Annotated in this window: 51 protein-coding genes and 1 pseudogene; 18 read left to right on the top strand and 34 right to left on the bottom strand. The window is 66.6% G+C overall.

Annotation, left to right across the window (positions count from 1 at the left end; translation table 11 throughout):
• Together LI94_RS04315 and LI94_RS04310 are read right to left on the bottom strand one after the other, a co-directional pair.
• Positions 1 to 469, bottom strand: a 469-nt coding sequence (locus LI94_RS04315) for an SDR family NAD(P)-dependent oxidoreductase (protein ID WP_046300399.1), incomplete at its 3' end; no start/stop codon positions are given.
• 4 nt (positions 470 to 473) lie between these two features.
• Positions 474 to 1,736 carry an amidohydrolase family protein gene (locus LI94_RS04310; RefSeq protein ID WP_046300398.1) on the bottom strand — a complete coding sequence of 421 codons (1,263 nt, stop codon included), beginning with the start codon at positions 1,734 to 1,736 and terminating at the stop codon, positions 474 to 476.
• Between the two features lie 25 nt (positions 1,737 to 1,761).
• Between LI94_RS04310 and LI94_RS04305 the strand changes: the two genes are divergently transcribed.
• The gene (locus tag LI94_RS04305) at positions 1,762 to 2,583 is read left to right on the top strand and encodes a helix-turn-helix transcriptional regulator (protein ID WP_046300397.1); all 822 of its coding nucleotides are present in this window, start codon (positions 1,762 to 1,764) and stop codon (positions 2,581 to 2,583) included.
• Positions 2,584 to 2,590: 7 nt separating this feature from the next.
• On the opposite strand, the gene LI94_RS04300 is transcribed toward LI94_RS04305, so the two are convergent.
• The 8 genes from LI94_RS04300 to LI94_RS04265 form a co-directional block, all read right to left on the bottom strand.
• Entirely contained in the window at positions 2,591 to 3,763 is a 1,173-nt protein-coding gene (locus LI94_RS04300) for an acyl-CoA dehydrogenase family protein (RefSeq protein WP_046300396.1), read from the bottom strand.
• 13 nt (positions 3,764 to 3,776) lie between these two features.
• On the bottom strand, positions 3,777 to 4,862 hold the full coding sequence (locus LI94_RS04295; RefSeq protein WP_046300395.1) for an acyl-CoA dehydrogenase family protein: 1,086 nt from the start codon (positions 4,860 to 4,862) through the stop codon (positions 3,777 to 3,779).
• A gap of 1 nt (position 4,863) precedes the next feature.
• Positions 4,864 to 5,718 carry an amidohydrolase family protein gene (locus LI94_RS04290; RefSeq protein WP_046300394.1) on the bottom strand — a complete coding sequence of 285 codons (855 nt, stop codon included), beginning with the start codon at positions 5,716 to 5,718 and terminating at the stop codon, positions 4,864 to 4,866.
• On the bottom strand, positions 5,715 to 7,328 hold the full coding sequence (locus LI94_RS04285) for an acyl-CoA synthetase (protein ID WP_046300393.1): 1,614 nt from the start codon (positions 7,326 to 7,328) through the stop codon (positions 5,715 to 5,717). The genes LI94_RS04290 and LI94_RS04285 overlap by 4 nt, the downstream gene beginning before the upstream one ends.
• A 2-nt stretch (positions 7,329 to 7,330) precedes the next feature.
• Positions 7,331 to 8,581, bottom strand: coding sequence for an amidohydrolase family protein (locus tag LI94_RS04280; RefSeq protein ID WP_046300392.1), 1,251 nt, complete (start codon positions 8,579 to 8,581; stop codon positions 7,331 to 7,333).
• 14 nt (positions 8,582 to 8,595) lie between these two features.
• Complete coding sequence (locus LI94_RS04275) at positions 8,596 to 9,438, bottom strand: enoyl-CoA hydratase (RefSeq protein ID WP_046300391.1); 843 nt, start codon at positions 9,436 to 9,438, stop codon at positions 8,596 to 8,598.
• Positions 9,439 to 9,543: 105 nt separating this feature from the next.
• Positions 9,544 to 10,350: an SDR family oxidoreductase gene (locus tag LI94_RS04270; protein WP_046300390.1), complete on the bottom strand. Its 807-nt coding sequence runs from the start codon at positions 10,348 to 10,350 to the stop codon at positions 9,544 to 9,546.
• A 15-nt stretch (positions 10,351 to 10,365) separates the two neighbouring features.
• Positions 10,366 to 11,127 carry a crotonase/enoyl-CoA hydratase family protein gene (locus LI94_RS04265; RefSeq protein ID WP_046300389.1) on the bottom strand — a complete coding sequence of 254 codons (762 nt, stop codon included), beginning with the start codon at positions 11,125 to 11,127 and terminating at the stop codon, positions 10,366 to 10,368.
• 166 nt (positions 11,128 to 11,293) lie between these two features.
• On the opposite strand from LI94_RS04265, the gene LI94_RS04260 reads away from it, so the two are divergent.
• Positions 11,294 to 12,040: a TetR family transcriptional regulator gene (locus tag LI94_RS04260; RefSeq protein WP_046300388.1), complete on the top strand. Its 747-nt coding sequence runs from the start codon at positions 11,294 to 11,296 to the stop codon at positions 12,038 to 12,040.
• On the opposite strand, the gene LI94_RS04255 is transcribed toward LI94_RS04260, so the two are convergent.
• The 3 genes from LI94_RS04255 to LI94_RS04245 all read right to left on the bottom strand — a co-directional run bounded on the left by LI94_RS04255 (position 12,037) and on the right by LI94_RS04245 (position 14,854).
• On the bottom strand, positions 12,037 to 13,212 hold the full coding sequence (locus tag LI94_RS04255) for a thiolase family protein (protein WP_046300387.1): 1,176 nt from the start codon (positions 13,210 to 13,212) through the stop codon (positions 12,037 to 12,039). The genes LI94_RS04260 and LI94_RS04255 overlap by 4 nt on opposite strands.
• 65 nt (positions 13,213 to 13,277) lie before the next feature.
• Entirely contained in the window at positions 13,278 to 14,165 is an 888-nt protein-coding gene (locus LI94_RS04250; protein WP_046300386.1) for an enoyl-CoA hydratase/isomerase family protein, read from the bottom strand.
• Positions 14,162 to 14,854: a hypothetical protein gene (locus LI94_RS04245; protein WP_046300385.1), complete on the bottom strand. Its 693-nt coding sequence runs from the start codon at positions 14,852 to 14,854 to the stop codon at positions 14,162 to 14,164. Before LI94_RS04245 ends, LI94_RS04250 begins: the two co-directional genes overlap by 4 nt.
• A gap of 80 nt (positions 14,855 to 14,934) precedes the next feature.
• Here LI94_RS04245 and LI94_RS04240 point away from each other — a divergent pair, with 80 nt between their 5' ends.
• From LI94_RS04240 to LI94_RS04210, 7 genes and pseudogenes are all read left to right on the top strand, one after another.
• Positions 14,935 to 15,762, top strand: coding sequence for an enoyl-CoA hydratase-related protein (locus LI94_RS04240; RefSeq protein ID WP_046300401.1), 828 nt, complete (start codon positions 14,935 to 14,937; stop codon positions 15,760 to 15,762).
• 17 nt (positions 15,763 to 15,779) lie between these two features.
• The gene (locus LI94_RS04235; RefSeq protein WP_024441852.1) at positions 15,780 to 16,586 is read left to right on the top strand and encodes an enoyl-CoA hydratase/isomerase family protein; all 807 of its coding nucleotides are present in this window, start codon (positions 15,780 to 15,782) and stop codon (positions 16,584 to 16,586) included.
• Positions 16,577 to 17,371 carry an enoyl-CoA hydratase/isomerase family protein gene (locus LI94_RS04230; protein WP_024441853.1) on the top strand — a complete coding sequence of 265 codons (795 nt, stop codon included), beginning with the start codon at positions 16,577 to 16,579 and terminating at the stop codon, positions 17,369 to 17,371. Before LI94_RS04235 ends, LI94_RS04230 begins: the two co-directional genes overlap by 10 nt.
• Positions 17,371 to 18,840, top strand: a complete 1,470-nt coding sequence (locus LI94_RS04225; RefSeq protein ID WP_046300384.1) for an AMP-binding protein — start codon at positions 17,371 to 17,373, stop codon at positions 18,838 to 18,840. The genes LI94_RS04230 and LI94_RS04225 overlap by 1 nt, the downstream gene beginning before the upstream one ends.
• Positions 18,830 to 20,349, top strand: a pseudogene (locus LI94_RS04220) (class I adenylate-forming enzyme family protein). Before LI94_RS04225 ends, LI94_RS04220 begins: the two are co-directional and overlap by 11 nt.
• Positions 20,342 to 21,895 (top strand): class I adenylate-forming enzyme family protein, encoded by a 1,554-nt coding sequence (locus LI94_RS04215; RefSeq protein WP_024441855.1) that lies wholly within the window; start codon positions 20,342 to 20,344, stop codon positions 21,893 to 21,895. The pseudogene LI94_RS04220 and the gene LI94_RS04215 overlap by 8 nt, the downstream one beginning before the upstream one ends.
• A 22-nt stretch (positions 21,896 to 21,917) precedes the next feature.
• Positions 21,918 to 22,739 carry a mycofactocin-coupled SDR family oxidoreductase gene (locus tag LI94_RS04210; RefSeq protein WP_024441856.1) on the top strand — a complete coding sequence of 274 codons (822 nt, stop codon included), beginning with the start codon at positions 21,918 to 21,920 and terminating at the stop codon, positions 22,737 to 22,739.
• Positions 22,740 to 22,954: 215 nt separating this feature from the next.
• Here LI94_RS04210 and LI94_RS04205 read toward each other — a convergent pair whose 3' ends face one another.
• The 12 genes from LI94_RS04205 to LI94_RS04155 form a co-directional block, all read right to left on the bottom strand.
• Complete coding sequence (locus tag LI94_RS04205) at positions 22,955 to 23,209, bottom strand: hypothetical protein (RefSeq protein ID WP_152664747.1); 255 nt, start codon at positions 23,207 to 23,209, stop codon at positions 22,955 to 22,957.
• Complete coding sequence (locus LI94_RS04200) at positions 23,193 to 23,576, bottom strand: hypothetical protein (RefSeq protein WP_024441858.1); 384 nt, start codon at positions 23,574 to 23,576, stop codon at positions 23,193 to 23,195. The genes LI94_RS04205 and LI94_RS04200 overlap by 17 nt, the downstream gene beginning before the upstream one ends.
• A gap of 15 nt (positions 23,577 to 23,591) precedes the next feature.
• Positions 23,592 to 24,293: a hypothetical protein gene (locus tag LI94_RS04195; protein ID WP_024441859.1), complete on the bottom strand. Its 702-nt coding sequence runs from the start codon at positions 24,291 to 24,293 to the stop codon at positions 23,592 to 23,594.
• The gene (locus LI94_RS24930; protein ID WP_024441860.1) at positions 24,290 to 24,418 is read right to left on the bottom strand and encodes a hypothetical protein; all 129 of its coding nucleotides are present in this window, start codon (positions 24,416 to 24,418) and stop codon (positions 24,290 to 24,292) included. The genes LI94_RS04195 and LI94_RS24930 overlap by 4 nt, the downstream gene beginning before the upstream one ends.
• A 16-nt stretch (positions 24,419 to 24,434) precedes the next feature.
• Complete coding sequence (locus tag LI94_RS04185) at positions 24,435 to 25,229, bottom strand: CbbQ/NirQ/NorQ/GpvN family protein (protein WP_024441861.1); 795 nt, start codon at positions 25,227 to 25,229, stop codon at positions 24,435 to 24,437.
• A 22-nt stretch (positions 25,230 to 25,251) separates the two neighbouring features.
• A complete protein-coding gene (locus tag LI94_RS04180; RefSeq protein ID WP_231384097.1) occupies positions 25,252 to 26,769 on the bottom strand; it encodes a MorD protein in 1,518 nt (505 codons plus the stop codon).
• A 135-nt stretch (positions 26,770 to 26,904) separates the two neighbouring features.
• Positions 26,905 to 27,603 (bottom strand): hypothetical protein, encoded by a 699-nt coding sequence (locus LI94_RS04175; protein WP_036457602.1) that lies wholly within the window; start codon positions 27,601 to 27,603, stop codon positions 26,905 to 26,907.
• 79 nt (positions 27,604 to 27,682) lie between these two features.
• Complete coding sequence (locus tag LI94_RS04170; RefSeq protein WP_024441864.1) at positions 27,683 to 28,297, bottom strand: TetR/AcrR family transcriptional regulator; 615 nt, start codon at positions 28,295 to 28,297, stop codon at positions 27,683 to 27,685.
• Between the two features lie 39 nt (positions 28,298 to 28,336).
• Entirely contained in the window at positions 28,337 to 28,519 is a 183-nt protein-coding gene (locus LI94_RS22090) for a (2Fe-2S)-binding protein (RefSeq protein ID WP_081654518.1), read from the bottom strand.
• 6 nt (positions 28,520 to 28,525) lie between these two features.
• Complete coding sequence (locus tag LI94_RS04165; RefSeq protein WP_082105649.1) at positions 28,526 to 29,989, bottom strand: FadD3 family acyl-CoA ligase; 1,464 nt, start codon at positions 29,987 to 29,989, stop codon at positions 28,526 to 28,528.
• A gap of 2 nt (positions 29,990 to 29,991) precedes the next feature.
• Positions 29,992 to 31,182, bottom strand: coding sequence for an amidohydrolase family protein (locus LI94_RS04160; RefSeq protein WP_024441866.1), 1,191 nt, complete (start codon positions 31,180 to 31,182; stop codon positions 29,992 to 29,994).
• Positions 31,183 to 31,217: 35 nt separating this feature from the next.
• On the bottom strand, positions 31,218 to 32,816 hold the full coding sequence (locus LI94_RS04155; protein WP_046300383.1) for an AMP-binding protein: 1,599 nt from the start codon (positions 32,814 to 32,816) through the stop codon (positions 31,218 to 31,220).
• Between the two features lie 57 nt (positions 32,817 to 32,873).
• Between LI94_RS04155 and LI94_RS04150 the strand changes: the two genes are divergently transcribed.
• A complete protein-coding gene (locus LI94_RS04150; RefSeq protein WP_046300382.1) occupies positions 32,874 to 33,617 on the top strand; it encodes an enoyl-CoA hydratase/isomerase family protein in 744 nt (247 codons plus the stop codon).
• Here the strand turns inward: LI94_RS04150 and LI94_RS04145 are convergent.
• Positions 33,614 to 34,267: a TetR/AcrR family transcriptional regulator gene (locus tag LI94_RS04145; protein ID WP_024440842.1), complete on the bottom strand. Its 654-nt coding sequence runs from the start codon at positions 34,265 to 34,267 to the stop codon at positions 33,614 to 33,616. The genes LI94_RS04150 and LI94_RS04145 overlap by 4 nt on opposite strands.
• A 139-nt stretch (positions 34,268 to 34,406) precedes the next feature.
• On the opposite strand from LI94_RS04145, the gene LI94_RS04140 reads away from it, so the two are divergent.
• From LI94_RS04140 to LI94_RS04110, 7 genes are all read left to right on the top strand, one after another.
• Positions 34,407 to 35,705 (top strand): cytochrome P450, encoded by a 1,299-nt coding sequence (locus LI94_RS04140; RefSeq protein ID WP_024440843.1) that lies wholly within the window; start codon positions 34,407 to 34,409, stop codon positions 35,703 to 35,705.
• A gap of 29 nt (positions 35,706 to 35,734) precedes the next feature.
• A complete protein-coding gene (locus tag LI94_RS04135; protein WP_046300381.1) occupies positions 35,735 to 36,937 on the top strand; it encodes a cytochrome P450 in 1,203 nt (400 codons plus the stop codon).
• Between the two features lie 34 nt (positions 36,938 to 36,971).
• Complete coding sequence (locus LI94_RS04130) at positions 36,972 to 37,811, top strand: mycofactocin-coupled SDR family oxidoreductase (protein WP_046300380.1); 840 nt, start codon at positions 36,972 to 36,974, stop codon at positions 37,809 to 37,811.
• A gap of 47 nt (positions 37,812 to 37,858) precedes the next feature.
• Positions 37,859 to 38,887 carry a phosphotransferase gene (locus LI94_RS04125; RefSeq protein WP_046300379.1) on the top strand — a complete coding sequence of 343 codons (1,029 nt, stop codon included), beginning with the start codon at positions 37,859 to 37,861 and terminating at the stop codon, positions 38,885 to 38,887.
• A gap of 118 nt (positions 38,888 to 39,005) precedes the next feature.
• Positions 39,006 to 39,611, top strand: a complete 606-nt coding sequence (locus LI94_RS04120) for a TetR/AcrR family transcriptional regulator (RefSeq protein WP_046300378.1) — start codon at positions 39,006 to 39,008, stop codon at positions 39,609 to 39,611.
• 11 nt (positions 39,612 to 39,622) lie between these two features.
• Entirely contained in the window at positions 39,623 to 40,126 is a 504-nt protein-coding gene (locus LI94_RS04115) for an SRPBCC family protein (RefSeq protein ID WP_046300377.1), read from the top strand.
• Entirely contained in the window at positions 40,126 to 41,187 is a 1,062-nt protein-coding gene (locus LI94_RS04110) for an LLM class flavin-dependent oxidoreductase (protein WP_046300376.1), read from the top strand. Before LI94_RS04115 ends, LI94_RS04110 begins: the two co-directional genes overlap by 1 nt.
• Before the next feature lie 8 nt (positions 41,188 to 41,195).
• On the opposite strand, the gene LI94_RS04105 is transcribed toward LI94_RS04110, so the two are convergent.
• From LI94_RS04105 to LI94_RS04075, 7 genes are all read right to left on the bottom strand, one after another.
• Positions 41,196 to 43,598, bottom strand: a complete 2,403-nt coding sequence (locus LI94_RS04105; RefSeq protein WP_046300375.1) for a CoA transferase — start codon at positions 43,596 to 43,598, stop codon at positions 41,196 to 41,198.
• A 4-nt stretch (positions 43,599 to 43,602) separates the two neighbouring features.
• A complete protein-coding gene (locus tag LI94_RS04100; protein WP_046300374.1) occupies positions 43,603 to 44,568 on the bottom strand; it encodes an enoyl-CoA hydratase/isomerase family protein in 966 nt (321 codons plus the stop codon).
• 67 nt (positions 44,569 to 44,635) lie between these two features.
• Positions 44,636 to 45,832 carry an amidohydrolase family protein gene (locus LI94_RS04095; protein WP_046300373.1) on the bottom strand — a complete coding sequence of 399 codons (1,197 nt, stop codon included), beginning with the start codon at positions 45,830 to 45,832 and terminating at the stop codon, positions 44,636 to 44,638.
• Positions 45,833 to 45,856: 24 nt separating this feature from the next.
• Complete coding sequence (locus tag LI94_RS04090; RefSeq protein ID WP_082105650.1) at positions 45,857 to 47,047, bottom strand: cytochrome P450; 1,191 nt, start codon at positions 47,045 to 47,047, stop codon at positions 45,857 to 45,859.
• Positions 47,048 to 47,097: 50 nt separating this feature from the next.
• Positions 47,098 to 47,295: a ferredoxin gene (locus LI94_RS04085; protein ID WP_024440853.1), complete on the bottom strand. Its 198-nt coding sequence runs from the start codon at positions 47,293 to 47,295 to the stop codon at positions 47,098 to 47,100.
• On the bottom strand, positions 47,292 to 47,957 hold the full coding sequence (locus tag LI94_RS04080; protein WP_024440854.1) for a helix-turn-helix domain-containing protein: 666 nt from the start codon (positions 47,955 to 47,957) through the stop codon (positions 47,292 to 47,294). Before LI94_RS04080 ends, LI94_RS04085 begins: the two co-directional genes overlap by 4 nt.
• A 44-nt stretch (positions 47,958 to 48,001) precedes the next feature.
• Positions 48,002 to 48,826, bottom strand: a complete 825-nt coding sequence (locus LI94_RS04075; RefSeq protein WP_024440855.1) for an SDR family oxidoreductase — start codon at positions 48,824 to 48,826, stop codon at positions 48,002 to 48,004.
• Between the two features lie 104 nt (positions 48,827 to 48,930).
• Here LI94_RS04075 and LI94_RS04070 point away from each other — a divergent pair, with 104 nt between their 5' ends.
• Entirely contained in the window at positions 48,931 to 49,377 is a 447-nt protein-coding gene (locus tag LI94_RS04070) for a nuclear transport factor 2 family protein (protein ID WP_024440856.1), read from the top strand.
• Here the strand turns inward: LI94_RS04070 and LI94_RS04065 are convergent.
• A complete protein-coding gene (locus LI94_RS04065) occupies positions 49,354 to 50,175 on the bottom strand; it encodes an alpha/beta fold hydrolase (protein WP_046300371.1) in 822 nt (273 codons plus the stop codon). The genes LI94_RS04070 and LI94_RS04065 overlap by 24 nt on opposite strands.
• Positions 50,176 to 50,255: the final 80 nt, after the last annotated feature.

The following is a 50,255-nucleotide window of genomic DNA, read 5'->3' as shown; positions in this document are numbered from 1 at the left end:
AGACCGCAGCCATGGCCTGCGTGAACCCGTGAACATCCCGCAGCGCCAGCGGGAATCGGTCGGTGGGGATCAGCTCCTCGGGCAGCAGATGCGCGGCCATCGACGCGACGTTGACGATCGCGGCGCCCTCGGGTGCCACACGGAAGAAGATCTCGTTGACGTTGAGTGTGCCCACGGCATTGGTCCGCATGACGTACTCGGCGTCGCCCATGCTCGGGCTGACCCCGGCGGCGTGGATGACCGCGGTGACGGGTCCGATTCCGGCGGCGGTGTCGAACAGCGAGGCGACCGCGTCGCGATCGGTGACGTCACAGTGCACGGTCACCACGTCGAGTTCCCGCAGCACTCCCGCGGCGGCGTCCAATCGGTCCTGGCGGACATCGCAGAGCACGATCGGCTGCTCGCGACCGACGATCTTCGCGGTGGCCAGCCCCATCCCCCCGGCACCACCGGTGATCACGGAAACCATTGCGCTAGGCCTGCGCCAGTTGCTTGTCGGCGTAGCGGCGTGCCCATTCGGCGCGCGGCCGGATCGACACGTCCACATCGGTGGCCGTCGCCCGTAGCGCTCCCACCGTCGCCCGCTCGCGCGCGGTGTGGGCGAAGGGATCCCAGCCGAAGAACCGGCAGGAGTTCTGCCAGGTGATCTTGTTGATGTCGGCGTCGTCGGCGCCGGCGGCCTCCAGTTCGGCGAGCACCTGCTCGGGGGCGTCCGGCCAGAAGCAGTCCGAGTGCGGGTAGTCGCATTCCCAGGCGATGATGTCGATGCCGATCTCGTGGCGCAGCTTCAGCGACGTCTTGTCGGTGACGTAGCAGGCCAGTGAGTGCTCGCGGAACACCTCGGACGGCAGCTTGGCACCGAAGTCGCGACGCAACCACTTCTGGTTGGTGTAGTGCCGGTCGCTGCGGTCCAGGTAGAAGGGAATCCAGCCGATACCGCCCTCGGAGAACGCGAACTTCAGGTCCGGGTAGTTGCGCATCGCCGGACCCCACAGCAGGTCCTGGGCGCACATCGCCGAGATCTGGGTGGCCAGGATGATCAGGTTGTCGATCGGGGCGTTGGGGGCCATGCTGATCGCCCCGAAGCCGGTGCCGATGTGCAGACACATCACCACGCCGGTCTCCGACAGCGTGCGGAACACCGGGCCCCAGTACTCCTCGTCGTGATAGCTGGGCAGGCCCTCCAGGTGCGGCAGTTCGGGCATGGTGACCGCGCGGCAGCCCTTGGCCGCCACCCGGCGGATCTCGGCGCACATCGCCTCGGGGTTCCAGGTCGGCAGGATGGCGATCGGGATGAAGCGGCCCGGATAGGAGCCGGCCCACTCATCGATGTGCCAGTCGTTGTAGGCCGACACCATCACCAAGGTGACGTGTTCGCGGGTCATGTTCAGGTGGCGCGCGGAGAACCCGGTGAAGGTCGGGAAGCACATCGAGGCGAGGATGCCGTTGCGGCTCATGTCGCGCACCCGTTCGTGCACGTCGTAGACGCCGGGGCGCATCTCGGCGAAACCGGCGGGGTCGCGGCCCCACTCCTCGGCCGGCCAGGACACCACGGCATTGAGTCCGCTGACGCCTTGCGGGCGGCCCTGATACATCCACTGGTCGACGCCTTTGTCATCGGTGACGACGATCGGCGCCTCCGCCTTGTACTTGGCCGGGACATGGTTGAGGAACATGTCGGGCGGCTCCACCACGTGGTCGTCGATGCTGACCAGGATCAAGTCGTCGATGTTCATGGCTCTACTAGTACCCTGGAAAACCGTGACCGTCTCCGCGCGTTCGGCCAGAGATTTTGCAGAACCGGCCAACATCGATCTGCGCCGTGGCGGCCGAGCGCGGGCCGGCAGCTACCTCTACGAGGGCCGGCAACTGGTCACCGGCTGGCATTCCCATGACTTGCACCAGATCGAGTACGCCGTCGGTGGCGTGGTCGAAGTCGAGACCGCCACGGCGCACTATCTTTTGCCACCGCAGCAGGCGGCCTGGATCCCCGCCGGCCTGGAGCATCAGGCCGTCATGCGTGCCGAGGTGCGCACGGTGGCGGTGATGTTCGACCCCGACCTGGTCGCCCACGCCGGCGACCGGGCCCGCATCCTGACCGTTTCGCCGCTGATCCGGGAGATGATGCTGCATTCGCTGCGCTGGCCGATCGAACGGGCCGACGGCGACGTGGTCTCCGACGACTTCTTCCGCACCCTGGGGCACCTGGTCTCTGCCGCACTGGACCACGAGGCGCCGCTGAGTCTGCCCACTTCGGATCATCCGATCGTCGGCGCGGCCATGGTCTACACCAAGCAACACTTGGCGTCGGTGACCGCGGCCGAGGTCGCCCACGCCGTCGCCGTCTCCGAGCGCACCCTGCGCCGTCAGTTCGAAGCGGTGATCGGCATGTCCTGGCGTACTTACCTGCTACACGCCCGAATGCTGCAGGCGATGGCGCTGCTGGCCGCCCCCGACCAGGGCGTGCAACAGACCGCGACGGCCGTCGGCTTCGAGAGCCTGAGCGCCTTCACCCGGGCGTTCACCCGCTTCGCCGGTGAGGCGCCATCGAGCTACCACCGCAGGATCAGCGCACCATCGTGACCACCGGCTATTCAGTTACCGGCGCGGCATAGCTCGGTTTGCCCAGACCCAGTACGTATTGGGCGATCATGTTGCGGAACACTTCGAGGGTCCCGCCGTAGATGCCGACCAGTGGAGCGAACCGGAAGATGTAGTCCGACGCCCCGCCGTCGATGGCACCGTCGGTGTCGATCGGCAGCGCCGAAGAGCTTCCGAGCAGATCCATCAGGTCCGGTGAGACATCGCGCATGGCTTGCGCCAGTGCCACCCGTCCGAAAATGGAGGGAGCCGACAGGGACGCCTCCACCCGAGCGGCGGCCCGTCCCAGCCGGTAGGCCACCGAACGATCCGCGATGCTGCCCGACCGTCCGGCCACCTCGCCCGCCTTGTCGACGGCTACGGCCATGAAGTTCGCCTGGTGCATCATGATCGAGACGTCCTGCAATCCATCAGGATTAGCGTCCACCGCACCGTGTTCGACGTTGAGAGGCTCGCGCAGCACCGTCCAGCCGCCGTTGACCTCGCCGAGCCGGTATTTGTCGTCGACCCGGACGTCGCTGTAGTAGACGATGTTGGTGCGATCGCCGTCGACGGTGCGAAGGCCCTGTATCTCGATCCCCGGAGTGTTCAACGGCACCAGGAACATGGTGAGGCTCTTGTGTTTCCGGGCATCCGGAGCGGTGTTGGTGATCAGAAAGACGTACTGGCAGTTGTGCGCGCCGGTGGTGAACATCTTCGAGCCGTTAATGACCCAGCTGTCGCCGTCGCGCACCGCGCGGGTCTTGCACGTCGCGACGTCGGAACCGCCTTCGGGCTCGGTGTAGCCCAGGCAGAGCCGAATGTGGCCGCTGAAGACCCCGGGCAGGATCTCCTCGCACAGCTCGGGCGAGCCGAAGGAGGCAACCGACCGGGCGACCATCGCCGTGGTTCCCCAGGTGACCCAGGGCACGTGGGCGCGGCGCTTCTCCAGTTCCCAGATGCGTCGGCGCACGCGCGGGAAGCCGCCGTCGGCCTCGGATTTCCATTCCGCCTCCAGGTAACCCGCGGCGCCGAGCGCCAGGTGAACGACCTCGTCGAAGTTGTCCCCGGTCTCGCGATCTCGCCGCTTGACGTCCTCAGTCACATGGGTGGCCAGGAATGTGCGCACCTCCTCGCGGAAAGCCAGGTCGTCATCGGTCAGCTGCGGTTGTGAGAAGTCCATGATGTTCGGTTTCCTATTCGGCTGCGCAGGTGGCGGTTTCACGGGCGGCTGTTTCACGAACGGCGACGATTTCTCCGATGCGGCAGGCGGTGGCTCCGGGGTCACCTCCGGCCAGTGGCCAGCCGCGAGCCCGGACCAGGTAGGCGGTGGCCGCGGCTTCAGCTGACACGCCCAGGCCGCCCTGAATATGCACCGCCATGGTGGCGGCCTTGGCGGCTTCCTCTGCCATGAACACGAAGACCGAGGCCGCCAGTTCCGGACGCTCATCGGGCTCGTTGTCCATGAACCAGCCGGCCCGGTAGGCCAGGTTGCGTCCGGAGGCCACCGTGATCGCCATATTCGCCAGCGGGTGCGAGATCGCTTGCAGAGTGCCGATCGGCACACCCAAGGTGTAGCGGGTCTTGGCGAACTCCGCGGCGATGGTCATGGTCTGCTCCACCATCCCGACCAGCGCGGAGGCCGTCAGCAGTCGCCATTCATCCAGTGCCCGCTGATATTCCGCCAGCGCCTGAGGTCCGCTGGCCAGCACGGTCGCCGCGTCGGCGTCGGCCGGGTCGACCCAGGCCATCGGCAACCGGCCGATGTTGTCGACCCGAGCCGGCCGGGTGGCGAAGGAAAGTCGCACCACTGCATCGCCATCACGGACGATGATCGTGTCGGCGATCGAACCGGTCGGCAGCAGTCGGGGCCCGGCGGTGGCCTCCTGGTGGGGGTCGAACGCAATCAGTCGAGCCCCGCTCACAATGTCGGAGGCGTCGCCGGCGTCCTGCGCCAACCAGCCGAGGCGGCCCAACAGGCGCGCGGCACAGACCTGGTCGATCCAGGGAACCGGCGCAAGCGATCGACCGATCTCCTCGGCGACCAGCACGAGATCGACCAGAGTGGCGCCGTCACCACCGGCCGACTCCGGCAATGCCATGGTGGTGGCACCCATCGCGCACAGCCGCTCCCACAGGTTCTTGTCGAACCCGGATTCCTCTGCGGCACGCACTGTTTCGATTCCGCAGTGCGTGGTGAAGAACTGCCTGTAGGCAGCCTGCAACGCGACGTGGTCCTCGGTCAGGCTGTAGTCCAACCTGCGCAGTTCGAAACGATCCATCTCAGCTCTCCTGTTCGGATACGGTGCCGCGTTCGGCGAAGAAGAAGTCAGCAGCATTGCGGTAGAGGTACTTGTCGAGCACGTCGGGCGGCAGGTCCAGAGCACGCGCCTCCGGCACCACTCGGTCCATCCGCAGCACCGGCCAGTCCGAGGCGAAGATGACCTTCCCGGCGCCCCGGGTGCGCATGAAGTGCAGCAGAGCTTCCGGCAGACGTTTCGGTGACCAGGCCGAGGTCATCAGCCGTAGGTTGCGGTACTTGATCAGCATCCGGATCGCGACGTCCCACCAGGGGTCGGCACCGTGGATCATGCACAGCCGCAGTTCGGGAAAGCGCACGCAGACCCGGTCCAGGTGGATCGGGTGCTGCACCTCACCCGGGATCGGCGGCCCCGGAATGCCGGTGTTGACGCTCAGCGGCAGATCCAGTTCAGCACACTTGGCGTAGAGCGGGTAGTACACCGCGTCACTGGGGGGATACTGGCCGTCGCCCCAGAAGCTGGGTCCCACAACGGCGTAGACCACCGGAAGGTCGTTGACGACGGCACTCAACTCCCGAAGCGCCGGCACCGGACGCAGCAAGTTCATGCCGCCCATTGCCAGCACGAACCGGTCTGGCCGGGCTTCGACGAACTTTCGTGCGGTAACCGACGGCTTGACCAGGTTGTCCATCAAAACGGCTTTGGCCACGCCGTGGGCGTCCATCTCGTCAAGCAGCGCCGACATGTCGACCGGCGCGAACATCGACTCGGGCCCCTTGAAGTAGTCCTCGCGAGTTCTGACCATCCAGGACGGCTGTTCGTTCTCGCCGAAGTGCACGTTCACCAGGCAATCGATGACTTGTGACTGCTCGGTCATGCCGTACTCACCTCATTCACCTGACGTTTGGCCCAGCGGTAGTCGGCCTTGCCATTGCCCAGCCGGCGCACCTGCGCCACCGTGATGAATGCCTTGGGCACCTTGAAGCCCGCCAGCACCGATCGGCAGTGTGCGCGCAATTGCTCATCGCCGGCGACCGAATCTGCAAGCGGGACAACCAGCGCGACCAGCTCTTCGCCCCAGCGCTCGCTCGGTCGGCCCACCACCAGCGCATCGGCCACCCCCGGGTGAGCGCGCAGCACGTCCTCGACCTCCTCGACGAACACCTTCTCCCCGCCGGTGTTGACCACCAGGGAGTCGCGGCCGAACAGCCGCAGTGTGCCGTCCTTCTCGATGCTGGCGCGATCGCCCGAGATCACCATTCGCTGGCCGTCGATCTCGCCGAAGGTGCGCTGTGTCGCGTCGGCGTCGTCGAAGTATCCGAGCGGGATCCGGCCGGTCCGCACCACCCAACCCACTTCCGCCTCACCGGGTTCCAGAAACCGGGTGCGGTCCTGCGAGACCACCGATCCCCCGGTCCGCAGATCGAAGGTGTCACGCCGCGCATCGCGCTGGCTGCGCCCAAAGCCCAGATTGCCGGTCTCCGAGGAGCCGTACCCGTTGATCAGGGTGATCTGCGGGAGCAGTTCGAGCAGCGCCGCCTGGTACTTCGGATTGGTTGCGGCACCGCCGGTTCCGATCGAGTGCAAGGAAGACAGGTCATAGGAACCCCTGCGGAGTTCGGCGACCAGTGGCGCGGCGTAGGCGTCGCCCACCATGGTCATCAATCCGACCTTCTCCCGCGCGGCGGTTTCCAGCACCGAACGGGGGTCGAACCTGGTGCGGGTGTCGTTGAGGATCACCGTCTGACCGTTCAGGATCGCCGAGAATGCGGTCCACAGTCCGGCGGCGTGCATCAGCGGCGACAACGCGAACCAGGGCGCTCCGGCGTGCTGCACCTTCTGGTGGATCTCCGCCGCGGAGGCGTGGTCGTCACCGACCATCGACGACACGTAGATGTCGCTTTGTCGCCACAGCACGCCCTTCGGGCGCCCGGTGGTTCCCCCGGTGCAGATCATCAGCAGATCGTCCGGGGACGGCGTCACCGGCTGATCGGTATTGCCCTGCGCCAGTGCATCGTCCAGCGATACCGCGTCGAGTCCGAGGCCGGCGACACCGTCGTCGATCCGGATCAGCAGCTCGGCGCCGGATCCGCGAAGCGTGTCAGCGAATTTCGTCTCGAGGCTGGCGTGGTAGATCACGGCTCGGGGACGCAGATAGTCGAGCAGCTCACCGGCCTCGGCCGGGGTGTAGTAGTGGTTGACGTTGACCGGCACCGTGCGGGCTTTGAGACAGCCGATCACCATATCGGGATAGAGGTCATTGTGCATGAGCAGCGCGACCCGGTCCTGACCGCACTCCCAGTTGCGCAACTGCGGTCGTTCCCGCTGGGCGCCGAATCCGCGGCCGGCCAGGTAGTTGGCCAGCCTGCGGGTGCGCTCAGCGGCTTGCACGAAGGTGCTGCGCCGGTCCCCGCAGATCGTCATCGCCCGGTCGGGCACGGTCTCGGCGATCGCGTCGAGGACCGCGCCGAGGGTCCATTCGCCCACCGTCAGACCGAAGCTGCCAGGTGGGCGACGCCCGGTGCAGTACGGTTCGGATCACCCAGCAGAGTCAATGCGTTGTCCCGCATTACCATTCGGGTATCTTCCGCACTGAACTCGGGGAACTGCGGGATGTCGGCGGTGAAAGTGGTCGGGTCGGCCAACCCCTCGCCGTGTGGCCAGTCCGAACCGAACAAGATCTTGTCGACGCCGATGGTGTCGGCCAGTAGCTTCACGTCGTCCTCGTAGTAGGGGGCGATCCAGACGTTGTTGCGCAGCTGCTCGATCGGATCTTCCTTGTAGTGGTACGGCGCGTTGTTGGCCGACTTCTTCAACCGCTTGATCAGCCGGTAGACGAAGTAGGACCCGTTTTCGATGCTGACCACCTTGAGCTTGGGGTGACGGGTGAACACCTGGTGCACGATCATCGAGGCGATGGTGTCGTGGATCGCGCGATCGTCCATGATCACCATGTCCAGCGGGTCGCGCTTGCCGAATCCCTTGAACACACCGCTGCCGCCCCACAACGCCGGGATCGCCATGTAACCGGAGTCGGACAGGTGGAACACGACTGCGACGCCCGCCTCGGCAAGGCGCGCCCACACCGGGTCGTGCACCGGATCACCGAGAGACCTGGGCGCAACCTCGCCGGGCACCGGCGCCGGGCGCACACACACCAGCTTGGCGCCGCGGCCGATCACGAATTCGACTTCCTCGACCGCCTTCTCGGGGTCGGCCAGCGAGATGATCGGTGCGGATATCACGCGGCCGTCGGGACGGTCGAAGCCCCAGTCCTCGTCGAGCCACAGGTTGAACGCGTGCACCGACGCAATGGTGGCGGGGATGTCGTGCTTGAGCCCCTCCTCCACGCCACAGGCGAAGGTCGGCAGCATGAACACCGTCTCCAGCCGCTGCCGGTCGAGCACCTGCACGCGGGCGTCGCGGTTCTGGTATTCGGGATGGTCGGAGAGCCGGTCGAGCTTCATCAATGACGCCGGGTCGACGCCTTCGGGAATCTCGCCGCGGAACAGCAGATCCAGGCAGCCGGGTTCGATGATCGGATCGAAGTTCGGGTTCGGGATGAAGTGGTTGACGACCCCGCCGAACACCGCCAGGGTGCGCTTGCCGTCCTGCACCATCTGGACACCGCGGCTGCGGAATTCCTTGGGGAGGTGTCGAGTGAAGGCGTCCAGCGGTTCGTAGTAGTGGTTGTCGACGTCGACGGCCAAGTACGGGAGCCGTTCAGTTGCGGCACTCATGCGCTCAACCTTTCTTAACTGAGAGGTGGGAAGTTCGGCGGTCGCTTCTGAAGGAAGCTGGTGATTCCCTCGATGAGGTCGGGCCGCGACAACGACTCATACATCAGGGTTTCGGCACGCGCGCTCACCGCGGCGACGTCGTCGAGCGCATCGCGGTAGGCCTGACCTTTGATCACCGCCAGCGATGCCGGTGAGCAGTTGGCGGCGATGTCGCGCGCATAGTCCACGGCACGTTCCAGCAGCAGCTCGGGCGCCACGACATGGTTGACCAGACCGAGCTCGCGGGCTTCCTCGGCAAGGAAGGTGCGTCCGGACAGCAGCAGGTCCATCGCCGCGCCCCAGCCGACCAGTCGCGGGAGAATCCAGGTGATCCCGTGTTCGGCAATGAGCCCGCGCCGGGTGAAGGCGGTGGTGAATTTCGCTCCGGCGGCGGCGAATCGGACGTCGCACATCAGGGCGTGGGTGAGCCCGATCCCGGCGCAGGAGCCATTGATCGCCGCGATCACGGGTTTGCGCAGTTCGATCAGAAAATGCGGGGGACGATCCCCGACCACCTGGGCCACATCGGTGCCCGCGGTGTCGGCATCGGGATTCTCCAAGCCGGTGGCGGGCCCCAGGTCGGCACCGGCGCAGAAGCCCCGGCCGCTGCCGGTCACCACGATCGCGCGCACCGCAGGATCCGTCTCTGCGTGATCGATCGCGGCATAGAAGCCGGCGGCGATGTCCGGCCCCCAGGCGTTGAGCCGCTGCGGGCGGTTGAAGGTGATCACCCCGACGCCGTCGCGCACGTCGTAGCGCACGGCGGAGTCCCCAATGGGGCCCGCTTGGATCAGCGTGCCGTCGTCGGCAGCGGTCATCGATCCTCCTCCGCAGCCCACCGGAAATTGTTCTTACTGTATACCTTTCAGTAGCGTCTTCCGCAAGCCGCTGGAACGCCGCGTGCCAGCAGGTCAGAGGCGCCTTCAGGTGAAATCCGAGCCGCCGTCGACGTTGACGTTGGCGCCGGTCATGTAGGCGTTGCGGCGCGAGGCCAGGAACGCTGCGACCGCGCCCACTTCGTCCGGCAGGCCGGCCCGCGGCAGTTGCGCCGGGTGGCCGAAATGCTCGGCGATGGCCGCCATCAGCCGATACGGGTCCACGCCGCCGGAATCGTCCACCCCGACCGAGCGGGCCCAGCCGACCAGTGCTTCGGAGGCGACGCTTCCGGGCGAGACCACGTTGACCAGAATCTCGTCGGGCGCGAGCAGCAGGGCCAGGTTCTTCGAGATGCTGTTCACCATCGCCTTGGCCGCGGTGTAGGCAACCAGGACCGCGCTCTGGCGCTGCGTCGACTGCGCCGAGAAGTTGACGATCCGGGCCCATTCGGCGTTGCGCAGCAACGGCAACGCCGCCCGAACGGTATGCACCAACCCCATCGCACCCTGGTCGATCGCCCGGCGCCACTGTTCATCCGTGAGATCTTCGAAGGTGCCCTGCACGTCGGGACCGGCCGCGTTGATCAGGATGTTGAGTTCGCCGTCCCAGCGGCTCCCGAGTTCGGCGAAGGCCTCCTGCACGCGCTGCTCGTCACAGGCGTCGGCGACTATTCCGATCGCCTCCGGACTACCGCGCTCCCTCAGGTCGTCGCACGCACGGTCCAGGTCGGCAGTCGAGCGTGCCATGACGGCCACCCGAGCCCCGTCGTCGACCAAACAACGAGCGGTGGCCAGTCCCATCCCCCGGCCGCCACCGACGACGACGGCGCGCGCGTTGCGCAGACCCAGATCCACGACCGCAGCCCAGCGTCAGGCGCCGGTCCAGTTCGGGGCGCGCTTCTCGGCGAACGCGATGGCGCCCTCCCTGGCGTCGTGGGAGGTGAACACCGGCGCGATCAATTCGCCCTGCTTCTGCCAGATCTCATCCTGGCTCCAGCCAGCGGACTTCACCATGATCTCCTTGGTCACCGCGACGGCCAGCGGACCGTTGGCAGTGATCCGCTCGGCCAAGGCGATGGCGCCGTCCAGCGCTTCGCCCGGTTCGGTCAACACATTGACGAAACCCCACTGGGCTCCCTGTTCGGCGGTGAAACTCTCACCGGTCAAAGCCAATTCGAGCGCCTTCTGATAAGGAATGCGATGTGGCAACCGCAACAGGCCACCGCCGGCGGCCACCAGGCCCCGCTTGACCTCCGGGATGCCGAATTTCGCGTCCTTGGCGGCCACCACCAGGTCGGTGGCCAGCACCAGTTCGGTGCCACCGGCCACCGCGTGTCCTTCGACCGCGGAGATGAGCGGTTTGCGCGGCGGGCGCTCGGTGAAGCCGAGCCCACGCCCCGGGACGTAGGCCAGCTCCCCGGCCGCGAACGCCTTGAGATCCATTCCCGCACAGAAGTTGCCGCCGGCTCCGGTGAGCACGCCGACCGACAGTTCTCCAGTGTCGTCGAGTTCGTCGCAGGCCGCGGCCAAACCCTCGGCGACCGCCTTGTTGGCCGCGTTGCGCGATTCCGGCCGGTTGATCGTGATGACAAGAATCCGTCCGCGACGCTCGCGCAGTACCGCTTCTGACACGGCTCACCCTTCAGGCGTTGTGACAAGGTATATCAAAATGCTTACCATAGGCTTTACGGTAAGAGAAGCTCATTACCCCGCGCAGGCGAGCGGTACAGGTAGGTTTGACGGCTAGGTTCAACGACGAAGAATCCGGCCGTGCCGACCAGAACTGGAGGTAACCGCAGTGGCAAAGCAGCCAGTCGCCGAGAAACGGCAACGGCGCGAACGCGGATCGATCAACCCCGATGACATCATCGACGGCGCCTTCGAGCTCGCCGAACAGATCGGGGTCGACAACCTGAGCATGCCGTTGCTCGGCAAGCATCTCGGCGTCGGCGTGACGAGCATCTACTGGTACTTCCGCAAGAAGGATGACCTCCTCAATGCCATGACCACCCGCGCCCTGCGCCAGTACACGTTCGCCACCCCGTACGTGGAGGCCAAGGACTGGCGTCAGACGTTGAGCAATCACGCGCACAGCATGCGGTCGACGTTTCTCGGCAACCCGATCCTCTGCGACCTCATCCTGATTCGGGCCGCACTGAGCCCGCGGGCCGCACAGCTCGGCGTGCAGGAAGTGGAGCGCGCGATCGCCAGCCTGGTGGAGGCCGGCCTGTCGCCGCAGGACGCCTTCGACACCTATTCAACGGTCTCGGTGCATATCCGCGGGTCGGTGGTGCTGCAGCGCCTCTACGAAAAGAACCGGGCATCGGATGCCGAGGGGCCCTCCGATTTCGAGGAAGCCCTGGTCATCGACCCGGCTGTTACCCCGCTGCTGGCAGAGACCACCCGGCAGGGCCACCGAATCGGCGCGGCCGACGATGCCAACTTCGCTTACGGCCTGAACTGCATCCTGGATCATGCCGAGCGGCTGATCGAGCAGAACAATAAGCCGGCGCGGCGCCGCGCCGCGCCGGCTAAAGCCCGCTAAACCTCGATTACCACCGCGCCGCCCTGGCCTCCACCGGCGCACATGGCGGCCACACCGATGCCCCCGCCGCGTCGCTTCAGTTCGTAGAGCAGCGTGGTCACCATCCGGGCGCCGGATGCGGCGATGGGGTGGCCGAGGCTACAGCCGCTGCCGGAGAAGTTCACCAGCTCTTCGTCGATGCCGTATTCCTTGCATGCCGCGATCGGCACCGAGGCGAAGGCCTCGTTGATCTCCCACAGCGCGACGTCGCCGACGGACAGCCCGGCCCGCTCGAGCACCTTGCCGATCACCTTGACGCCGCCGAGCCCGGTGTCGCGGGGAGCGACACCGACCGAGCCCCAGGCTTTGACTGTGCACATGACGGTCAGGCCGTTGTCGCGGGCGTAGTCGGAGTCGACCACGGCGACCGCGGCCGCGGCGTCGTTGGTGCCGCTGCTGTTGCCGGCGGTGATCGAGAAGCCCTCGATCTCGGGGTGCAGCACCTTCAGGCCCGCCAGCTTCTCCACGGTGGTTTCGCGGCGCGGGAACTCGTCGACCTTGAACTCGGTCACCGAGCCGTCGGGCAGTTCGACCTTCAGCGGGATGATCTCGTCGACGAACTTTCCGGCGTCGATCGCGGCGATCGCCCGCTGGTGCGACCGCGCGGCCCAGGCGTCCATCTCCTCGCGGGTGATGCCCGCCGCCTGCGCGGTGTTCCATCCCACCGTGATCGACATGTCGCGGGTGGGTGCGTCCGGGGTCTCCGGGTGAGTCGGGGGCATCCAGCGCTCCTCGAACTTCAGCTCGGGGCCGGGGATGCGCCAGTTCGTCAGCGGCGTCATCGACAGCGACTGCACGCCGCCGGCGATCAGCACCCGCTCCATGCCGGAACCGATCTGCGCCGACGCGTTGCCGATCGCGGTCAGGCTGCCGGCGCAATGCCGGTTGACCGACTGGCCGGGAACCGACTCCATGCCGCACGCAGCAGCCGCGTAGCGAGCGAGATCGCCGCCACCGTAGTGGGATTCGGCGAAGATGATGTCGTCGATCTCGGTCGGCTCGATGCCGGCCCGGCGCACCACCTCGGGCAGCACCGTGGTGATCAGCGTCTCCGGGGGCGTGTTGACCAGCGTTCCCTTGAACGAGCGTCCGATAGCCGTGCGAACGGCGCCGACGATGACAGGTGTAGACATTTTTCCGACCTTACATTATTCACTGTTTTTGTAAAGCTACTCGCCTGCTTCACGCGTGCCGATTCTCACGGCTCCGGCACGTGGAAGTGCTCGTCGCGCAGCCGGAACGCCTCCTTGGTTCCGTGCTGCGCCCGGGTCTTGACGAAGTTGAACTCGCCCGGAGCGAACTGCAGGTTGGTGCCATAGGCATGAAACAGATAGCTGGCCACCTCTTCGCCCTGATACGCCTGGCTCTGCTCGACGAGCCGAAACGCCTCCTTGGCGATGACGACGCCGTCGGCGGGCATCTTCGCGGCCTTGCACGCCCAGTACCGGGCTCGCGCGGTCACCGCCGCCGGGTCGCAGGTCTCGGTGAACACCCCCAGATGTTCGACCGTCGCGGCCTCGACGATGTCCCCGGTCAACAACAGCCGCCGCGCCAGCACGGGCCCGAGGCGATGAAAGAACAGGTGCAGGCTGCCCAGCGCCGGGCCCAGAAACCGGGTCGCGGGCATACCGATCTTGGTGTCCCTGGCGATCACCGAGATGTCGGTCATGAGCGCCATCTCGAAACCACCGCCGAGCGCATACCCGCTGATCTCACCCACCGTGACCTTCGGAAAGCCCATCAAATTGTGATAGAAGCCGAAGGATCTGCGGTCCACGGCGAGCCGGCGGCGCTGGCTCGGCCGGCCCTTGGCCGCAGGCTGCGCGGTCTGCGCACCCTCGCCGTACCAGCCGTAGGCGTTGTTCATGTCGGCCCCGGTGCTGAACACTCCTTCGCTGCCGCGCAGCAGCACCACCACCAGATCGTCGTCCTCGGCGACCCGGTCCAGACAGCGGGCGACCGCGTCACGCATGCCGGCATCGTAGGAATTGCGCCGACCGGGGTTGTTCAGCGTGATGGTCGCGATGCGCCCGTCGGGGTCGACATCGAAGAGCACGCGATCGTCGGTGGTCTCGGCTGCGCTCATCGGTGGGACCCCTCATCTCGTCTGCGGCCGAATCGAATGGCACTCAATTTGTCCGGCGGCGCCGCCGCGGTGGTGACCTCGCCGGTGCACAGCAGCTCGCCGTCGTGAAGGAGTCGCGCCGTGGAGGCGATCCCCCGCTCAACCTCGGTACGCACGATGTCGAAGTCCAGCTCGGTGAGGATCGGCGTCGGGCGACGGTAGGTGACCAGCAGTGAGCGGGTACGTCCGGCCACGCCCGCTGCACAGCTCTGATGCTGGATTACGCAGTCGAAGAACACCCCGAGAAAACCGCCGTGCACCAGGCCCGGAGGCCCTTCATAGGGCAGCGGGAAAGTAACTGTCCCCGAAGCGTTCTCGCTATCGAGGTGGTCGAACCGATACGCCGGGAAACAGGGGTTGAACGATCCGACATCGAATGCGTGCGCCAGGTAGACGCGACCGTCCGGGCCCTCAGCCGATTCCAGGCGGGGCATGGCCTGCACCGGGGCAACAGCAGCAAGTTGCCGCTCCCAGTCAGCGAACTGGGTCAGCATGTCGTCCACCGCCGGGTGCGGGTTTTCCAGGGCCAGCAGCAGCCCGGTCAGGCGCCGCATCGCGCCGGCCACCGCAACGGTCTGCGCCAGCGGCAGTTCGCCGAACCGGGCGGCATCGCCAGTCGAGACCACAGAGTTCCCCGAACCGTCCGACATAGGCCTTTCTCCGCCGAATCGCGCTAATCGTATAGCCTACTGTAGCTATCACGATATAGCGTTGAAAGGTGGACACCACCGTGGCCGAATCCCCCGACTCCGAGTCCGACTCCGCCCCCGACGGCGCGGTGACGGCGCTGCGTGACGGCGCGCTGCTCCGGCTCACCCTGGCGCGCCCGGATCGCCGGAACTGCCTGAGCGCACCGATGACCGATGCACTGGTCCGGGCCCTGACCGAGGCGTCGAGCGACGACACGTTGCGCGCCATCCATATCCGGGGTGCCGGCGATGACTTCTGCGCGGGCGCCGACTGGGTCGCGACCAATGCCGGCGGCCAGCGTCCCCGCACCGGCGATCTGGTGCGCCGCGTCCCGCACGCCGCGCACCGGGTGATCGAACTGCTGCAGACCATCCAGTTGCCGGTGGTGTGCAGCGTCCGAGGCTGGGCGGTGGGTCTGGGCTGCAATCTGGCGCTGGCCGCCGACTTCACGGTGGCCGCCACCGACGCGGTGTTCTGGGAGCCGTTCGTGGCGCGCGGCTTCAGCCCCGACTCGGGATCGACCTGGCTGCTGCCCCGTCTGGTGGGACTGGCTCGGGCCCGACGCATGTTGCTGCTCGGCGAACAGGTCAGCGGCGCATCCGCACAGGACTGGGGACTGATCCACCAGGCGGTGGCGCCGGCAGACGTCGACCGCGCCACCGAAGAGCTGTTGACCACCTTGGCGCAGGGACCCACGGTCGCGATCGGCCTGGCCAAACAGGCGCTGCATTACGGGCAGCAGGCAACGCTGCCGCAGGCGTTGACCCAGGAGCTGTTCAATCTTGAACTCAGCTGCCGTACGGGAGATTTCAAAGAGGGCCTCGCCGCCTTTGCGCAGCGTCGACCGCCTGACTTCACCGGCCGATGAGAAGGAAAGAGACGGCAATGCCGACATTCGACACCATCGACTACGACGTACGCGGGCACACCGCCACCATCACGCTGAACCGTCCTGAGGCGCTCAATGCGCTCAGCCCGCACATGGTCACCGAACTGCGGACCGCCTATGCGCAGGCCGAGAGCGACGACGCGGTGTGGGTGGTCATCGTCACCGGCAACGGGCGGGCGTTCTGCACCGGCGCCGACGTGAAGGAGATCCCCGGCGACGGCAAGGTGATCAATGAACGGCCGTATCTTTCCACCTACGACCAATGGGAGGCGCCGCAAGAGGGCACTCCCCCGTTCCGGACGATGGCCAAACCGGTGCTGGCGGCCATCAATGGGATCTGTTGCGGCGCAGGGCTGGACTGGGTGACCACCTGTGACATCGTGATCGCCTCGGACCGCGCGACGTTCTTCGACCCGCATGTCTCGATCGGCCTGGTCGCCGGGCGCGAAGTGGTGCGGTTGGCCCGAGTACTGCCCCGCTCCATCGCGCTGCGGATGGCCATGATGGGCAAGCATGAGCGCATGGACGCGCAACGCGCCTACGACCTCGGCATGATCAGCGAAGTGGTGGAGCACGACCGATTGCTGACCCGCGCACACGAGATCGCCGATGTGCTGAACTCCAACGCACCGCTGGCGGTACGCGGAACTCGGCTGGCGATCCTCAAGGGCTTGGACCTGCCGCTGCACGAGGCGGAGATGCTCGCCGAGTCATTCCGGGAACGCAACCTGCACACCGAGGACTCCCTGGAGGGACCCCGAGCCTTCGTCGAGAAGCGCACACCGGATTGGCAGTGCCGATGAGCACTGAGTTCACCACCATCCTGCTCGACTTCGATCGCGCCGCACGCGTCGCCACCATCACGTTGAACCGGCCGGACCGGCTCAACGCGTTCGACCGCACCATGTGCCAGGAGGTGGCAGCGGCATGGCGGATCGTCAAATTCGATACCGAGGTCAACGCCGTCGTGCTGCGTGCCACGGGTGACCGAGCATTCAGCGCCGGCCTGGACATCAAGTCCTCCTACGGCCAGCCCGACAACGTCTGGAACCACGAAGATCCCGGCGAGTTGCTGAGCCCCAAGTGGCAGAAGATGTTCAAACCGGTCATCTGCGCCGTCCAGGGCATGTGTACGGCGGGCGCGTTCTACTTCCTCAACGAGGCCGACGTGGTGATCTGCTCGGACGAGGCCACCTTCTTCGACTCCCACGTCTCCGCCGGACTCGTCTGCGCGCTGGAGCCGATCGGGCTGATGCGCCGAATCGGGCTGGGCGAAACCCTGCGGATCGCGCTGATGGGCAACGATGAGCGGGTCAGCGCCGACACCGCGTTGCGCATCGGCATGGTGACGGAAGTCGTGACTCGAGAACAGCTTTGGGATCGAGCACACGAGATTGCCGCCACGATTGCGGCCAAGCCGCCGTCGGCCACCCAGGGCACGGTGAAGGCCATCTGGGAATCCCTGGACAAGCCGTACCGCGCCGCCCTGGATCAGGGCCTGATCTACACCAGGCTGGGCAACCCGCTGGGCCAGGCCGAACTCGAGGCGCTACCGCCGCACCCCGCCGCCCCGCCGCGGATCCGCTGATGGCACATCCATTGAGCCGGCGCATCGCCGCGGTGCTCGATCTGGCACCCGAGGAACCGGCATTGCAGTACGACGGCCGCTGGTATTCCTGGTCGCAACTCGGAGCCCTGACGCAGCGCATCGCGGAACTGACGCCGGCCGGTGCACGAGTCGGGATCCTGCTGCGCAACCGGCCCCCACAGGTAGCCGCACTGCTCGGGGTGTTGCTGGCCGGGGGCTGCGTGGTGGTGATCAATCCGTCCCGCGGCGACGACCGCACCCGCAGCGAAATCGATGCGCTGGAACTGCCGGTGATCATCGGGCAGGCCGATGATCTGGCCGCCCTGGTCACCGCGACACCGCGCACCACGCTGGTGACGGTCTCCGATCTCACCGCCAACCCGCAGATCACCGTGGCCAGCGAGCCCAACTCCGGCCCCGGGCGCCCCGGCGTGGCGGTGTGGATGCTCACCAGCGGAACCACCGGGCCGCCCAAGCGCGTCGACCTGCGCTACGACATGCTGGCGCACAGCGTGATCGGCCCCGACCCCGAGCATGCCCCGACACCGACGCAGTTGCGCCGCGGCATCGCGATCGTCAACTCGCCACTGGTGCACATCGGCGGCGTGTACCGGGTATTGCAGTGCATCGCCGAGGCACGATCCTTTGTCCTGTTGGAGCGATTCGAGCTGCACCGCTGGGCCGAAGCAGTACGAACCTGCCAGCCGCGCGCGGTCTCGTTGGTGCCGGCCGCGTTGCGCACGGTGCTGCATTCGGACCTGACCCGCGAGGATCTGGCCGGCATCCGTGCGGTCACCTCGGGCACTGCCCCACTGTCCGCCGACGACGCCGACGCGTTCACCGCCAAGTTCGGCATCCCGGTTCTGACCTCTTACGCGGCAACCGAATTCGGTGGCGGCGTGGCCGGCTGGACGCTGACCGACTACCAGAAGTTCTGGCAGGACAAACGCGGCAGCGTCGGGCGCGCCAGCCTCGGCGCGCAACTGCGCGTGGTCGACGACACCGGCGCCGAACTCGGCGCCGATCAGCCCGGGTTGCTCGAGGTCAAGCCTGGCCAGCTGGGGCCCACCGCGGATTGGATGCGCACCACCGACTTGGCTCGTATCGATGCCGACGGCTTCCTGTGGATCCTGGGCCGGGCGGATCAGGCCATCATCCGTGGCGGATTCAAGGTGTTGCCCGACGATGTGCGGGTAGCGCTGGAGGCCCACCCGGCGGTCCAAGGCGCCGCCGTCGTGGGCCGCGCCGACGAGCGTCTCGGACAGACGCCGGTGGCGGCGGTCGAGCTGCGCTCAGGTGCCGTCACCGACGCCGCGACGCTGACCGAATTTCTGCGCGGCCGGCTGGCCGGATATGAAATTCCCACCGAGATCGCGATCGTCGACGTCATCCCGCGCACACCGTCGGGCAAAGCCGACCTGGGTGCGGTTCGGGACCTGATCGGCCTGGCGAGCAACCATGCTCGCTGAAACCCTGCCGCAGATCCTGCGCACCCAAACGCGGACCCGCGGTGCCCACCCCCTGCTGATCTGCGACAGCGAGCGGATCAGCTACGCCGAAGCCGAGCGGCGCTCGGCGCAGCTGGCCCTTGAGTTGATCGAACTCGGGGCGGGTCGAGGCACTCATGTCGGATTGCTGTACCCCAACGGCGCTGCCTTCGTGGTGGGCATGCTCGCCGCGGCACGCATCGGCGCGGTGGTGGTTCCGTTCACCACCTTCGCAACGGTTCCGGAGTTGCGTCATCAACTGGCACACAGCGACGTACGCATCCTTCTCACCGCCGACAACTATCGATCACACGACTACCGGCAGCGGCTGACCGAAGCGCTGGCCGACGTCGACCTGCACAGCACCGCACCGCTGTTCAGCGTGCACGCACCTCAGCTGCGCCGGGTGGTGTTCGGCACCGCGACCCCGGGGCACAGCGGCGCCGGACTCGGCCAGCTCGCAGCCCTGGAGGACGAGGTCGACCCCGGCGATCCGCTGTGCATCGTCTACACCTCGGGCTCCACCGGCGCACCCAAGGGCGTGATACACACCCACGCAGGGCTGCTCGGCCAACAACGCGACCTGAATGCGCTGCGTGGACTGACGGCGAGCGACATTCTGTTCAGCAACTCGCCCTTCTTCTGGATCGGCGGCCTGGCCTTCTCACTGCTGTCCAGCGTGCTGGCCGGATCGACACTGCTGTGCTCCAACGCCACCGACCCGGCGGACACACTGGATCTCCTGGAGGCCGAAAAGCCCACAATGGCCAATGGGTTCATCACCGGAATCGCGGCCCTGAGCCACCACCCCAGCCTTGGCCGCCGCGACCTGTCCACACTGCGCCGCGGCAACCTGTACCCGATCATGGCGCCGGACGCCCGCCCCGCCGACCCCGAGCTGCGACACAGCATGCTCGGGATGACTGAGACCGGCGGACCCGTGCTGCTCAGTGCCGATACCACCGATCAACCCGAACACCGCCGCGGCAGCTTTGGAAAGCCCGCGCCGGGGTTCGAGTGCCGTGTCGAGGACGGAGAACTGTGGGTCCGCGGCCGCTACCTGATGCAGCGCTACCACAAGCGCAGCCGCGAGGAATGCTTCGACGCCGACGGCTGGTTCCACACCGGAGATATGGTCCGCACCGACACCGATGGCTTCTACTACTTCCTGGGCAGGCGGGACAGGTTGATCAAGACCGCCGGGGTCAACGTCTCGCCCGCGGAAGTGGAACAGGCCATTGCCAGGGTCACCGGCGGATCGGTCGCATATGTGGTCGGCGTCCCCGATCCCGAACGCGGCAGGTGGTGGCCGCGGTGATCGTGCGCGGCACCGACGATGCCGACCTCGACGCGTTGCGCCGGCTTCTCTCTGAACAACTTTCGAGCTACAAGGTGCCGCGCAGAATGACCACCGTCGGCGCCGAACAGATCCCCCTGCTGTCCAGCGGAAAGGTCGATCTGCGCCGGTTGGCCGAGGTGTTCGATGCCTGAGTCCACGCCGCGGGCACTCACCGTCGACGCCGTGGTGCGGTCGCGGGCAGCCGCCAACCCGAGCACACCGATGGTGATCGATCCGATCGGCCGGCTCAGCTACGGCGACCTCGACACGTCGTCGCGGGAGCTGGCGGCGGTCCTCGTGCAGGCCGGGGTCGGCAAAGGTACTCGGGTGGGACTGATCATGCCCAACCGGGTCGACTGGGTTCGCATCGCGGTCGCGGTCACCCGGATCGGGGCGGTGCTGGTGCCGCTGAGCACACTGTTGACCCCACCGGAACTGCGGGCTCAGTTGCGGATCGCGGCCGTGCAGATCCTGATCAGCGTCGAAGAGTTCCGGGACCGCCGCTACCTGGACCATGTACCCGCGGAATCGCTCCCCACAGAGGATCTTCCTGCGCTGCAGCATGTCTGGTCCACGCAGGCTCTGGCATCAGCCACCGCCGGGCCGGGACCCCGCAAGATCGTCGACGCCTTGGCTGCGACCGTGGTTCCCGCCGACCCGATGACGATCATCTTCACCTCCGGCAGCAGCGGGCCGCCCAAGGGGGTGCTGCATTCGCACGGCAGCGCCTTGGGCGCAGTCGGATCCGGGCTGGCGGCCCGCTGCATCGGACCGGACACCCGCTTGTATCTGCCGATGCCGTTCTTCTGGGTCGGTGGCTTCGGCGGCGGGGTGCTCTCGGCACTTTTGGCCGGAGCGGCCCTGATCACCGAGGAGATCCCGAAACCCGAGACCACCTTGGGCCTGCTGGAATCCCAGCGGGTCACCCTGTTTCGGGGATGGCCGGACCAGGCCGCGGCACTGGCACAGCACGCCACTGATGCCGACCTGTCGGCCTTGCGGCCCGGCAGCCTGGAGGCATTGCTGCCGCCGGCATTGCGCGCCGAGCCCGGCGCGCGGGCCAATCTGTTCGGAATGACCGAGACGTTCGGCCCGTATTGCGGTTATCCCGCCGACACCGACCTGCCGCGTTCAGCGTGGGGCAGCTGCGGTAAACCCTTCGCGGGCATGGAGGTTCGGGTCGTCGACGCCGACACCGGCGTTCCGGTACCCGCCGATCGGGTCGGGATGATCCAGCTGCGCGGGCCGCACACGTTGCGGGGCATCTGGGGGCGCTCTCGAGAAGAGGTCTTTACCGTCGACGGCTTCTACCCGACTGGCGACCTGGGCCGCCTCGATCCCGACGGGTTCCTGTTCTACCACGGCAGATCCGACGACATGTTCAAAGTCAGCGGCGCCACGGTCTATCCGAGCGAAGTCGAGAAGGCGCTGCGCAGCATCTCCGGCGTCGCGACCGCGGTCGTCACCAGCGTGCCCGACGGTGAACGGAACCGCGTGGGAGCGATGGTCGCCGGCGATGGGCTGACCGTCGAAGGACTGCGCGACCGGTGTCGTGATCTGGTGAGCTCGTTCAAGGTACCGACGGTGTGGCTGGTGGTGCCCGCAGCCGATGCCATCCCGCATGGGCCGACCGGCAAAGCAGACAAACGACGAGTGCGAGACATGCTGGCAAGCCCAGTCCACGCCGACCCGGCGTGAACCTACTACGGAGGGAACGGATATGACGGGCCGATTGGCCGACAAGGTGGCATTCGTCACCGGTGCGGCACGGGGACAGGGACGCGCCCATGCGGTACGGATGGCCGGCGAGGGTGCCGACATCATCGCGGTGGACGTGGCCGGGAAGCTGCCCGACTGCGTACCCTACAACCCGGCAAGCCCGGAGGATCTGGCCGAAACCGTCCGACTGGTACAGGCCACCGGGCAGCGCATGGTGTCCTCGATAGTCGACACCCGTGACTACGACGGCCTGCGTGAGGCAGTCGCTGATGGGGTGGCCCAACTCGGACGCCTCGACATCATCGTCGCCAACGCCGGCGTTGCTGCCCCACAGGCCTGGGATGCGATCTCCCCGGAGAACTTTCGCGACGTCATGGACATCAATGTGACCGGCACCTGGAATACCGTGATGGCCGGTGCCCCGCACATCATCGCCGGGAAGCGCGGCGGCTCGATCATCTTGATCAGTTCGGCCGCCGGCATCAAGATGCAGCCGTTCATGGTGCACTACACGGCCAGCAAGCACGCCGTCACCGGAATGGCCCGAGCCTTTGCCGCCGAGTTGGGCAAGCACGCGATTCGCGTCAACAGCGTGCACCCCGGCCCGGTCAACACCGATATGGGCACCGGCGACATGGTCAGCGCGCTGGGTCAGGCGATGGAGACCAATCCTCAGCTGTCGCAGATGCTCACGCCCTTCCTGCCCACCTGGGTGGCCGAACCGGAAGACATCGCCGGCACCGTGTGCTGGCTGGCCAGTACCGACTCGCACCTGGTCACCGCCGCCGCGATTCCGGTGGACCAGGGCTGCACACAGTACTGAGCGAGACCATATTCTGGCGATCAACACTGGATCCGATTTCACCCGGCTATGGTTGAGCGCCTGACACCGTCAGCAGCGCGGCGACGACGACAACAGAAATGAGGACGGCCATGAGCCCACTGCGGGATCGCGCCACCACGCCCCTAGTCGCGCTTGCTGTGACGTCCCTGGCGCTGATCGGACTCGCCTTACCGGCCGGCAGCCGAGCTGACCCGCTAGACGGCTGCGGCTACGGCATGTACTTCAACACCGAGACAGATCAGTGCGAGCCCGGCGGCGTAAACCCACACCCGTTCATCGGACCTGTCGGACCGGCCGGCGTCGGTGTCGGGGGTCCCGTCGGGCCCGGCGGCGTTGTCGGCCCCGCCGGCGTCGGCCCGGCTGGCCCGGGACCGGTTGGGCCCGGCCCGGTCGGCCCCGGCCCGGCAGGACCCGGCCGGCGCTAGATATGCGTCAGTGCGCCTGCGCAATCCGCTCATGGTGCAGGCGCACCAGCTCGCGGAAGCCGAGCCGGTGGTACTTGGGCACGGGTTGAATGCCCCACTCGTCCTGCGCACTGGCCTTTCCGGCCGCTCCCTCCGGCGGGCCGAGTGGCGGGTAGGGATACTTGCACTCCAGCGTGTCGTCGGAGAACCGGGTCTTCAGCAGCTCGCTGCAGATCTGGGTCAGGCTCAACGTGGGGTAGCCGTAGTACACCGCCATGAAGGGCAAGGTGAACGCGCCCTCGATGACCAGCGCCACCAGACACACCAAGGTGGCGCGCTTGATCCACTTGTGCATCCGCGCGTAGTACGGGGTGGTGCCCGGCGGTAGCGCTTCGGGGGCAGAGGTTTCCATCGTGGGACTCCTTTGTCAGTCGGAAAAGATCTCCCGGTTCACGGTGTGCAGGTACGGGATCGCCAAAAACGGTGTGATGTAGAAGATGTCGTAGAGCCACCAGCCGATCACCGGGAACACCACTCCCGCGTAACGCACATCGGCATACATGGTCATGTTGAACACGTAGAGAATCCAGATGAGCACGCCCATCCAGCAGGTCACCACCATCCACTGATGGCCCCAGCGCTTCATCTGCAAAAACCCGATCGCGGCGGCGCAGCGCATCGCGAATACCGTCAGGATCATGCCGAACACCATGGATTTCTCACCCGGGCCGGCGGAGCCGCCGATCCACAGCTCGTTGTAGTGCCAGAAGTAGCCGGCATCGAACATGCCGCCCCAACCGACCATCAGTACCCGGTTGATCAGGGTGTGGTTGGCGACGAGATCCAGCGCCCACCCGAGGCTGTTCAGCGCCCCGTCGATCAACACCAGGTATCCGATCAGGGTGACTATCATCGGCCGCACGGCCAGACCGGCGTGCAGTGCTTGTCGTTGCAGCAGGGCACCGCGCAAGAAGATCGGCAGCCCGATGATGCCCGGCACCCACATTCCCATCAGCGCCGCGCCTGCGATCATCCAGCGGTCCGCCCGCCGCTGGGCGGCACGAGATTGGGTCTCGTGCTCCTCGATCCCGGCGAAATCCGTCGTCGAACCGGGCGGCGTCGGGCTCATAACTGCCACCAGCCTCGGGCGAACGACATATACAGCTGGATGCCGAACATGATCGCCAAATAGCCGTAGATGAAGATCTGAAAGACGATCAGCGCTCGCTTGCGATTGCGTTCTTGCTGGTCCACTTCGCGACTTCCTTTCTTAGGGGCGCTCGGTCTGAGTGGTGAGCACGCTGGCGGCCACTTCACGCAAGCCGTCGTGAATTCCGCCGTCGGTGGTCAGCGGGGCCAGGATGCACGCTTCGGCGGCCTCGGGCTCGCTCGCGCCGGCGGCCACCAGTTGCGCGGCGTTGACCAGGGTGCGGGTCGACGGCGGTTCGAAGTGCAGCGCCTGGTCTGCGGTGCGCAGGGCGGTGGCGCACTGCACCAGGCGATCAGCGATCTGCGGTTCGATACCGGTTTCGGCGACGATCACCTGCGCTTCGAGATCGGGCGCCAGGTAGTGCATGGGTAGCGTGGCGAACCGTTGCCGGAAGGACGGCTTCAGCTCCTTGAGTGAGCTGCGGTAGGCCGGATTGTAGGAGCACACCAGCATGAAGGTGTCTGGGGCCGTGATGTTTTCCCCCGCACGGTCGAGGTACAGGGTGCGACGGTGATCGGTCAGCGAGTGCAGCACCGCCAGCGAGTCATGCCGCGCCTCCACAACTTCGTCGAGGTAGCAGATCGCCCCGGACCTTACCGCTTTGGTCAGCGGCCCGTCGGTCCACACCACGTCGCCGCCGGCCACCAGGAAGCGACCCACCAGGTCCGAACTGGTCAGGTCGTCATGGCAACTGATGGTGATCACCGGCCGGCCCAGCAGCGAGCCCATATGCTCGACGAGCCGGGTCTTACCGCAGCCGGTCGGGCCGGTGAGCATCACCGGTATGCGGCGCCGGTACGCCTTCTCGAACAACTGCACTTCGTTGCCGTTGGCGAAGTAGACATCGCTGCTCATCGGGCTCCTCGCACCTGGTCGGTCATGCTGCGGTCAGTTCGCGGTGTACGTGGGCCAGTACGCGCGGTAGCTCCGCGACCCGCCGAATCCGTTGGGAGCGGCGCGGTCCGAAAACCTCCGGGAGTGGATCGACCCGCACGGGCCCGACGCCGAGGTAGTACACGCATACACCGGCTTGGTCGGCTTCCTCGACGGCGTGTGCGACATCGGCCCAGGCATATCGGCCTTCGTAGCCCTCGTCGGACATCAGCCCGTCGCCGATCATGAGGAGTAGCCGCCGTTCGGACGGCTGCGCCAGCAGCCGGTTGGTCAGATGGCGCAGCGGGGCGCCCAGCCGGGTGTAGCCGCCGGTCAGCAGTCCCGAACCGCTCGGGGCCACGAACTTGCGGTCGTCGAAGTCCTTGAGGCAGTGCACTTCCACGTGGTGGCGGGTGTTACCGGTGAACGCGAAGATGCCGTGGCGCTGACGCGTGCTCGTCATCGCCGCCGAGAGCGCGTCCGCGCAGGCCAGCTCCAGTCCGAACAGTCGGCCACCGTGCACTCCAAGCGAGGAACTCGCATCGAGCAGCACCGCGGTGGTCACGTCCCGGCCTGCCGGCAGCAGCTCCCGGAAGATCCGCGGCTCGCCCGCCGCCCCGGCCAGCACGTCGAGGCGGTGGTTGACGTAGGCGTCGACGTCGAGATCGGATCCGTCGGCGAGCCGGTTGGTCATGGCACGGACGGTGTGTTGTTGAAACCACTTCCGCAGATCGACCGCCACCGGGGACGGCTCGCCTGACGATGAGCGCCGGTCGCGTTCCACCACCGCGACGTGGTCTGGCAACAGGGTGCCGGTGTGCATACTCCACTCCGGGTACGGGACGCCTGGTCGCCGGTCGCGACCGAGAAAGCGATCGTCGTCTTCGGGCCGGCTCGGCGGCGGCATGGTGGTGTTGCGAACTCCCCCGTCCCCACCCACCGGTACCGAATATGGGCGTGGGCGCCGCTTTTGGTTGCTGGACCAAGGCATGCGGCCGAGCCGGCGAACCGAGGAGGCCAACCGTCCCGGCTCGGTCCAGCCCACCGGCAGTGTCCCGGTGAGCGGATGCCCGGGCAATGGCTGCCGGGAGCGTGCCAAGGCGCTCGCCCGATCGAACATCTCGACGGCCGGCGTCTCGGGATCGGCGGGATCGAGATCTGGCAGCACCCGCCGCAGCTCGGCCACCAGGCCGGGCCAGCGCCCGACGACCCAACCGAGGGCCACCTGCGCCTCGACGAACGTCAGGGCCGAAAGCTCCCGCGATGAGAGGTCGGCCAAACGGTACTGTGCGAGCCGCTCCTTGGAGGGTGCGCATTGCAGCGCCACTCCGCAGGTCAGCGTTCGTCTGGTCCAGCCCTGCCCTGAGGAATGAGGGGGATGGGGCACGTAGACGGTGGAAAGATTCGCACTCAGGCTGAAACTTCTTTCGGCGCCGGTCATCAACCGTGCGCCGTCGCGGCGTCGGTCGCTCAAGGCGACTGCCGTGAGCGCGCAGCTGGTCTCCAGCGCCAGGGGGTCCACGCCCGGCTCGGTCAGAAGGTTCCGATGCTGGAGAACATCCAGTACCAGAATGCGATGATCAAACACGTCCCGCCCCACGCGGCGACGTAGCGCAGAATCTCCCAGAGCCAGGCCATCAGAATTTCCTATCGTTGATCAGTCGGAGAAGATCTCCCGGTTGACGGTGTGCAGATACGGGATCGCCAAAAACGGTGTGATGTAGAAGATGTCGTAGAGCCACCAGCCGATCACCGGGAACACCACACCGGCGTAGCGCACATCGGCGTACATGGTCATGTTGAACACGTAACCGATCCAGATGAGCACGCCCATCCAGCAGGTCACCACCATCCACTGATGACCCCACCGCTTCATCTGCAGAAATCCGATCGCGGCGGCGATTCGCATGGTGAAGACGGTGAAGATCAGCCCGATCTCCCAGCCTTTCTCGCCCGGGCCGGCGGCCCCGCCGATCCACAGCTCGTTGTAATGCCAGAAGTAGCCGGCGTCGAACATCGCGCCCCAGCCGTTGAGCAGGACACGGGCCAGCAGCGTGTGGTTGGCCACCATGTCCAGCGCCCATCCCACCGCATTGATCGCGGCGTCGATGATGACCAGATAGCCCAGCAGCGTCACCAGCATGGGCCGAACGGCCAGTCCGTCGTGTTGAGCCTTGCGCTGCAACCAGATTCCGCGCAGAAACAGCGGGAGGCCGAAGACACCGGCCGCCGCCGTACCGATGAGCATGCCGCCACAGATCATCCAGCGGTCAGCTCGACGCTGGGCGGCCCGCGAGAGCTCCAGGTGCTCATCGAACCCGAGGCCGTCACGCAATTGCTGCGGTGCAGTAGGCAATGACCGCCCCCCTCGCCGTTCAAGCAACGCCTACGACAGTAAGGAACTCACTGACTCAAGTCAATGATTTTTGAGGGGGTCAGCGCGTGGCGCCCAGGCCGCGCAAGGTCCTGGTCACGTAGTCCGCGACCAATTCCGGACGAGATGGCCAGTCATGGGTCGTGATGAGCAGGGCGTAGAGGCCGAGCAGGAAGAACACCGCGCTGTTCATCGCGACGACGTCGTCGTCGATCTCGCCGCACTCCCGCGCCGCCTCGATACGCTCGGCGATCAACTCGATCAGCGGGTGATGCTCGCCATTTTCGGCAGGCGGTCGGGTCGGCGAGAAGTGCAGCGCCAAGAATTCGGTGAACAGCGGATCGCCCAGGCGTCGCTCCAGATCGATGATCAGGCGCGCGGACTCGCCCAAGATGTCCGAAAGCGCTTGGTGTCCGCCGAGGAACTTCTCGAACTGCTTGGTGATTCGTTCTTCCTCCCGGCGTTCCAACTCCAGCAGCACGTGCTCCTTGGTGGGGAAGTGAAAGAAGAATGTGCCGTGCGCGACGCCGGCGGCGGCAACGATGGCGCCGACGTCGGCTTGAGCCATCCCCGTCCGCTTGAACTCGGCGGTCGCCGCACCCAGCAGCCGCTCACGCGTCTGCAGCCGCCGGGCGTCGCGCGCCGTCATCTTCTCCGGCTTGTCCGCCACAGCCACGACAGTAGCGCCTCACTGCACCGGCGCGTACTAGATGACTCAAGTCAGCGTTGTGGATTCCCGCAGAGTCGTCGCGATCAGCGCCCGGATGTTATTTCGGCAGCGTCCACACACCGTCCCGGCCCCGGTACGCTCGCCGACCTGCTTAGTGGTCGTGGCGCCGGCTCGCGCCGCGTCGATGACCTGCTGACTGGTCACCCCGGCGCACAGGCAGACGTACACGGCGCCTCAGGGCCCGGCCTCGAGGGCCTTCGCCGCCAGCCGCACTTTGTCCACCTTGCCCGTCGCATTCAGCGGCAGCGTGTCGACGAAACACACCGAGCGCGGTACCTTGAACCCGGCCATTCGGTCGCGGCTCCAGGCGATCAATTCCGTCTCGGAGAGCGGTGTGTCCGCGGCACTTCTCACCACAAACGCCTTGCCCACCTGTCCCATTCGCGAATCCGGCACGCCGATCACCGCAACCTGGGAGACCCCCGGATGCTCCAGCAGGAAGCCCTCGATCTCGGCGGGATAGGCGTTGAAGCCGCCGACGATGAACATGTCTTTCTTGCGGCCAACGATGCGCAATCGGCCGGCGGCATCGAGCGTGCCGACGTCCCCGGTGTGCAACCAGCCGTGCGCGTCGATCGCTTCGGCGGTCGCATCCGGGTCGTCGAGGTAGCCGACCATCACGTTGTAGCCACGCACCAGGACTTCGCCGTCGGCGGCGATGCATACCTCGATGTCCTCACAGGCCTGTCCGGCCGTGGTCGCGATGTCCTCGAACGAGTCGCCGCGCCGGGAGGCCGTCACAGTGCCGGCTTCGGTGAGCCCGTAGCCGGTCATGATGGATCGGAACGGCAGCTCATTGCGGATCCGGCGGACCAGGTCCACCGGGATGTCCGCAGCGCCGGTGACCGCAGCACGCAGCGTCGACAGGTCGCGAGGCCCGCGCGCGTCCAGCAGTGACTGATAGAGCGTGGGCGGACCCGGAAGCATGGTGATGCGCTCGGATTCAATCAGTTTCAGCACCGTGCCGACATCGAAGACCCGCACCGGCACCATGGTGGCGCCCCGGATGCACGCGGCGATGCAGCCCGCCTTGTAGCCGAACGTGTGGAAGTAGGGGTTGACCATCAGGTACCGGTCGCCCTCGCGCAGGTCGGCCAGATCGCACCATTCGGCATAGAGCCGCAGGTTCTGCTGATGGGTCATCATCACCCCTTTGGGCCGGCCGGTGGTACCCGAGGTGAAGATGATGTCGGCGATGTCGCCGCCCTCAACGCTGCGTTGCAGCGGCGAACCGCTGCTCAAGAAATCCGATCCCAGGTCGATCACCGGAACACCGGGCGGGGCACTGAAATCCAGTCCGAGAAAGCCCTTCTCCACCAGAACGAGCTTGGCGCCGCTGCGGCGGATGATGTCCTCGGCCTCCTTGGGTTTGAACCGGGTGTTGACCGGAACCAAGACACCGCCGGCGGTCAGCAGCCCGAATGCGGCGATGATCCAGTCCCCCGAATTCGGCGCCCAGATCGCCACCCGGTCGCCCTTGGCGACACCCGCCGCTGCGAATGCTCCTGCCGCGCAAAGGACCCGATCGGCCAGCTCAGCGAAGCTCAACCGCACCGGGCCGTCGGCGATCGCCTCGGCATCCCCGAAGCGATCGCCGACACTTAGGACCATCTCGGGGATGGTCTCCCAGCGTGGCACCCCTAGACGGTGACGAGCCGACCGAGGTTGCCGCCCATGATCTTGGCCTGGTCCTCGATGGGCAGATGCGACAGCGCGGTGATGTAGTGGGTCGGCTCGGCCAGGCCCTCCGGGTGCGGCCAGTCCGATCCGTAGAGCACCTGGTCCACACCGACCAGGTTGATCAGGTCGTCGATGCCCTCCTCGTAGAACGGGCTGACGTAAATCCGGTTCTTGATCTCCTCCATCGGGTTTCCGAGGAACGCCTCGGGCGCCTTCCGGTAGACCTCGGCCATGGAATCCAACAGCGGGAACATCCACTTGGAGCCGGCTTCCACGATGCCGACCTTCAGCTTCGGGTGACGGAACAGCGCGCCGTGAATGACCCACGATGCCACCGCATCCTGGATCGGACGCCACTCGTTGAGGATGCCCATGGCGTTGGTCTGGAAGGGCAGCATCTCTTCCACCGCACCGTCCCACTCGGAGGTGTAGCGGGAGTAGCCGCTGTCCGACGAGTGCATTCCGATGAAGACGTCGTATTCGACGCACTTCTCCCAGAACGGGTCGAACTCGGGCAGCGCGAACGAACGCGGGCCGCGGAAGCCGGGCACCGGAGCCGGGCGGATCAGAATCGCGCGGGCGCCGCGCTTGACCACCCACTCCAGTTCCTCGATGGCCTTCTCGACGATCGGGAGGGTGATGACCGGCGTGGTGAAGATGCGGTTCTGGTAGTTGAAGCCCCAGACTTCGTCCAGCCACTGGTTCAGCGCGTGGATGATCACGTGGATAGTGACCGGGTCGTCACGCAGTCGTTCCTCGATGAGGCTGGCCAGCGTCGGAAACATCAGCGAACGGTCGATACCCAGCTCGTCCATCAGCTCCAGCCGCGGGGCGGGCTCGAAGAACGCCGGGATGGACTTCATCGGCTCGCCGAACAGTTCCCGCTTGCTCTTGCCGTCGGGGTTGCCGTACTTGAAGTACTCCTCCCAGGCGCCGGGCTTGGCGACCACCGAGAAGGTGGGGTTAGGGATGTAGTTGCTGATCTGGCCGCGGATGGCGATCTTGGTGCGCCCGTTGACCTCGACGTACTGGACGACGTCCTTGTACTCCTTGGGCAGGTACTTGGTCAGCGCTTCGGGCGGCTCGTACAGGTGGTTATCCGCATCGAACAAGGGGAACGGGACGTCCACGCGATGTGACAGTTGACCCATGAAATGCTCCTTTTCGGTTCATGAGAATCTTATTCTCATGAAGGTGTCGTTGCAACACCCTCGGCGAGCTGCTTGCGGACCAGGTATTTCTGCACCTTGCCGCTGGGCGTGCGCGGGAAGTCCGCGACCTCCTGCAATTCCTCGGGCCACTTCTGTCGCGCGACGCCCATCCGTTCGAAGTGCTCCCGCACCTGCGCCATGGCCGGCAGCTCGCACCCCGGCTTGAGGCGCAGGACCGCGACCGCCCGCTCCCCCAACCGGGGATCCGGCGCCGCGACCACCACCGCCTCGGCCACCTCAGGCATCGTCAGCAGGACGTCCTCGACCTCCACCGCGCTGATGTTCTCGCCGCCACGGATGATCACGTCGGCTTTGCGGTCGGTGATGGTCAGATACCCGTCGGCGTCGAGCACCCCGATGTCCCCGGTGTGGTACCACCCGTCGGCGTCGAAAGCCGCCGCGGTCAACGCGTCATCGGTGTAGCCCAGGCACAAGTCGGGTCCCCGGCTCAGAATTTCGCCGTCGGGGGCCAACCGCACCTCCACACCGGGCCGGGCATCGCCATCGGTGAACAGCCGCTTGTCCTCGGGCGCACTGGGACGTGAACCCGTGATCGACGGATGCTCGGTGCTGCCGTAGGAGCGGAAGACGAAGATGCCCAAGTCGGCAAGTCGCCGGGTGACCGCGCCCGGCACCGTCGACCCGCCCAGGCCGACGTGGCGGATGTGCTGCAGGTGGGTGTCGGTGAAGTCCGGGTGGTCGAGCAGGCTGGTGACGAAGTACGGCGGTCCGCCGCCGATCGACACCCCCTGTTCGGCCATCAACGCCAGCACCTGGGCGGGATCCCAGACGTCGGCGAGATCGATCGGCGCCCCCTCCAACACCGGGATGAGAAACGCTCCCACCATTCCGATGAAGTGTCCGACCGGGGTGGCGGTCAGCTGCCGGCCGCGGTCCTTGGGGTAGTTGGCGAGCAGCTGGCGGGTCTCGCAACACAGGGTCTGATGACTGTGGATCACGCCCTTGGGCTCGCGGGTGGTCCCGGAGGTGAATGCGATCAAGGCCGGCGCCGCGGGATCGGCGTCCAGGGTGCCCGCCATCGGCTCGTCGGCGAGCAGGTCTTCGAAGTTCTGACCCACCACGCTCGCACTGTTCTGACCCACCACGCTCGCACTGTTCCCGCCCACCACCCCGACGATCGGGACGTCGGCGCACAACTCGGGACGAAAACTCATCCGCCCGAATCGCTCGGCGGTGATGAACACCCGCGGCCGGCTGGCGGTCAGGATGAAACCCAGTTCCCGCGGACCGTAGAAGTGCACGACGGGCACCACGATCGCGCCCAGAAACGCCGCCGCCCAGAACGCCGCGGCCGCCTCCATCCAGTTGGGCAACTGCAGGGCCACCACGTCACCCGGACCCACGCCGCGCGCCCGCAGGCCCGCCGCCAGTCGGCGGGCAACCAGTTCCACGTCGGCGAAACTCCCCCGCCACGGCCGCACCGCCGAGTGCACCTCGAACCCGGTTTCCGCGCTCGCTGCCAGCCCGGCGGCGAGCAGGTCACCGAGTGTTTCGCGGGTCCACCATCCCTGCTCTTCGTAGCGCCGAACCAGGTCGGCAGGAATCTTTCGCATCTCGCCCGTGATGCTATTCTCCGTTTTTGAGAATGCCAATATCTTGAGTGGAGAGCCATGGGTCAGGACCGTCCGGACGAACTGGGCGTACAACTGGATGACGGCCTGGCCATCATCACCATCGACCGGCCCGAGGCCCGCAACGCCATCGCCCCGGAGACCATGGCGCAACTCGACCGGGCACTGGACAAGGTCGCCGGCGCGCAGGCCCTGGTGATCACCGGCGGCGGCGACCGCGCCTTCGTCTCCGGCGGCGACCTCAAGCAGCTCGCCGCGCTGCGCACCGAGGCCGAGGCATCGGACATGGCCTGGCGGATGCGCACCCTGTGCGATCGGATCGCCGCCTTCCCGGCACCGGTGATTGCTGCCCTGAACGGCCACGCGTTGGGCGGTGGCGCCGAAGTTGCGGTCGCCGCCGACATCCGGATCGCGGCCGCCGACATCAAGATCGCGTTCAATCAGGTGTCCCTGGCGATCATGCCGGCCTGGGGTGGCGCCGAGCGGCTGGGCAGATTGGTCGGACACAGTCAGGCGCTGCTGCTGGCCGGCACCGGAACCATGCTGGACGCTTCGGCGGCCGAACGCATCGGCCTGATCAACCGGGTGGTTCCCCGGGAGTCGTTCGACGCCGAATGGCGCGCCTTGGCCCGGTCATTGGCCAACCCGTCGGCCGGTGAGATCAAACGGGTGCTCGGTGGCGCCTCGGCGGACGAGGCGGTGGCGGCGTTCGCCCGGTTGTGGGTCGCCGACGAGCACTGGGAGGCCGCGGATCGCCTCCAACAAGGCAGGAAGCAGCGCTAATGCTCGACGGGCCCCGACACCAGCGCGACGCCCGAAAGCGGCGCGGACGGTGGCGGGTCGCCCTCGAGCCGGTGCAGCCAGCGCTCGACGAACTCGATGGTCTCGGGATGGCCGAGGGTCATGCCCAGCGCCTCCTGCTCGATGATCAGCATCCGCGAGGCGCTGGTCATGAGGACCATCAGTACCGTCGGCGGGAACTCCGCGTCGTCGACGCCGTACCGGGCGAACAGCCCGGACACCGCCTGGATCTGTTCGGCGCGCAGCCGCTCGGCGTAATTGGCGATCTCGGCCCGCAAGGCCTCGCGCTCGTTGGCCACGGTAATGAACTGCATGGTCAACGCCGTCCATGCCGGATCGGTGTTGAATCGCCACAGCGCCCAGAGCGGCTTCGGCGACGCCAGCACCGCCGCCTGTTCGGCCAATCCCTGATCGCCACGCCGGCGGAAGATCGCCAGGAACAGGTCATCCATGGTGCGGAAGTAATAGTGCACGAGCTGATGCTTGAGGCCCGCCCGCTCAGCAACGCGACGGGAACTGACCGCACCGGCGCCGTCGGTCAGCAGCAGCTCTTCCGCGGCGTCGAGCAACAGGGTCCGGTTCTTCGCGTCCGGGGCACCAATTCTGCGCTGTCCCTTAGCCGATTCGGGCATACAGGTCGCTCCGCATCGTTGTCGTCACCTTTACACCTTCGGCGGCCATCGTAGTGGCGCCGCAACCCTTGACCCCCAACCCCGCCCATGCTAAGCAGGTGCACAGCATCTGTCAGCCCGTTCTGCAGAGAGGTCCACGTTGACTGACTTCGCGACGATCGATTTCTTCACCGATCAGTCCCTGGTACCCGATCCCCACCCGTACTTCGACTACCTGCGGGCCCAGAGCCCGGTCACGCCGCTGGGCGTGTACGACGTGGTCGCGGTAACCGGCCACGAAGAGGCCAACGAGATCTACCGCGACTCCGACACCTACTCCAACCTGGTCGCGGTCGGCGGACCGTTCCCGCCGCTGCCGTTCACCCCCGAAGGCGACGACATCAGCGAGCAGATCGAGGCGCACCGCCACCTGATGCCGATGACCGAACACATGGTCACCATGGACCCGCCCACGCACACGAAGGCGCGGTCGATACTGAGCCGACTGCTGACCCCCAAGCGACTCAAGGAGAACCAGGACTTCATGTGGCAGCTGGCCGACCGCCAGCTCGACTACTTCATCGACAGCGGCAGCTGCGAATTCCTCACCTCCTACGCCAGGCCGTTCGCAATGCTGGTGGTCGCCGACCTGCTCGGCGTACCCGAAGAGGACCGGCCGGTGTTCCAGGAGGTGCTGGGCGCACCGCAGCCGGGTGCCCGCATCGGCGCACTGGACCACGAGGAGCTGGCCCACGATCCGCTGGCCTGGCTGGACGACAAATTCAGCCGCTACCTGTCTGACCGGCGCGAGAACCCGCGCGGCGACGTACTGACCGATCTGGCCACCGCCACCTACGAAGACGGCTCGATCCCCGAGATCGCCGACGTGGTCAAGAGCGCCACCTTCCTGTTCGGTGCCGGGCAGGAGACCACCACCAAACTGCTCAGTGCCGCATTGCGGTTCATGGCCGAGGACCCCGGCCTCGTCGAGCAGTTGCGCGCCGATCGCAGCAAGATCCCGAACTTCCTCGAGGAGACCCTGCGGCTGGAAAGCCCGGTGAAGACCGACCCCCGATTGGTGCGCAAGACCACCACGCTGGGCGGGGTCGAACTGAAGGCCGGCACCGTCGTGGTCATGTTCCCCGGCGCCGTCAACCGCGACCCCCGCAAATTCGAGAACCCGCATGAGCTGCGAATCGACCGTCCCAACGTGCGCGAGCACCTGGCATTCGCCCGGGGCAGCCACACCTGTCCGGGCTCACCGCTGGCCCGCGCCGAGAGCCGCATCTCGCTGGAACGAATCCTGGATCGGATGACCGACATTCGGCTCGACGAGACCCAGCACGGCCCGGCCGGCGAGCGCCGGTTCACCTTCGAGCCGACATTCATCCTGCGCGGATTGACCGAACTGCATCTGGAATTCACGCCAGTGGCGGCTCCGGCCACCGCGGGCCTGTAGACCGCAGCTCTGCCGAAGGGACCAACAACATGACGGTGACCACCACCGACGAAGCGCGCTACGACCCGTATGACGTTGACCTCAACAGCAATCCGTACCCGATGTTTCGTCGGCTTCGCGAAGAGGCACCGCTGTACTACAACGCCGAGCACGACTTCTACGCACTGAGCCGGTTCGACGACGTCAACAAGGCCCTGGTCGATCACCAGACCTTCAGCTCGGCGCGCGGGGCGATTCTGGAGCTGATCAAGGCCAATACCCCGATCCCGCCCGGCCTGATCCTGTTCGAGGACCCACCGATCCACGACATTCACCGCAAGTTGCTGGCCCGGATGTTCACCCCGCGCAAGATCGCCGAACTCGAATCCAAGATCCGCGAGTACTGCGCCCGTTGCCTCGATCCCCTGATCGGCACCGGCCGCCTCGATTTCGTGGCGGACCTCGGCGCCCAGATGCCCATGCGGGTCATCGGCATGCTGGTGGGCATTCCCGAAGCCGATCAGGAGATCATCCGGGACCGCTCGAATGACAACATGCGCACCGAAGCCGGCAAGCCGATGACGGTTGCCTCCGAAGGCTTCGACGACGGTTCGATCTTCGCCGACTATCTGGACTGGCGCGTCGAGCACCCGTCCGACGACATCATGACCGAACTGCTCAACGTCGAATTCACCGACGAATCCGGCACCACTCGGCGGCTGACACGCGACGAGTTGCTGATGTACGTGATGCTGGTGGCCGGGGCCGGAAACGAAACCACCACCCGGCTGATCGGTTGGACCGGCAAGGTGCTCTCAGAGCATCCCGACCAGCGTCGCGAGTTGGTGGCGAACCCCGCGCTGATCCCGCAGGCGATCGAAGAGCTGCTGCGCTTCGAGCCACCGGCACCGCACGTGGCGCGCTACGTCACCCGCGATGTGGAGTACTACGGCCAGACCGTGCCCGAAGGTGCCGTGATGATGATGCTGATCGGCGCGGCCAACCGCGACCACCGCCGGTTCGCCCCGGAAGGGGACGTTTTCGACATCCACCGCGAGGCACGCCAGCACCTGACTTTCAGTGTGGGCGCGCACTACTGCTTGGGTGCCGCACTGGCCCGCCTGGAAGGGCGAATCGCGCTGGAGGAGATCCTCAAACGCTTCCCCGAGTGGGACGTCGACCTCACCAAGGCAGCGCTGTCACCGACTTCGACGGTCCGCGGGTGGGAGTCCATGCCCGCTTCGGTCGGATGAATCCACTTCTACGAGATACGAATTGAGGGTTTCCATGACTGGACGTGTTGAGGGCAAGGTCGCATTCATCACCGGCGCAGCCCACGGCCAGGGCCGCAGCCACGCGGTGCGGCTGGCCGAGGAGGGCGCCGACATCATCGCGATCGACGTCTGTAAGCCGATCGTCGCGAATTCGCCGATCCCGCCGGCCACCCCGGAGGAACTGGCCGAGACCGTCGACCTGGTCAAGGCCCGAGGCCGCCGGATCTTCACCGCCGAAGTCGATGTGCGCGACTTCGACGGACTCAAGGCCGCGGTGGACGCCGGCGTGGAGGAGCTGGGTCGCCTGGACATCATCGTGGCCAACGCCGGCATCGGCAACGGTGGCGACACCCTGGACCAGTGCACCGAACACGACTGGCAGGAGATGATCGACATCAACCTGTCGGGCGTGTGGAAGACCGTCAAAGCGGGTGTCCCGCACCTTATTTCCGGAGGAAGGGGCGGGTCGATCATCCTGACCAGCTCCGTCGGCGGACTCAAGGCCTACCCGCATTGCGGCAACTACGTCGCCGCCAAGCACGGCGTGGTGGGCATCATGCGCTCGTTCGCCGTCGAGTTGGGACATCAGAACATTCGCGTCAACACCGTGCACCCCACCCACGTCAGCACCGGAATGATCATGAACGAGGGCACCTGGAAGATGTTCCGTCCGGACTTGGAGAACCCGGGTCCCGACGACATGGCGCCGATCTGCCAGATGTTCCACACCCTGCCGGTGCCCTGGGTGGACGCTGTCGACATCAGCAACGCCGTGCTGTTCCTGGCCTCCGACGAAGCCCGCTACATCACCGGAGTCACCTTGCCGGTCGACGCGGGAAGCTGCCTGAAATAGCCGCTTCAACCATTCCCGACAGCTGGGACGCGATATCCCCGGAGTGGATGACCGCCGCGATCAACGGTCACCACCCCGGGGCGGTCGTGGACGCCATCTCGGTCGCGGCCCGCGACGACGGCACCAATCGGCGGGCACGCCTGGCCCTGAGCTACGCGTCCGGCAGCGGTCCGGCCACCGTGTTCGCCAAGGCCGTCGACCCCGAGCACGCCGACTTGGTGGAGTTGACCAGTGGCCTCTACCACGAGCCACGGTTGTTCCTCTCTGATGTCGCACTGCCCCTTGACCACCCGACGGTCTACCGCGCGGTGATCGACGAATCGCGTCGCGACTTCCTGTTGATCATGGAAGACATCACCGCCGGCCGCGGGGCCGAACCGCGCGATGCGACCCGGCCGCTCACCCTCGACGAGGCAGCCCACGGGGTGCGCGGCCTGGCCCGCCTGCACGGGGCGTTCTGGGGAGACCGCATCAGCGGCAACCCCGCACTGGCCTGGGTGGAGCCGTTCATTCCGTTCGCCGGTTTGGAGTTGGCGCCACTGGAGGTGGCCTACGAGAGGCTGGGCGACTCCGTTGCGTCCGAGATCACCACGATGACCGGCACGGAGCTGTTCAGCGACACCTGGGCCCGCTACATCCGCAGCCTGACCCGCGGGCCGCAGACGCTGCTACACGGCGACCCGCACCTCGGCAACACCTACGTACTGCCGGATGGCGACGTCGGTTTCCTGGACTGGCAGATGGTGCGGCGCGGCAACTTCTCGCTCGATCTGGGCTATTTTCTGCAGGGCGCTTTGACCATCGCCGACCGGCGGGCCGGCGAGCGCGCGCTACTCGAGCAATACCGCGGTGCCCTGGGCTTGCCAGCCGGGCAGTTGCCGTCGGACGAGGAGATCTGGCTGCATTATCGGGCCTCTGCGGCGCACGGCCTGGCGATCTGGATCGCGACGCTGTCCGGTGGCGACAATTGGCAACGGCCCGACATCAGCCTGGCGTTCGCGCAGCGCTACGCCGCCGCGTTCATCGATCTGGACACCCGTAGCGCACTGGACGCCCTCGACGCGGCAGCCGACTAGAGCCGCTCACATCGCGCATTTATGTAGCTCGTCATAATCCAGCGCCGTCCGCGGCCCGACATGGGCCTGAATCACGCCGAGCTTGACGCATGAATATGTCAGTCAGCATAATCGGCCGATGGCGGGCGACACCCGGCAGGCGATGGTCCTGACCGCCGTGGAACTGCTGCGCGAACGCGGCGCGGACGGGATTACCCTGGACACCCTGGTGAGCCGCAGTGGGGCGCCCCGCGGCTCGATCTATCACCACTTTCCGGGCGGGCGGGCCCAGATCCTCGACGAAGCCGTCCAACTCGGCGGCGATGCGATCGGCTCGCTCATCACCGGCTCCGCTGCCGGGGGCCCGATCTCGGTGCTCGATCGACTGGCCGGCTTCTGGCGAAAGATGCTGACCGAGACCGGCTATAGCGCCGGATGCCCGGTGGTGTCGGCCGCGGTCAGTTCCGCGCCGGACTCGCCGCTGCTCCATCACGCGCAGCGGATCTTCGCGGCCTGGAAGACGCGGTTGATCGACTGCTTCGTGACCGACGGGCTGGACGCCGAGGCGGCCGGCCGGCTGGCCAGCATGTGTATCGCCGCGATGCAGGGCGCGATCATCATGTGCCGCACCGAGGCCAGCCTGCAGCCGCTGGACGATGTCGCCGGCGAGCTGCGGGTCCTGGTCTCCGCCCGAACCCTGTTCCGCACGACAGCCGGCCCGGCCGGCCGCCCCGGCAGCAACTGAGAGGAACCGCCATGGAATGGACCGGAGCCGTCTACGCCGACGCACCGACGGTGGAGGTCTCCACCTGGATCGACGCCCCTCCCGAGCGCGTCTGGGAACTGGCCAGCGACATCCACGCGGTCGCCGAGAGCAGCCAGGAGCTCCAGCGCGTCGAATGGGCCGACGGCGATGGGCCCCGGCTGGGCGCGCGATTCACCGGGTATAACCGGCATCCCGCCCTCGGGGAATGGTCCACGATCTCCGAAGTGGTCGAGTTCGAACCGCTGACGGTGTTCGGTTGGGCAGTCACCGATCCCGCCAATCCCACCTCCTCGTGGCGGTTGAGCCTGGCCCCGGAGGGCTCCGGTACCCGATTGACCCAGTGGATGCAGCTGGGGCCCGCACCGTCCGGGCTTTCGCTGGCCATCTCCGCGACGCCGGACAAGGAACAGAAGATCGTGTTCGTGCGGCTGCGTGAATTGGAGGCGGGCATGACCGCCACCCTCGATCACCTCAAACAGCGCGCCGAGCACTGATGCGCGCGGCCATCACGCTGGAAGCGGCCAGCGTCGGCAGCTGGGAGCACCAGAAGCTGCTGGTCCGCGAGGCGGAGAAGATGGGCCTGGACGTCTGCTGGGTCGCCGAGGCCTGGGGCGCGGACGCGGTCTCCGCGCTGGGCTACTACGCCGCGTGCACCGACCGAATGCTGCTGGGATCGGGGATCATCCAGCTGTCCACTCGCACTCCGGTCGCCATCGCCCAAGCCGCCATCACCTTGTCCAACCTGTCCGGCGGACGGTTTCTGCTCGGCCTGGGTGCCTCGGGACCCCAAGTCATCGAGGGGCTGCATGGTCAGTCCTTCGACCGGCCGCTCGGCCGGATGCGCGAGACCATCGACATCATCCGACAGGCGCTGCGCGGAGACCGAATCTCCTATAGCGGCACACAGTTCCAGATCCCGCGCTCCGGTTCGGCCACCAAGCCGATGCGGTTGTCGATGCGCGCCGAACATCCGATCCCGCTGTATCTGGCCAGCCTCACCCCGGCGATGCTGACGCTGACCGGCGAGGTCGCCGACGGCTGGCTGGGCACCAGCTTCGTGCCCGAGGGCGCCGAGGCCGCCTACTTCACCCATCTCGACAGCGGTCTTGCCCGCGCCGGGCGCTCCCGGGCGGACTTCGACGTCTGCCAGGGCGCGGAGGTGTCATTCGCGACCGACGAGAAGCACCTGAAGGAACTGATCGACAGCCGCAAGGCCGAACTGGCCTTCAGCCTGGGCGGAATGGGCTCGACCAGCACCAATTTCTACAATCAGGCCTACAGTCGCCAGGGCTGGTCCGATGTCGCGGCCGCGGTGAAGGAGCGCTGGCAGGCCGGCGACCGGGAAGGCGCCGCCACGCTGATCACTGACGAGATGGTCCTGGCCACCACCTTGATCGGCACCCCTTCGATGGTTCGGGATCGCCTGCAGGTGTGGTGCGACACCGGCGTGGACACCGTGCGGGTCTACCCGGCGGGCGAGCGCCTCGAAGATCGGATCGCCACCCTGGGGGCCGCGATCGAGCTGGTGCACTCGATCACACGCACCGGCCGATAGCTGCCCGGCTATCCCGGCGAGCTGCCGATAACCCCATCGGCTACCAACGCGGCGATCTCGGTCTCGGTCAGCCCCAGCTCGCTGAGCAACTCATGATTGTGCTGACCCAGTAGTGGTGCGGGGTGGGTATGAATGCGATTCGGGCCCTGCGACATTCGGGCCGGCAGTGTGCTATGCGGAGCGGGACCGTTGACGGGGTGATCCACCTGTTCGAAGAAGTTCCGCTCGGCTAGCTGCGCCAACTCGGTCTGGCGATGCGGTTGCATGACCTTGGCGACCGGAACTCCGGCGTCCCACAGTGCTGCGACGACGTCGTCGGAGCTGCGCTTCGCGCACCAGGCGGACAGCTGTTCGTCGATCAGGTCGTGGCGGGCGCGTCGTCCGGTCGCGGCCGATAAGGCCGGGTCCGCAGCCCATGGCGGGTCACCCAGCGCGGCCCGCAGGCTGTCCCACTGCGCATCGGTGGCGACGGCGACGGCGACCCAGCAGTCTTCCCTGCCGAATTCGTCGACGCCGGCGGTCCGATAGAAGTTCTGCGGAGCGGCCGCGGGCCCGCGGTTTCCCTCACGTTGCAGCAACGCACCGTAGGCGGAGTATTCGATCACCTGCTCGGCGGCGATGTTGAGTGCGGCGTCGACCATGGCCGCCTCAACCAGCACCCCCTGCCCGGTGCGGCGCCGATGCTCCAGGGCCAGCAGCAGACCCGTCAGCGCATGCACACCGGCGTTCGGGTCACCGATCGAGTACGGCTCGTAGGGGTTGCGATCGGGGTAGCCCGTCCGCCAGCTCAGTCCGGAGGCGTCCTCGATGACGTAGGCGAACGCCGGGTTGTCCCGCCACGGGCCGTCCAGTCCGAATCCGGGCATTCGCAGCATGATCACGTCGCTGCGGAGCGACTGCACGAAGTCGAAGTCCAGACCCAGGTTGTCGATGACACGGGGGGTGAAGTTCTCGACGATGACATCGCAGCCGGTGATCAACCGGTGCAGCACGTCGCGGCCAGCGTCGGTCTGGAAGTCGAGCGTCAGCCCCTTCTTATTGGTGTTGAGCGCCGAGAAGATCGGCGACTTCTCCCACCACGACTGCTCGCTGACCGGTATCCCGGCGATCAGGCGGGTGCCGTCGGGATGCCGGGTCGACTCGAGATGGATCACCTCGGCGCCGAGCATGGCCAGCAGATGCGTGCACGACGGTCCGGCCCAGAACGTGGTCATGTCCAGCACCCGTATACCGCGCAGCGGCAGCCGTTCCCCGGCCGGCTCCGAAGCCGGGGCCGGTCGGCGGGACGGCGCCATCTGCCGATAGAAGCCGGTGTGTTCGCCCAGACGCGGCGCAGGGGTGGGCGCCGGCAACGGCACACCGCTGAGCCGATAAGGCGGCACCGGCTGGACGAACCCGTCTCGTGGATTGCGGGTGAACACCTGCCGATGCCGGAAGTGCTCAAACGTCGCTACGTTCTCCCCGTTACCGACCGGCGAATTGGGTATCCGGAACGCCGACGCCAGGTCGCGGACATCGTCGACCTTGTGGCTGCGGACCCACTGGTACAGCTCCTGCGCGTGCAGGTTCGCCTGCTCGGTGATCGACAGCTGGGAGTTCTCGTCGATCCACTCGGGGTGCCCCGACATCGCACACAGGTCGAACCACTGCTGTGCGGTGCCGCAGCCCAGTGCCACCAGCCCGTCGGCGGCCTCGGCCACGCCGGGCACCGTCGGCCGGCGTTCGGACCGCCAAGGCCGGTCGAGAATCTGGAAGTAGGTGACGGGATAGTAAGTGAGGCCGAGGATCTGGGCTTCCAGCGCGGACAGGTCGATCAGTTCGCCGCGGCCGTCGTGCAGCGCACGAACCCGCGACGCCAACGTCATTGCGGCCGCGTAGGCCCCGGCCAGCCAGTCCCCGACCTGCCCGCCGATGTGTACCGGCGCGCGATCCTGCGATCCGCGGCCGAGCCCGACCGCTCCCCCCGACCAGGCCTGCAGGGTGAACTCGGTGGCCGGGCGGTCCCGCCACGGACCTTCCAGCCCGAAGGGCGTGATGGCGGTGACCACCAGGTGCGGGTGATGCCGGCGGATCTCGGCCGGGGCCAAGGACGGGTGCCGACCGACGATTCCGTCCGGTGACCACACCACCGCGTCGGCGGAGGCCAGCAGCCGGTGCACGAAATCGATGTCGTCGGTGTGATCCGGGTCGGCGATGACACTGTGTTTGGAGCAGCCCAGGAAGCTGAACAGTGCGCCGCCGGACTCGGGATCGACGCTCGCCCGTGATGCCGACCAGCTGCGCAGTGAGTCACCTTGCGGGGGTTCGATATCCACCACCGTTGCTCCCCCGTCGGCGAGCATCTTGGTGGCGTAGGCGCCGGCTACACCGTCGGACAGGTCGATGACGGTGTAGCCGTGCAGTGGTCCCACTGCGTCAGGATTCCTTGGCACGGCTGGACTTGCTCAGCCGGAAGGCGGGCGGAAACCTTGAGTCGTTGTCCTTGACCGCTCCGGACAGACCGGACTCGATGGCGTCGTCGAGCATCAGGTCATCGGCGTCGGGGGCTACACCGGAGCCCATCGATTCGAAGAACGCCGACAGCAGGCTGCCCATGTACTCGCCCTGATGCTGCTTGTAGACCTCGAAGAACATCTTCTGCATGAAGACCGTGTCGACCGGGCGGTTGCGCGCGCAGGCCAGCGCGTACTTGTCGACCTCAGCTTCGAGTTGGTCGCGCGCGACCACCTTGTTGAGGAAGTTGCACTTCTCCATGTCGGCGGCGGTGAAAGGACGTCCGGTGAACACCATCTCGGAGAACTTGCGTAGCCCCATCATCTGCACCCAGGTCCACATCCGCGGCCCCCAGCCGTAGTAGCGGAACGACGGGTGGCCGAACAGCGCGTCGTCACTGGAGATCACCAGATCGGCGTCGGCGGCCTGATAGAAGTGCCAGCCGTAGCAGTAGCCCTTTGCCTCGACGATGCTGATCTTCTTGAGCTCCTGCAGCGGCCGGTTGCCGGCCTGCACGTTGGCGTACCAGGCGCTGATGGTGGCGCCGTTGCGGAAGGTGCCCTTGGGCGGGTAGTTGACGTCCATGCCTTCCAAACGCAGTTCGGCCAGCCGCTTTTCGGGGTCATCGACGCCCTCCATGAACTCGGGCAGGTCCGCACCGCTGCCCAGGTTGTCGCCGACACCACGGATCACCACCACTTTGACGTCGTCGTCCACGCTGGCACCACGCAGCAGGTCCGCGTAGCGCAGCCGCGCCGACGATGTCGGGGCGTTGAGGTATTCCGGCCGGTCGAAGGTAATGGTGGCGATCTTGGTGGTCGGGTCCTTGTGGTAGCGGATGATCTCTTCCGCGGACGGCCGCGCCGAAGAACCCGTCGTGTCTGACATTCGCGATCAACTCCTTCAGCAGCTGCAATGAAAGCATCGGTGGTCATGACCTCGCGGCCGCCCGGCTTCAGACCCCAAGAAATTCCTTGATGTTTGCGCTCACGACTTTCGCCGCGTCCTGCGGTCCCAGGGCCGCGACAACGTTGGCCAGTGACTTCTCCGAGTAGCCGAAGGTGCTCTCGTTGTGCGGGTAGTCCGACGACCACATCACCTTGTCCACTCCGATCTGATCGATCAGTCGCAGGCCGAGCGGGTCGACCATGAACGATGCGCTCATGTGGGTGTCCCAGTAGTGCCGGATGTCGTGCTGTAGTTGGTGGGTGAACATGTGCTGATAGGAGGCCAGCAGGTGTTCTGCGTCCTGCAAAGCGGTGGGAACCCAGGCGATTCCGCCTTCGAACCAGCCGATCCGCAGACCCGGGTGACGGTCCAGGATGCCGGAGAAGATGTACTTGGCGAACTGTTCGCGGAACGAGTCGACATTGACCATCATGCCCACCACGACACTGTTGACCTCGCAGGGCGTCTTCGGCGGAGTTTCACCGATGTGGTGGGTGATCGGTAGCCCGGCCTGCTCGATCTCGTCCCAGACCGGATCCATCACCCGGGCACCGAAGTCGATGATGTTGCCGTCGTCGTCCTTGCCGGGGTTCAGCGGCAGCAGGAACGTCTTGAGCCCCAGCGCCTTACACTCCTCCACCGTGCGCCTGGTGCCGGAGGGGTCCCACCAGTTGATCAGACCCACCCCGTAGAAGTGGCCGTTCGATCGCTCCTGCAACTCGGCCATGTACTCGTTGTAGATGCGGAATACCCGCTCCCGCAGCTCTTTGTCGGGGAAATGAAACAGCGCCAGCACCGCATTGGGGAACGCCAGTTCCTTGTCGACGCCGTCGGTGGCCAGCTCCTGGATCCGTGCCTCGATATTGCTGCTGGCCGCACCGGCCAGATCGTCGTACTGCATGAGCACCGCCGAGAAGTCGCCCGGCAGGAACGACTGCCCCTTGCGGCCGACCATGTAGGCGCCGTCCTCGTACCAGATGCGGGGCGCCTTGTCCTTGAGGTCCTCGGGGAACCGTTGGTAGAAGATGTCGTCGGCGATGGAGATGTGGTTGTCGGCGGAGAACACTTCGGTACCGGCCGGCAGACCGACACCAGCGATGCCCGCACCGGCGCGCCCATGACGGTCCTTGGGCGCCCCGTAGCCGCCGACCGGATAGAACGCTGTGCTGTGAAACGCGGCGGCTTCAGTTGGTGTGCTGGCCATGTCAATCCACTTCCAATCGGGCGGTTACCAGGTGACGGGGAGTTCGTAGACGCCGTAGGCGAGCCGGTCGTTCTTGAACGGGATCTCGTTGATGTCCACCGCCAGCTTCAGGGTGGGGATGCGCTGGAACAGGGTGCGAAAGGCGATCACCATCTCGGCGCGGGCCAGCTGCTGACCGACGCACTGGTGCGGTCCAAACCCGAACGCCATGTGCTGGCGGGCCGGGCGCGCCAGGTCGAGGACCTCGGGCTCGGGGAAGACGGTGGCGTCCCAGTTGGCCGGGGCCAGGTCGATGATGATGCCGTCACCGGCCCGGATGGTCTCGCCGCCGATCTCGATGTCCTCAAGGGCCACCCGGCGCTGGCCGGTGTGGATGATCGACAGGTAGCGCAGCAGTTCCTCGACCGCATTGGCGATCGCAGCGTCGTCGTCGCCGCGGAACACCGCCGTCTTCTCGGCGATCTTGTCGGGCTCGTGCAGCAGCGCCACGATGCCCAGGCCGATCATGTTGGCGGTGGTCTCGTGCCCGGCGATGAGCATTCCGGTACCGAGTTGGGTGGCCTCGCGTATCGACAGCTCCCCGTCTTGCACCCGCTTGCCCAGGGCGGAGACCATGTCGTCGGCCGGTTCGGCCATCCGGGTCTCCAGCAGCTTGACCAGGTACTTGGAGAGTCCGGTGGCACCCTCGGCGAGGTCGTCGGAGGTGGCATTGCGGTCCACGCCCATAGTGGCGTGCTGCTGGAAGAACTCGTGGTCCTCATAGGGCACGCCGAGCAGTTCGCTGATGACCAGGGAGGGGATGGGCAACGCGAATCCCTCGATCAGGTCGGCTGGTTGCGGTCCGGCCAGGATCGCGTCGATGTGTTCGTCGGTGATGCGTTGCGCGACCGGGGCCAGGGCGTCGACCCGTTTCATGGTCAGGGCCGGGGACAGAATCCGCCGGTAGCGGATGTGTTCGGCGCCGTCGGTGGTGAACACCGATTTGGGTCGGTGGTCGACGCTGGCGCGCATCATCTCGTTCCAGTGCGGGAAGCCGGGCTGGTGGTCGTCGACGCTCACGCGGGGATCGGAGAACAGGGTGCGCACCGCGTCGTAGCCGGTGATCAGCCACGGGGTGCTGCCGTCCCAGATCCGCACCCGGCTCAGCGGCCGCTGCGCGGCCAGCGCCATGGTCTCCGGCGGCGGCGCGAACGGGCATCGGCCGTCGCGACTCATCGGATACTCCGGCGTTGCGGTGCTGGCGATGGTGGACGCTTCGGTCACGCTCACTCCTCGACGATCTTGATGGCTCCGGACGGACAGACTCGGGCCGCCTGGCGCACGGCGTCGGCCAACTCCTGCGGCGGGGCCTCATCGAGCAGGACGACGACACCGTCCTCATCACGCTGATCGAACACGCGGGGCGCAAACCCCACACATTGCCCCGAGGACGCGCAGATGTCTTGGTCGACGGTCACTTTCATTGCGGGCCTCCCTGAACTCCGGTAACCGGAGCGAGCCACAGTCCCACGATTGCGTCGATCAGGTCGGATCCGGCTTCGGTCCAACTGGCAGATGCCGACCCCCCGGATGCCAGTGCTCGCTCGTGTTCGGCACAGCTGTGCATCAACAGGTTTCGGGCCATCACGTTGCGCGCCTGGTGGACCCGGACCGGCAGATCGGGAAGGCAGGTGTTGATGCCGTCGATGACCTGCACCAGCGACGGCGAACTCAACGCGTCCTTGACGACGATGTTGTGGTAGGCCGGATCGGCCATCACCTGCGCGGCAAAACGGGCGTACCAGGTCGGATTGCCCAACGCGGCAAGGTGATCGGTGAGCGGGCGGACCAGGCAGGCCACCCAATGGCGCAGGTCGGTGGAATCCGCTGCCTCCGACACCATCTCTTCGCGCAGCCGCTCGACCGGCACTCGGTGCCGGCGCTCGATCTCGCGGACCAGGTCGGTCTTGGTGCCGAAGTGGTATCCGACGGCGGCGTTATTGCCCTGGCCGGCGGCCTCGCTGACCTGCCGGTTGGAGACCGCGAATACCCCGTGGTCGGCGAACAGCCGTTCGGCCGCGGTCAGGATCGCATCCCGCGTGCTGTTGGCCCGCTCAGCCCGCACGGCCCGATCAGCGGTGGTCACGGCGTCAGTCAACCGTGGTTATTGCCTTAAGTCAAGCGATTGATTTAATTTTCCGCGTCACCGGGCCCCCGGCGCCGGATCGCCTTGCCTGCGACGGTTCCGCCGTCCACCGGCAGCACCACGCCCGTCACGTACCGGGAGCGCTCACCGGCGAGGTAGAGCGCAGCTTCGGCGACGTCAGCCGCGGTCCCCTCCCGCTTCAGGGGCCGGTCGGCCCGCATCGTCTCGCGAATCGCCGCTTCGTATCGTTCCAGGTCCTCCGGATCCAGGTTCGCTGCCGCCGACGACGCCACGAACGGCGTCGGAACGTTGCCGGGGGCAATGGCATTGACCCGGATGTCGTAGTGGGCCAGCTCAATCGCCGCGGATTTGGTGAACTGGATGACCGCGGCTTTCGACGCGCGGTAGGTCATCACCCCGCCGCCGGCCTGGATGCCACCGATCGAGGTCAGATTGAGGATCGACCCGCCGCCGGCCTTGGACATGTGCCGCGCAGCGTCGCGAGTACCGGCCATCACACCGAGCACGTTGACCGCCATGATGCGGTGAAAGTCAGCCAGGTCGTCGTCGAGAAACCTGTTGTGCATAGTGCCCGAGACCCCGGCGTTGTTGACCATGATGTCCAGTCCGCCGAACATCTCGACGGCCGATTCGACCAGGGCGCCCACTTGGGCCGGGTCAGAGACATCGGCGACCCGGAAGATCGCCTCCGCACCGAGTTGGCCCGCGAGCGCTTCGCCGCGTTCGCGATCCGTGTCGGCGATGACGACGCGTGCCCCCTCGGCGAGGAATCGCTCGGCGATCCCGCGGCCGATACCCGATGCACCTCCGGTGACGATTGCCACCTTGCCGGTCAATTCGTTGCCCATCTGCACCCTTCCGCTGCGGACCACGTCCGTGATCGACTCAACCCGTTGGCCCGGGTTCAGTCAAGCGACTGATTTAAATGGTCAGGCGACCTAAGGTCGGCAGCATGACAGACCCCGTCTCGACCGACGATCGGCTGGAGATCTCCGCGCTGCTCTACCGCTATGCCCGTGCCGTGGACACCAAGGACTGGGCGTTGTATCGGTCGGTGTTCACCGAGGACGCCGTCATCGACTACTCATCAGCGGGCGCGATCTGCGGCACGCGTGACGAAGTCGCCGATTGGCTGGCGAGCGGCTTCCAGGAAATCCCGATGTCGATGCATTACATCACCAACATCGAAGTGCTGGAATACAGCGGCGATTCCGCGCTCGCACAGGCGATGTTCTACAACCCCATGCAGCTGCCAGGTATGACCGGGTTGAGCTATTGCGGTGGCTACTACCACCACGAACTGGTCCGCACCGGCGCTGGCTGGCGCAGCGCAAACCTGCGCGAGGAGAACGTCTGGTTCACCAATCCCCCGGCCTCAGTCCAGGAAGTCCAGCAGTAGGCCATTGACCTGTTCGGCCTGCTCGATCTGTGGGCAGTGGCCGGCGCCGTCCACAACGACGGCGCGCCCGCCGGGGATCTGGTCGGCGATCTGCCCAGCCCAGCCGGGTGGGAGCAGCTTGTCGCAGGCACCTTCAATTACCAACGTCGGCACCGAAATACGTTCGTAGGCACGGTTGCTCGATGCCGCGGCCGGCGGCTCGGCACCCGGTCGGCGGAACCGTGCCGCCGCCACCGCTTCCCAGGCGCCGGGAGCCACACTCGACGCGTGCCGCCGCCCGACATACTCCTCGTCGGCGGGATAGGCCGGATCGTGGAACAGCGCGGTTACGATCCGGCGCATCGCGGGCACTGTCGCGTCATAGTCGTAGAGCGCCGCCATGTGCTCGTTCTGCTGAATCTCGCCACCGCCGCAAATGGCGACCAATCGGCGCACCGGCAGCAGCGGGGCCTGCGAGGTGGTGTCGACGAGCAGCATGATCGCGCCCATCGAGTTGCCCACGAAGTCCGCCGACTCGACGCCGAGCTCCGCGCAGAACCGCGCGACATGGCGGATCCGCATACCCCGTCCGTCGTTGAAGTCGATGACTTTTGCCGACTCCCCGAAACCCAGCAGGTCCGGCGCCAGAACCCGGTGGTGCTGCGCCAGAGCGGCGATGTTGCGTTCCCAGCCGATCTCGGCGCCCGCGCCGAATTCGCCGCCGTGCAGCAGCACCACGGCCGGGGCGTCGGGATCACCGGCCTCGAGGTAGGAGGTGCCCAGGCCGTCGATCACGGCGGTCTTGCGGGTAACCGGCACAGGGAGACTCCTCAGTTCGGGTTCAGCGGCGCGACCGGCCGGGTCGTGGTGGCGTGCACCAGCAGCTCGACCAGTTCGGT

Source organism: Mycobacterium sp. UM_Kg27 (assembly GCF_000972905.1).
Taxonomy (GTDB): domain Bacteria; phylum Actinomycetota; class Actinomycetes; order Mycobacteriales; family Mycobacteriaceae; genus Mycobacterium.
This window is presented reverse-complemented; position numbering and strand designations above follow the sequence as displayed.

What these genes read in the sequence shown, in the direction of transcription:
- LI94_RS04070 (WP_024440856.1), top strand. Translation starts at nt 48,931, where the DNA reads ATGACAGACCCCGTCTCGACCGACGATCGGCTGGAGATCTCCGCGCTG.
- LI94_RS04185 (WP_024441861.1), bottom strand. Translation starts at nt 25,229, where the DNA reads ATGAGCAGCGATGTCTACTTCGCCAACGGCAACGAAGTGCAGTTGTTC.
- LI94_RS04215 (WP_024441855.1), top strand. Translation starts at nt 20,342, where the DNA reads ATGCCTGAGTCCACGCCGCGGGCACTCACCGTCGACGCCGTGGTGCGG.
- LI94_RS04110 (WP_046300376.1), top strand. Translation starts at nt 40,126, where the DNA reads ATGCGCGCGGCCATCACGCTGGAAGCGGCCAGCGTCGGCAGCTGGGAG.
- LI94_RS04275 (WP_046300391.1), bottom strand. Translation starts at nt 9,438, where the DNA reads ATGACCGCTGCCGACGACGGCACGCTGATCCAAGCGGGCCCCATTGGG.
- LI94_RS04235 (WP_024441852.1), top strand. Translation starts at nt 15,780, where the DNA reads ATGCCGACATTCGACACCATCGACTACGACGTACGCGGGCACACCGCC.
- LI94_RS04290 (WP_046300394.1), bottom strand. Translation starts at nt 5,718, where the DNA reads ATGACCGAGCAGTCACAAGTCATCGATTGCCTGGTGAACGTGCACTTC.
- LI94_RS04130 (WP_046300380.1), top strand. Translation starts at nt 36,972, where the DNA reads ATGACTGGACGTGTTGAGGGCAAGGTCGCATTCATCACCGGCGCAGCC.
- LI94_RS04145 (WP_024440842.1), bottom strand. Translation starts at nt 34,267, where the DNA reads ATGCCCGAATCGGCTAAGGGACAGCGCAGAATTGGTGCCCCGGACGCG.
- LI94_RS04120 (WP_046300378.1), top strand. Translation starts at nt 39,006, where the DNA reads ATGGCGGGCGACACCCGGCAGGCGATGGTCCTGACCGCCGTGGAACTG.
- LI94_RS04255 (WP_046300387.1), bottom strand. Translation starts at nt 13,212, where the DNA reads ATGTCTACACCTGTCATCGTCGGCGCCGTTCGCACGGCTATCGGACGC.
- LI94_RS04195 (WP_024441859.1), bottom strand. Translation starts at nt 24,293, where the DNA reads ATGAGCCCGACGCCGCCCGGTTCGACGACGGATTTCGCCGGGATCGAG.
- LI94_RS04250 (WP_046300386.1), bottom strand. Translation starts at nt 14,165, where the DNA reads ATGAGCGCAGCCGAGACCACCGACGATCGCGTGCTCTTCGATGTCGAC.
- LI94_RS04090 (WP_082105650.1), bottom strand. Translation starts at nt 47,047, where the DNA reads ATGAGTCGCGACGGCCGATGCCCGTTCGCGCCGCCGCCGGAGACCATG.
- LI94_RS04300 (WP_046300396.1), bottom strand. Translation starts at nt 3,763, where the DNA reads ATGGACTTCTCACAACCGCAGCTGACCGATGACGACCTGGCTTTCCGC.
- LI94_RS04075 (WP_024440855.1), bottom strand. Translation starts at nt 48,826, where the DNA reads ATGGGCAACGAATTGACCGGCAAGGTGGCAATCGTCACCGGAGGTGCA.
- LI94_RS04155 (WP_046300383.1), bottom strand. Translation starts at nt 32,816, where the DNA reads ATGCGAAAGATTCCTGCCGACCTGGTTCGGCGCTACGAAGAGCAGGGA.
- LI94_RS04100 (WP_046300374.1), bottom strand. Translation starts at nt 44,568, where the DNA reads ATGTCAGACACGACGGGTTCTTCGGCGCGGCCGTCCGCGGAAGAGATC.
- LI94_RS04160 (WP_024441866.1), bottom strand. Translation starts at nt 31,182, where the DNA reads ATGGGTCAACTGTCACATCGCGTGGACGTCCCGTTCCCCTTGTTCGAT.
- LI94_RS04085 (WP_024440853.1), bottom strand. Translation starts at nt 47,295, where the DNA reads ATGAAAGTGACCGTCGACCAAGACATCTGCGCGTCCTCGGGGCAATGT.
- LI94_RS04245 (WP_046300385.1), bottom strand. Translation starts at nt 14,854, where the DNA reads ATGTCGGACGGTTCGGGGAACTCTGTGGTCTCGACTGGCGATGCCGCC.
- LI94_RS04150 (WP_046300382.1), top strand. Translation starts at nt 32,874, where the DNA reads ATGGGTCAGGACCGTCCGGACGAACTGGGCGTACAACTGGATGACGGC.
- LI94_RS04115 (WP_046300377.1), top strand. Translation starts at nt 39,623, where the DNA reads ATGGAATGGACCGGAGCCGTCTACGCCGACGCACCGACGGTGGAGGTC.
- LI94_RS04225 (WP_046300384.1), top strand. Translation starts at nt 17,371, where the DNA reads ATGGCACATCCATTGAGCCGGCGCATCGCCGCGGTGCTCGATCTGGCA.
- LI94_RS04295 (WP_046300395.1), bottom strand. Translation starts at nt 4,862, where the DNA reads ATGGATCGTTTCGAACTGCGCAGGTTGGACTACAGCCTGACCGAGGAC.
- LI94_RS04280 (WP_046300392.1), bottom strand. Translation starts at nt 8,581, where the DNA reads ATGAGTGCCGCAACTGAACGGCTCCCGTACTTGGCCGTCGACGTCGAC.
- LI94_RS04310 (WP_046300398.1), bottom strand. Translation starts at nt 1,736, where the DNA reads ATGAACATCGACGACTTGATCCTGGTCAGCATCGACGACCACGTGGTG.
- LI94_RS04095 (WP_046300373.1), bottom strand. Translation starts at nt 45,832, where the DNA reads ATGGCCAGCACACCAACTGAAGCCGCCGCGTTTCACAGCACAGCGTTC.
- LI94_RS04200 (WP_024441858.1), bottom strand. Translation starts at nt 23,576, where the DNA reads ATGGAAACCTCTGCCCCCGAAGCGCTACCGCCGGGCACCACCCCGTAC.
- LI94_RS04135 (WP_046300381.1), top strand. Translation starts at nt 35,735, where the DNA reads ATGACGGTGACCACCACCGACGAAGCGCGCTACGACCCGTATGACGTT.
- LI94_RS04125 (WP_046300379.1), top strand. Translation starts at nt 37,859, where the DNA reads ATGACCGCCGCGATCAACGGTCACCACCCCGGGGCGGTCGTGGACGCC.
- LI94_RS04210 (WP_024441856.1), top strand. Translation starts at nt 21,918, where the DNA reads ATGACGGGCCGATTGGCCGACAAGGTGGCATTCGTCACCGGTGCGGCA.